The following is a 57,671-nucleotide window of genomic DNA, read 5'->3' on the forward strand; positions in this document are numbered from 1 at the left end:
CGGCTCCTCTCTCCACCGGATGCTCGGTTACGGGGACGAAGACTCTGATCGCGGCGACGCCCGTGGCTTCGGCAGGGAAGAGAAAGATCTCCGGGCCGTCCACCAGCCGGATGATCGTATCCGGCGACGGCAGGAGGTCCTGCGCGTCAACGGGCCCGGCCGGATCCGATGCGATGGAAAGGCTCCACGCGACGAGAAAAGGTACCGCGCGCGACGACGGCGGGCGAGGCCGAAGGATCCCCACTGTGAGGCCGCCCTTCCTCACCGCGACCAGAGCGCATGCAGCGCCGCGCTGCCGGTGGAGGCCTTGGCCACGGGGGCGTTTAGTCCCGGATTTCCTCGGGGAAGAAGTAGTTCATGGGGTTGCGCGGTACCCCGTTCACATGCACCTCGTAGTGGACGTGGGTCGAGGTGGAGGTTCCCGTACTTCCCATCAGACCCACGGGATCGCCGCGTTTCACCATTTGACCGACCCTGACCAGAAGCTTGTCGGCGTGAGCGTATCGGGTGACGAAGCCGTAGCCGTGGTCGATATCCACGGTCAGTCCGTATCCGGGCAGGTTGGAGGCACGAATCACTCTGCCTTTCGCGGTCGCCCACACCTGCGACCCGCGCACTCCCGAGATGTCGACGCCGTGGTGAGGCAACGGCAGATTGTGGATCGGATGGAGACGCTCCTGCGAAAAACCGCTCGCGATCCATCCGGCGGCCGGTTTGATGGAGGGGAGAGATTCGAGCATGTCGCGCTTGGCGCTCGCTTCGTCCACCGCCGCAGTCAGACTCGCCAGCAGGATGTCGGCCCGGCGCGTAGCTTCGTCGAGCGCGTCGGAGATGCCGAAAGCCCGAGTCCGCGAGGTCGAGTCGAGTTCGTCGAGGTAGTAGGTTTCCAAGGTCGGGGAGCCCGGCCCTCCGACTCCGGCCATGAGCACCTCGGGGTCGAGCGGATCGAGACCGGCCAGGGTGCGGAGCTGAGCGTCGCGTTCGGCGATCTCGCCGATTCGGTCGCTGATCGAGGCGGCCTTGTCTTCAAAGGCGAGGAGCTCTTCGCCGAGAGTCGAGGTGCGAGCCTCCAGGACGCCGACATGTACGGCCTGCGTGAGCCCGTACGTCGCAAGAACGAGCAGGGCGAGCCCCAGGAAGGCCGCCAGCCCTCCCGCCCAGCAGATTTTCCGGCCCAGGGTCCGCGACAGGGAGAGGTGGGTTGTCTTCCCGGACCGTTCGTCCATGACCACCACCGACCAGCGTCGACCTCTCATGCGGGACTTGCCGTATTCGTGTCGTCAGGTGTTCCGAGCATCGGTTCCTTGGTCAGGCTGTCTGCCACGCTGATTGGAGAGTGCAAAGATGCCAAGCCGCAGCCGAGGTGTCAAGGTCGCACACGGAAAACGGACGAAGCCACGCGCCGCCGTTACGCCGCTCTCGGCGCTCGTAGTTTCACCGCGGACGGTGGAGGAACACCTCACCGCAGGCTTTCCACCTTGGGGAAGAGCGGCTCGAGCGCGTCGAGGCTGCGGCCCGCGAGGGAGCCTGCGGTAGCTTCCTCCAACGTGGGCGCCGCATCCGTTCCGAAACAGCGAGCGAGGCGCACCATGGCGTTCGGGGTGACGGGCTCGAAGAGCGCACAGAGCACCAAGACCACCCGGGCGAGGCTGGCCAAAGCCTCGTCGAGCTCTTCCGCCGCGCCGCCGTCCGCTAGCTTGGCCAGCTTCCACGGCTGCGAAGCTTCCACGTATCCGTTCGCGATGCGGGCCAGCTCCATCGCTGCAGCCAGCGCTTCGTGGAGTCTGAGCCGCTCCATCTCCGACCTCACCCGTTCCACCGCACCTTCGATCTCGGCGGCGAGCCCTTCTCCCGGGGCGTCGGGCACGATTCCGTCCCGGTAGCGGCGGATCATCGAAACCACTCTCGACGCAAGATTGCCCAATATGTTGGCGAGCTCGGAGTAGCGGGCGAGGAAGCGTTCGGGCGTGTAAGAGGCGTCCGATCCGGTGGGCATCTCCCTGAGCAGATACCAGCGCACCGCGTCGGCCCCGAAATCGCGGCTGATCCCGAGCGGATCCACCACGTTGCCGAGGGACTTGGACATCTTGGTGTCTCCCACCACCCACCAGCCGTGCGCGAGCAGCCGGGCGGGCGCCGGCAGCCCCACCCCCATGAGCAGCGTCGGCCAGTAGACGGCGTGCGTGGTGATGATGTCCTTGCCCACCACATGGAGATCGCACGGCCAGCGCGAGTCGCCCCAGTCGTCGAAGCCCTGCCGTTCCGGCTCGGCGTCCGGGTCGATCGCGCCCGACGCGGTAAGGTAGTTGATGAGGGCGTCCACCCACACGTAGGCGACGTGGTCGCGGTCGAAGGGCAGCTCGACGCCCCACGACACCCTCGACTTGGGACGTGAGATCGAGAGGTCGGCGAGCGGCTTCTCCAGAAAGCCCCGGATCTCGTTCAAACGCGAGCGTGGAACGATCCAATCCGGGTTGGCGTCGATATGTCGCAGCAGGTCTTCCCGGAACGCGCTCATGCGGAAGAAATAGTTCTTCTCCTCGATCCGACGCACTGGTCGCGAGCAGTCCGGGCAGGTGTCGCCCGGCCCCAGATCCTTCTCGGTCCAGAAGCGCTCCTCGTGGATGCAGTACCAGCCCGAGTATCTGCCTTCGTATATGTGCCCGCGTTCGTGGAGCCGGGTGAGAAACGCGGTCACTACGGCCTTGTGCTCGTCCTCCGTCGTGCGGATGAAGCGGTCGTGAGAGATGTCGAGCTCCTCCCAGGCCGCCAGGAAGCGGTCGGCCATGGTGTCGCAGAGCTCGATAGGGGTGACGCCTCGCCTGGACGCCTCCTCCTCGATCTTGGGGCCGTGCTCGTCGGTCCCGGTGAGGAAGAGCACGTTCGATCCCTCCCGGCGCCAGAAGCGAGCGAGCGCGTCCGCCAGGATGGTCGTATAGGCGTGTCCGATGTGCGGTTCGCCGGAGGCGTAGTAGATGGGCGTGCTGACGAAGCGCCCAGATCCGGTCATGCCCGCCGTTCGGCCCTTGGGGCGGCCATTTCCTTCTGAAGATCGCCCAAGGTCACCATCCTTCTGTCTCCGTCATCGTTCTTCAGCCAGACCTCCTCCTTGAAAATATCGATATCGACGACCCTCTCGCGTCCGTCGGCCAGCGCGAGCACTCGCCCCTTGCGCGGGAAGCGGCGCCGAGCCTCCACGTAACTGGAGTGTTCGTGAAGCAGGCAGCACATGAGGCGCCCGCAATTGCCGCTGATCTGCTCCGGATTGAGCGAGAGATCCTGATCTCGGGCCACGGCCACGGTCACCTTGCGGAAGGAGGTCATCCAGGTCGAACAGCACTGTTCGCGTCCGCATCTGCCGACGCCGCCCAACTGCTTGGCCTCTTCTCGCGCGGTAAGATGCTCGAGCCGCACGCGGGCCCTGAAGGTGCGAGCGAGCTCGGGGAGGAAACGACGGAAGTCGACCCGTCTGGGGGCGGTGAAGTAGAGGATCAGGTAGCGTCGATCGAAGCGCCACTCGGCGTCGGAGAATTTCATCTCCAGACCGCTCTCAAGAGCCATCTCCCTGGCACGTCGACACACGCGCTCGTCATCCGCTCTCAGCTCGGGGAGCTTGGCCACGTCGTTCTTGGTGGCGAGCCTGATCACGTCGAGCTCGGGGGTCGGGGTGGCGCAGCCCGTGGAGGTGGAACACTTGCGTTCGGCGACGGCTCCCAAGGCGGTGACCCGCCCCAGGTCCCAGCCTCCCTCGGCCTCGACTATGACCCGGTCTCCGGTACTGAGGTCGATCCCGCGGCTGCCGAAATATCCCTTGCGCGCACCCTTGAAGCTCACCTCGGCGAAGAGGGTCGCCCATTCGGATTCCTGTTCGCCGTTACGCGGGGCGGGGGGAGGTGAATGAACGGCCGTCGGTGGTGGCGCGGCGGCGGGTGCGAGCGGGGAGGGAACGGGTCGGTCGTCGCCGGGGGCTGAGCTGGACACCGGCTACGCGTTCGCCTCCCGCCAGGCTCCGACGGCTTCGTACTTGGCGTGGCGCGCCGCGATCAGCGCGTCCGGGGTCAGGGCTGCGAGTTCGTCCAGCAGACTGCCGAGGGCGGAGCTCAGGCTTTTGGCGGCGGCGTCCCAATCGGAATGGGCTCCGGCGTCGGGCTCGGGCACGATCTTGTCGCACACCCCCATCTCGACGAGGTCCTTGGCGGTGAGCCGAAGAGCCACCGCGGCCTCCTCCTTCTTCTCGGCGGTGCGCCAGAGTATGGCGGCGCATCCCTCTGGAGAGATCACCGAGTAGATCGAGTGCTGCAGCATGACGATCCGGTCCGTGACGCCGATACCCAGGGCGCCGCCCGACATGCCTTCTCCGATGACCACGGAGACCGTGGGCACCTTCAGGCAGGCCATCTCCCGGAGGTTGCGGGCGATGGACTCGGCGATCCCGCGTTCCTCCGACCCGATTCCGGGGAAGGCGCCCGGCGTGTCGATGAAGGTCACGACCGGGCGTCCGAACTTCTCGGCCTGGCGCATGAGGCGGAGCGCCTTGCGATAGCCCTCGGGGTGCGGCATGCCGAAGTTGCGTCGAAGGTTCTCCTTCATGTCGCGCCCCTTCTGATGCCCTATCACCATCAGCGAACGATCGCCCAGGCGGGCCCAGCCCCCCACGATCGCCTCGTCGTCCCTGAAGTTGCGGTCGCCGTGGAGCTCGATCCAATCGGTGAAGATCCGCTCCACGTAGTCGAGCGTGTAAGGACGACGCGGGTGACGCGCCACCTGCACCTGCTCCATGGGAGAGAGGTTCCGATAGGTCTCGTTCGTCACTTGAGTCAGGCGAGTCTCCATCTCTTCGATCCGGGAGGAGTCCTGTCCGCGCTGCTTCGAGTCGCGCTTGAGCTTCTCGATCTGGGTGCGTATCGTCTCGATATTGCGCTCGAATTCGAACTGCATTTCGTGAGACGGTATGGAGGCGCGTGCGGGGTGGAGAGCGCGGGCGTCGGCCGCTCGCGGGCGAAACATGGGCGAGAACCTGGGAACGCCGACCGCCGAGTCGGCCGGAGCCGGTGTCCGCCGGAGACGCGGTGATGGCGAACGATGGGGAACACCGGAGCCGCGCAGGGTGTTCCGATGCAGAACAGTCCGTCGATGACGCGCCGCTCTACCGTGGCAGTTCCTGGCTGCGGGCTGCCACTGCTTCGAGCGCCACGATACGGCTGGTCCGGTGACCCGTTTTCTCTCCCCCGAGCTCGTTCCCTTCCCACTCTTCGGGACCGCGCACCTGGCCACCCTGGCGCTGGCGGCGGTCGTGGGCTTCCTGATGGTGCGGGGCGGTCGTCGCTCGAAGGCGCGGAGGTCGCGGCTGAGATGGGCCATGGTCGCGGGCTTCCTCATCGGCGAGTCGCTCTCGAACGGATGGAGCGCGAGCGTGGGACGATGGCAGCTCGATTCGGACCTCCCCCTGCACCTGTGCGGCGTGATGGTGTGGGTGAGCGTCTACGGGCTGGTCAGCCGGGCGCGCTGGGCGCGCACCCTAATGTACTTCTTCGGCGTCGCCGGCGCATCCCAGGCGCTGCTTACGCCTTCGGCCGAACACGGCATCGCCCACATCGCCTACCTGGCCACCATGCTCTCCCACGGACTCCTGGTGATCGCCGGGCTCTGGGTCGTGCTCGTCGAGGAATACCGACCCGGGATTCGTGACCTCGTGGTCGCCTTCGTCATTCTGAACATCTACGCGCTGGCCCTCTACCCGGTAAACCTCCTGCTGGGCTCCAACTACATGTACCTCGTGTCCAAGCCGGAATCGCAGTCGCTCTTCGATGTCTTTCCGAGCTGGCCCTGGTACCTTCTGCTAACGGAGTTCGTCGCGTTCGCCCTCTTCGTGTTGATGTATCTGCCTTTCCGACGAGGCAGGTCTACCCGGATCCGACGGGGGGCTCGGGGAGCTTGAACCACACCAGGATTCCGGTGGCGATTATGAAGGCGGCGGCAAGCACGGTGTTCACGAAGAAGCCGCTGTCGGCGTAGACCGGGCCCGCCGCTGCGGAGCCGACCGCATATCCCACGTGGCCTGCGGCGACTGTGAGGCTCATCAGTTGCCCGCGGTTCCTGCCGCTCACGAGCGATGTGAGCAGAGCCGAGAACGGTGAGAGTCTCATGGCGACGAGGGCCATGGTGAGAAAGAAGTAGATGTAGCCGAGCCAGGCGTTCCGCACGAACGGGACCGTGGCCAAAGTGAGGACGCAGAGACCGATGCAGGCGATCAGGACGAGACGTTTCCGGCCGACCCGGTCCGAGAGCTTTCCGGCTCGGGGTCCGCTGACCACGTTCGCGACTCCTCCGAAGGCGAACATTAGGGCCAGCTGGGAGCCCTCGATCCCGACGGAGGTCTCGAGCCAGATGGGGAAGTAGGTCACCAGAAGCGAGATGCCCAGAAACATGATGAAGTAGGCCGCCGCGGCCCACGCGACGACGGGCCTGCGCAGCAGCCGCGCATATCCTCTCGCGGCTCCCACGATCGTGAGCGGCAGACGCGAGCGGCGGATCTTGGGCTGAGGGACCAGGAAATAGACCATGAGGGTGGCGACGGCCATGGTCAACCCGAAGAGGTAGAACGGCGACTTGACGCCGAACCCGTTCGCGAGCAGGATGCCGATGGGAATGCCGCCCACCTGCCCGACTGCGGAGCCGCTCATGGCCCATCCGCTCGCCCATCCGCGTCGGTCGTAAGGAAAATAGTCGCCGATGTAGGAGACTGCGGCGCCGGTGAGCACGCCCCCGGCCATTCCGGCGAGGATGCGCACCGCCAGAAACGAATAGTAGTCGGTCGCGAAGGCGTGCAGCCCCAGAGCCACGCTCATGCCCGCCGCGCCCCAGAGCAGGATGCGCCGCCTGCCCACACGGTCCGACACGGGTCCCGATATGATCGCGAAGACGCCCAGCATGACGGAATAGGCCGCGACGAAGGTGCCCATGATCGCGGCATCGACGACGAGCTCCTCCCCGATCAGCGGGAGGATGGGCGCGATAATCATCGTCTGGCATGCGGACGAGAAGATCAGCAGCCAGAGGGTGAGGATTATGGTCTTGTCGGAGCCGCCGGTCGGGGCCCCGCCCCGGAAGAGGAGCGGTCGTTTCCAGCGTGGACGGTTCGCTTTAGAAGTCTCGATGGATCACCATGGCGTGGCGTTGCACTGTGGGCATCATCACCAGATTGACGACGTTCACGTGGGGCGGAGTGTTGGCGACGTAAGCGACCGCGTCGGCCACATCCTCCGGGGTGAGGGGCACGGTGTCGCCGTAGACCGAGGCGGCGCGTTCGGAGTCGCCGTCGAAACGCACCTCGCTGAACTCGGTCTCCGTAAGCCCGGGGTCGACGCTCGACACCCTTACCCGGGTGCCCACGAGGTCGATGTTCATACCTTCGTTGAGGGCCCAGACCGCGAACTTGGTCGCGTTGTAGACGGCGCCCTTCGGATAGACCCAGCGTCCGGCGATGCTCCCGATGTTGATCACGTGGCCCGAGTCGCGCTCGACCATCAGCGGCAGCACCGCCCGCGAGACGTAGAGCAGCCCCTTGAGGTTGGTGTCGACCATGTCGTCCCAGTGGGCGAGATCGCCCTCGTGGAAGAGGTCGAGACCGCGGGCCTTGCCGGCGTTGTTGACGAGGATGTCGGGGACGAGCCCGCGCTCCTCAAGGTCGGCGACGTAGGACCGGACCGCCTTGGAGTCGGTGACGTCGAGCGAGGCGCCTTCCGCAGCGATCCCATGTTCGGCGGTGAGATCGGCCGCCAGACGGCGGATCCTGTCCTCGCGGCGTGCCGACAGGAGCAGATGCGCCCCTTGGGCTGCGAGCGTGCGGGCGCAGGCCTCGCCGATACCGGCCGAGGCTCCGGTTATGAGTGCGCGCTTGCCTGTGATTCGTGGCATGGTTCGGGCTGGAGTCAGGGTGACCGGGTTTGAGTCAATATCACCGCCGACGGCCTCGAACGTCCAGCCGGCGGGCGAGGAGAACGGCCGCGTGCATGGCCTCCCTCTCCAGCCCGTCCCGGATCTGAGCCCGACAGCTCGTGCCCGGTGCGACGACGACGGCCTCGGGACTCCTCCGAAGGGCGGGCAGCAGCTCGAGCTCGGCCATGGCTAAAGAGGTGTCGTGGTACTCCGATCGGTACCCGAACGAGCCCGCCATGCCGCAGCAGCCTGCGGCCACTGTCGACACCTTCGCCCCCGGCAGATGTAGCCTAAGCGCCTGCTGCGTCACCAGCTCGAGTCCGGCAGCTTTCTGGTGGCAGTGCGCGTGAACCAGGATCTCACGTCCGCTTCCGGCGTCGGGACGGCTGCCGGAGTCGGCCTTTCGCCTGGCCTGCGGTAGATCGACCACCGCCTCCTCGAAGAGGCTTACGTTCGATGCGAGTTCGTGCGCCTCGGAGGTGCCCAGCAGCTTGGGAATCTCGTCGGTGAGCGCGGAGACGCAGCTCGGTTCGAGGCCGACCACCGGCACTCCCTTCCTCGCCGGCGGGAGCGCCGCGTCAACGAGCCGCCGAGCCTCGGTCCGAGCCTCGTCCACCATGCCCGCCGAAAGGTAGGTACGCCCGCAGCAGAGCGGGGTCGACGTCCTGCCCGCCCCGCCGTACCCCGTCGGTCCGAGCGGAACCGGCTCCAGGCCCAGGAACCTTAGCACGCTCGCCGCCGATCTAGCGATCTCCGGTTCGAACCAGCGGGTGTGGGTGTCCACGAAGAGCGCGACCCGGAATGTCTCTTCGCTCTTCGCGACCGGGGCTTTCCGGTCGTTCGGGTCGGCGAGCAGCTCCTGCTCCGACCACGGCGCCCGTGACCACTCGGGAAGCGGTCGTCGGGCCGAGATTCCCAGCCAACGGTCCGCTGCCTTCCTGAGCGCGGCGCTGCGACCCAGAGCGTTGAGAACGCCCGCTCCTCGGCCGAGGAGCGGCGCCCACCTCGGCAGCTCCGCCAACGTTCTTTCCCGCCGCGGCACGCCGTAGCGTCTGTTGCGGCGATGCATCCACTCCAGCTTCATCGCCGCCATGTCGATTCCCGCAGGGCACTCCCGGGCGCAGGCCTTGCAGGAGATGCAGAGCGAGAGCGCCCGGTCCATCTCAGACGAATCGAGCGCGGCGGCCGCTTCCGCAGCGTCGAGTGAGAGCGCCGCGCGCAGGGCGCCCGCCCGTCCGCGGGTGGAGTGCTGCTCGTCACGGGTGACCCGGTAGGAGGGGCACATGACGCCCCCTTCGAGCCGCCGGCAGGCCGCGTTGCCGTCGCACCTGCTCGCAGCCCGGGCGAGCCCGCCCTCCCAGGCGAGAACGGTGGGGAGCGGCTTCTCGCCCGCCGAGCCGCGCCACCGCGCGGAGTCGCGCGACCCCGAGCCGCGCGATCCTGCCGCCGCACCCGACTCGGCTGCGGGCGGAAGCCGGAAGAGCGAGGCGTCGTCCATCCGATGCGGATCCACGATCTTGCCGGGATTCATCCGCCCTTCGGGGTCGAGCGTCCGTTTGATCTCGGCGAAGAGCCGGACCATGCGGCTTCCCAGCATCGGTTCCAGGAACTCCGAACGCGTGATGCCGTCACCGTGCTCGCCCGAGTGCGTGCCCTCGCAATCGCGCACGACCTCGTGGGTCTCTTCCGCGACGGCGCGCAATCGTCTCACGTCGTCGGGGTCGGCCAGGTCGAGCGCGGGTCTCACGTGAAGGCAGCCCACCGAGGCGTGGGCGTACCAGGTGCCGCTCAGGCCGTGGCGCTCGAAGATGGCGTTCACGCGACGGGCGTATTCTTCGAGCCTGGCGAGAGGCACGGCGCAGTCTTCGATGAAGGAAATCGGCTTTCTGGGACCGGACATCGACATGACCACGCTCATTCCCGCCTTCCGCACCCGCCACACGTCGGCCTGCGCTGCCGGGCTCTCGACCCGGTGGACGGCGGAGACGCTGCCGCGGCCGGCGAGGACCTCCTCGAGTCCATCGAGAGAGCGGCCGAGCCGGTCGGTCGGCGCACCCGAGAACTCCACCAGCAGAACGGCGCCCGGAAGCCCCTCGGCCCGGCAACCGTAAGAACGGGTGATCGCGTCCTTCATGTCGGGAATCCGTCCCGCGAGCTCGAGAACCCGGTGGTCGACGAGCTCGACGGCGCTCGGTCCCAGCGCGACGATCGCCTCGACGCTGCCGAGAGCGGCGTAAAGGGTGGAGAAGTGGCAGACGCCGAGCGTCCGTCTCGCGGGCACGGTCGCCAAGCGCAGGCGGAGCCGCGTGAAGAACGCCAACGTCCCCTCGGAGCCGACGAGCAGCTTGCCGAAGTGCTCGCGCCCGGGCGCCAGCTCCTCCACTCGGTAGCCCGCCACGTTGCGCAGGGTCGGCGGGATTCTGTCGCCGATCTCGGCCTCGTTGGCCCCGTAGAGCTCGAGGAGCCGTCGGCGCAGGCGCGCGCCGCGCCGTCCCGGCTCCGGGCGGCTCGCCCCGAGCCCGGCGAAGTCACCCCGCCCGATCCTTCCTTCTTCGAACGAGAGCCGCTCGCCCCCTGCGAGTACGGCCTCCACGGCTTCCACGTTCCTGACCATGGGGCCGTAGCGGAGCGAGCGGGAGCCGGCGCTGTTGTTGCCGGCCATGCCTCCGATGGTCGCCCGGCTTCCCGTGGAGGGGTCCACCGGGAACCAGAGGCCCTCGGGCTTCAGGTGCGCGTTGAGCTCGTCGAGGACGACTCCGGGCTCGACATCGACTGTCGCGCACGCCGCCGCGCCCCGGTCGGGCAGCAGGGGCCCTATCCCCGTGAGCCAGCGACTGGTGTCGACGACCACCGCGCGCCCGATCGCCTGGCCGCACTGCGAGGTACCGCCCCCACGCGGAATAAGCGGCGCTCCCTCGGCTCGCGCCACCTCGACGATGGCCTCTACATCGGCCGCATTGCGCGGGAAGACCACGCCTAGCGGCTCGATCCGGTAGTGCGAGGCGTCGGTTGAGTAAATCGCCCGGGTTACGGCGTCGAAGCGAACCTCGCCCGAGATCTTACCGGCGAAGAGCTCACCGAGCGATGCGGAGCCGAGCGATGCGGAACGGGACGGGTGCGCCATCTTCGCTATCATATATTGACACTAGCGGCCTGCGGCGAAGTACATTCAGCATAGGGCGGGCCCGCGCGCACCGCCACACCGCCATGGCACCTTCCCGAGCGACCATCCCCATCTTCCAGAACAGCCCCGCAGGCGTCCACCGACTCCCTGCCCGCATCCGAGGCGATGACCGCGAGGCTGCCGCCCCCCGCCCGGTAGCCGACCGCAGGCCGAGGTCGCACTGGCTCGTCAGTTTCGTCGCTCTCGCCCTGACGGTGTGTTCGGCCGGTGACAGCGCGGAAGAGGGCGTGGTGTCGATGAGATTCGGGCATGTGGGCGAGCCTGGGTCGCTCTTCGCTCTCGCGGCGGAGGAGTTCGCCCGCAGGGCCAACGCTCGCCTCGACGGGTACGAAGTGGTCGTTTTCGGATCGAGCCAGCTCGGAGCCGACGAACTGGTACTTCAGAAGATAAGGCTCGGCACCGCCGAGTTCGGTCTGCCTTCGACGGTGATGTCGTCGCAGATCGACGAGTTCGGCATTTTCGAGATGCCTTACCTGGTCCGGGACCGGGAGCACATGAGGGCGATCGAGCGGGATGTGGTCTGGCCCGACCTCGCTCCGCTGGCCGAAGAGAGGGGCTACCGCATCCTCGCCGTTTGGGAGAACGGCTACCGCCACGTCACCAACAACATCCGCCCCATAGAGACGCCGTCGGATCTCGAAGGGCTCAAACTGCGCACGCCGCGCGGCATCTGGCGGGTGCGACTCTTCCAGTCGCTCGGCTCCAATCCCACTCCCATGCCGCTCTCCGAGGTCTTCATCGGCCTCCAGACCGGAGTGATCGACGGCCAGGAAAACCCGCTGCCTCAGATTTGGGCATCGAAGCTTCACGAGGTCCAGGATTACCTCACACTTACTCGCCACGTCTACACGCCTGCCTTCGTCGTCGTGTCGCCGCAATGGTGGGACGCGCTCCCCGAGGAAACGCGAAACGTTCTGCAGGAGGAGGCGCGGGCTACCCAGGACTTCGTCCACGAGACCGCGGAGCGTCTCGACGAGGAGCTGCTCGGCCTGCTGGCGAACTCGGGCCTCACGGTCAACGCGCCCGATCTGGCCAGCTTCCGAGAGGCGGCGGGTCCGATCCGGGCGTCCTTCGCGGAGACGGTTCCGACCGGGGAGGAGCTGCTCAGAAAGGCGGAGGAGGCCGTCTCGGTACCGTCGGGCGGTGAGTCGGCAGGTTCGGGGTGACTTGTCGGGCGGCCCGACTGTTGCAGGGCTTCCTGGAGTTCGTCGTCATCGGGCTCATGGTCGCGCTGGCGACGGTAGTGGTGGTGGGGGTAGGCTTCCGCAAGCTGGGTGCCGCCCTGGTCTGGTACGACGAGATCGCTTCGCATCTGCTCGCATGGCTCACCTTCTACGGCGCGGCGCTCGCTGCCCTGACCGGCTCCCACATCGCGGTGCCGACTCTCGTCGAGAGACTCCGGGGGAAGGCGAGGCTGGTCGGCGCGGTTCTGGCGCAGGGGGTGGTCTTCGCTTTTCTGGCGGTGCTCACCTACGCCGGGGTGCTGGTCACGGGTTCGCTTTCGGGAATCACGCTGACCTCGCTGCCCCAGGTACCGCAGTCCGTCGTGCAGTCGGTGATCCCGGTGAGCGGGGCGCTCTTCATCCTGGCCGAGATCCTGAGGCTGGCAGGCGGCCCCGACTCGGGTGAGCGGGCGTGAGCCTCCTGGCCCTCGGCGGATTCCTTCTCCTCTTCATACTGCTGGGCGTCCCGATCGCCATAGCCTTGGGCGCGGTCGCCGTGCTCGCGCTCGTGCTGGGTCCAGGGGGATTCGACGCTCTGCCCAACGTCGCGCTGGTCATGTATACCGGATCGACCAGCTTCCCGCTCATCGCCATCCCGCTCTTCATTCTGGCGGGGGCGATAATGAACAGCTCGGGAATTTCGCGGCGGCTGATCGACTTCGCCCTCGCCCTCGTCGGCTTCGTGCGCGGCGGTCTCGCCATGGTGTCGATTTCGACCTCGCTCTTTTTCGCGGAGATCAGCGGCTCGGCAGTGGCGGACGTTGCCGCGCTCGGGTCGATCCTCATTCCCGCGATGAGAAGACGGGGCTATTCCAAGGCGTTCTCCGCAGCGGTGACCTCCTCGTCGGCGACCCTGGCGGTCATCATTCCCCCTTCGATCCCGATGATAATATACGCGGTCATGGCCGACGCTTCCGTGGTCCAGCTCTTCGTGGCCGGCATCGTGCCGGGCGTGCTCGGCGGGGCGCTCTTCATGGGAATCGCATGGCTGCTCGCGAAGCGTTACGGTATCAAGCGCGCGCGACGGTTTCGCTGGAAGAGGGTCGTCGTGACCTTCAGGCGCGCGGCCTGGGCGCTGATCCTGCCGCTGATCGTGCTCGGCGGCATCTTCGCGGGGTGGGTGACCGCGACCGAGGGTGCTGGACTGGCCGTGTTGGCAGCGGTCGTCGTGGGGGGAGCTGTCTACCGGGAGCTCGACTGGTCGGCTTTGCGGAAGGCGGTGATCGAAGGCGCGACCCAGACGGCGGTGGTCATGCTGCTCGTGGCTGCGTCGGCCCTTCTGGGCGACTACCTGACCGAGACGCGGGTGCCGCAGGGCGTCGCGACGGCGATCATGGGAATGACCGAGGACCGCTGGGCGATCCTGCTCCTGCTCAACGCGTTCTTCCTCCTTGTTGGCCTGGTGCTCCACTCGGCGGCGGCGATCATCCTGGTCGTCCCCATCGTCATGCCGCTGGTCACGGCCGCCGGGATCGATCCGGTGCACTTCGGCCTCGTGGTCGCCCTCAATCTCGGCATCGGCCAGCAGACCCCGCCGGTGGCCTCGGTGCTGGTGACCGCCTGTTCGGTGGCCAAGGCGGACATCTGGGAGGTCAGCAAGGTCAACCTCAATTTCATCGCCGTGCTCGTCCTGGTGCTGGCTCTCGTGACCTACGTGCCCGCAGTGCCGATGGGCCTCGTCGACCTCATTTATGGGTGAGCGACCGGTGCCCGAGCACGTGACCGACGGACCCGAGCGCACCGCCGCGACCGTTCGAGAGGAGTCCGCGGGGCGGGTTCGGAAGGTGGTGCTCGACGGTCCTCGGCGTCATAACGTTCTCGACCTCGAAGGCTGGTGGGCGTTGGAGCGCGTATTCGGGAAACTGGCGGCTCAGGGGACCGAGGTCGGCTGCGTCCTCCTCTCGGGAGCGGGCGGACGCGCGTTCTCGGCGGGCTCCGACATCCGGGCCTTCGAGCGCCAGCGCAAGGAGATGGCGGATGTGCGCGCCTACTCGGACGCGATCGCGGGCGGGCTCGCGGCGGTGCGGAACTGCCCGCATCCCGTGCTCGCCGTCGTGGAGGGGCTCTGCGTGGGAGGAGGGCTCGAAATCGCCGCCTGTTGCGACATCCGCATATGCGGTGAGTCGAGTCGTTTCGGGGCGCCCGTCAACCGCCTCGGGCTCACCATGGCTCACGCCGAGCTGCGGCCGTTGGTGGAGCTGATGGGCCGGGCCTGGACGTCGCACATCCTGCTCACGGGCGATCTGATCGGGGCGGAGGAGGCCCGTGCGATGGGCCTAGTGACGGCGGTATGTCCGGACGCCGAGGTGGCTGGGTGCGGCCTGGCCCTCGCCGAACGCATATCCGCCGGCGCCCCGCTGGTGAATCGCTGGCACAAGCGCTTCATCGATCAGGTGGCCGGCAAGGTCGAGCTGAGCGCCGAGGAGCTGGACGAACCGCTCGAGGCGTTCGCGACCAGGGACCACGCGGAAGGGCGAGCGGCCTTCGTCGAGAAGCGGAAGCCGGAGTTCACCGGTGCGTAGCGGTCTGCGGAGAACGCCGCCCGCAGCAGAGCGACGCTGCATCCAAGTTGGACGTTGCGCGTCGCCGCTCTCGGCGCTTGTGCGAGTTTCGTCGCAGGCCGACAAGGGGCGTTGGTGACGCCTCCGCTAGCGGGCGTCCGAGTGGTCGAGCTCGGTCACGTGATGGCCGGCCCGGTGTGCGGGCTGATGCTCGCGGATCTCGGGGCCGAGGTGGTCAAGGTCGAGCGGCTTCCGGACGGAGACGCGACCCGGGGCTTCGTGCCCCCGACCGTCAACGGCGAGTCCGCGGCGTTCATGATGCTCAACCGCGGCAAGCGCGGCGTTGCGCTGGATCTGCAAGGGAATGCGGGCCGGAAGGCGTTCCTGCGCATCGTCGGGAACTCGGATGTCCTGGTCGAGAATTTCCGCCCCGGCACGATGGAGCGCATGGGGTACGGCTGGGAGGAGCTGTCGGCTCGTTGGCCTCGGCTCGTCTACTGCCAGATAAGCGGATTCGGGCGCACCGGACCGCTGGCGCCCTTGGGCGGGTTCGACCTGATCGCCCAGGGATACGCCGGCCTGATGTCGATAACCGGCGAGGGATCCGGACGACCGCCGGTGAAGGTGGGCGGACCCGTGACCGACATCACGGCCGGGGCGCTGGCGGCGCTGGGAGCGGTATCGGCGCTGTTCCAGCGGCGTGAAACCGGGCGCGGGAGGCGCGTGGACACCTCGCTCTTCGAGGCCGGGATCATCCACACCTACTGGCAGTCGGCGATCGCCCTGGGCAGCGACTCGGCTCCCGGTCCGCTGGGCAGCGCCCACCCGCTAACCGCTCCCTACCAGGCCTTCCGGAGCTCGGACGGCTGGATCAACATCGGAGCCTCGAACCAGAAGACCTGGCGGCGACTCGTGGAGACTCTCGGCGTTCCCGAACTCGCCGAGGACCGGCGTTTCAAGACCAACGAGCGGCGGATGGAGAACCTGGAGGAATTGATCGACCTGCTCTCGCCCATCGTGCGGGAGCGCAGCAGCGAACACTGGCTGGGGGCGTTGGCGACCGTCGGAGTACCCGCCGGCCCGGTAGCCACCATCCCGGAAATGCTGGCGAACGAGCAGACCGAAGCCCGCATGCTCGTCGAGACCGAGCATTCGGTGGCCGGGCGGGTGAAGGGGATCGGCTGCCCGATCAAGTTCTCCGGAGCCGACGAAGGACGTACCCGCCGTCCCGCCCCCCGGCTGGGCGAGCACACCCGGGAGGTCCTGGCCGAGGTCGGGATGACCGAGGCGGAGATCGACGAGGTGGTCGGGCAGTCAGCAACGAAGCGCGCGCGAGCGCCGAGAGCGTTGTAGCAGCCGCGTGCGGCGCTTCGGCTAGACCCATCCTTTCTGACGGAACGAACGGATCGTCTCGGCCCAACGACCCTGCTCCTCCGGCAGACCGAACGAGAGTCGGTTCCATCCGAGCATGGGCGGGAACGGCCTGCCCACCAGAAGACCCGCGTCCCTCATCCTCCCGATGTAGGTACGGAGGTCGCCGTTGATCCTGTGCATCAGGAAGTTCGTGTTGGTCGGGAGCGTCTCGAGCCCGAGCTCGCGGCACGTGTCGGTCACGATCTTCTTCGCGGCCTCGTTCACCTCCTGGCTGCGAGCCACCAGGCCGTCGTCCTGGAGGGAGGCGAGCCCGGCGTGGAGCGTCGGTATGCTCACGTTGCTCTTGGCGACGAACTCCGCGATCCTCTCCGCAGTGTCGGGGTGCGCGGCGAGGTAGCCCAACCGCATTCCGGCCATGCCGAAGATCTTTGAGAAGGTCCGGACCACGACGACGTTGGGACGGCTGTCGATCCACTTGAGCGCCGACTCGAAATCGGGATCGGTCACGTACTCGACGTACGCCTCGTCCATGATGAAGAGCGTGGTCTCCGGCGCGTCCGCGATCCAGGCGTCGATCTCGGAGGCCTTCGTGATCGTTCCCGTCGGGTTGTTCGGGTTGCAGAAGTAGACGATCGACGGGCGTCGCCTACGGTCCGCGATCTCGCGCATCCGTCCCACGTCGTGCGCCAGCGCGTCGGTCAGCGGGACTGGGGTCAGTTCGTAGTCGAAGGGCCCCTGGTAGCTCGAAACGTCCTCGAAGGTCGGCTGGGCGATCACGAGCGGCACGTTGGAGCCGGCGTAGGCCTGAAGTGTCATCTGCAGCAGGTCGGTCGAGCCCGCCCCGAGGACCAGGTTCTCGTCCTTCACGCCGACGTACGCCGCCAGCGCCTCCCTTAGCGGCGGCACGTGGGCGTGCGGGTAGCGGTTCCCGAGGTCGAGTGCGGCCTCGGCCGCTTCGCGGGCCTTCGGCGAGAGTCCGAGAGGGTTCTCGTTGCTGGAGAGGCGGATCGTCTCGTCCGGCTGCGTCGCCAGAGCCCGAGCGGGGCCGGGAGTTGCTAGAGTGCCGAGAAGGGCGCCGGAGGTCGAAGCGCCTACAAGTCCGGCCGCGCCGGTGGTGACGAATCCACGTCTGTTCATGTGGGTTGGGTGTCGGTGGGGTTGGAAGGTCGGTTCCCGTAAGGTAGTGTCCGGTTGCTGAAAGTCAAAGCAGGCGGTCCCAGCCGGTCGCCTCTCCGCGATGTCGAAGGCGTCGGGGAGCTTCGAACCCGCCGACCTCACGCCCCCAACGCCCCCACAGGAATCACCCCTACCCCATCCTCCCGCGTATACCCATACCCGCTACTCGCAATCACCCCCAGAGCCGCCGGCTCGCCCATCCGCCCCACATCCACCCTCTCGGCGAGCCGGAGGAGGTTGCGAGCACCTTCATCCACCCTTCCCTCACCCAGCTTCACCTCAAACGCTGCCCACCGTCCGTCGTTGGCCTGCACGATCGCGTCCACCTCCAGCCCGCCCTTCTCGCGGTAGTGAAACACCTCCGCGTCCGCCGCCTGGGCATAGACCCGCAGATCGCGTACGACCATCGACTCGAAGAGAAGCCCCAGGAAGTCGAGGTCGCGGAGCAGACGGGCGGGCGACGCGCGAACGGCGGCTGCGGCAAGCGACGGATCCGCGAGGTGCCGGACCGGCTTGTTCCGCAGCACCGACCTCGATCTCAGGTGCGTGGGCCAGGCCGGCTGGTTTTCCACGATCATGATCCGTTCCAGTGCCCTGAGGTAGTCCGCGGCCGTGTGTTCCCGGATGGCGGACACCCCTTCGCCGGTGTCGCAGGCGAGGGTTGCGGTTGCGGCCGGGGTCGCGACGTTGCGCGCCAGCGACCGCAGGAGCATGCCCACGCGCATGGGATCCCTCCTCTTGCCGTCCCCGTTGGCGATGTCCAGGCGACGGATCTCGTCAAGGTGGTCCCTGTTGGCGCGGAGCGCCTGTTCGGTGGTGCGGCCCAGATTGACCGGCCAGCCGCCGACACAGATCAGCTCGGTCAGATCGTCGAGGCGGATCACCGACCTGCCCGCGTGGGCACGCGCACCGTCCAGGAGGCCCGCCAGCGACACTTCGCCGGATGAATGACCCAGCTCGAAGGTCGAGAGTGGACGCATGCGAAGCCGGGTCAGCCGACCGGCTCCCGTGTGCCGGGTCGCGTCGTCTGCGGGCACCGCGGATCCGGTAAGGATGAATTGACCCGGGAGGCGCCGGTCGTCCACCGCCCTGCGCACATGATTCCAGATCGCCGGTTCCAGCTGCCATTCGTCAATCAACCGCGGCACGTCACCGATCAGGACGCGGGCAGGCTCGAGACTGGCCAGGCGGCGTGCGACCTCGTCGATGTCGAGCCGTGCTTCACTAGCGGCGATCTGTCCTGCCGTGGTGGTCTTTCCGCAAGCCCGGGGCCCCTCGATCACCACCGCGCCCGTGGCCTGCAGGCGCTCCGCCAACTCACCGTCCACGATTCTCGGATGATAGGTCATGTGGGTTCCTCACGGGCGCAACGGATCGTCGGTTGTCGACGGATAATAGCGTTCAAGAAGAATGTGTGGAAGGGGAGAGCGGCAGATTCGGCGCGCTCTTAGAGACAGAAATAGCGCGATCACAGCGACAGATTCGGCATTGCCACAGCGGCGTGAACGGCGACCGAAACCCCCGCGCGATCGCAAAAGCGGGGCGAGCACAGCACTTCGAATACCTCGGTCCGCTCCGCTTCGTTCAAGGCCAGGGCAGGCGTCGGCCAGCGCATTCGCGAGCGCGCTTTCGAGACTGTTTCGGGCCTCGGTCTGCCAGGCGAACCGGGTCCTCAGCCTCTCACACGTTGAAGCGCACGTGCATGACCTCGCCGTCCACGAGCACGTAGGACTTGCCTTCGACCCGCATCAGGCCCGCCTTCTTCGCCCCGGCCTCCGAGCCGCACTCGAGCAGATCGTCCCACGGAGTGACCTCCGCCCGGATGAAGCCCCGCTCCAGGTCCGAGTGGATGGTTCCGGCGGCGGCTTTGGCAGCGGTCCCTCTCCGGATCGGCCATGCCCGGACCTCGTCCGGCCCCACAGTGAAGAACGAGATCAGATCGAGGGTGTCGTAAGCGAGGCGAATGAAGCGGTCGAGGGCGGACTCCTCGACGCCGATGTATTCGAGGAATTCGTCGCGCTCCTCGCTCGGCATCGAGGCGATGTCGGATTCCACGCTGGCCGAGAGCGCCATACCGCGAGCGAAGAGACGGGAAAGCTCGGCCTCCACGGTCGGATCGAGCGGTTCCGCAGCCCTTTTCTCCTCGACGTTCACGATCGCGAGCAGCGGTCGGTCGGTGAGCATCCCGAAGCCTTTGAGAAAGCTACGGTGCAGCTCGTCGTCCCCGAGAGAGCGCAGCGGCTGTTCGTCTTCAAGGGCCTCGACGGCGCGTTCGAAGGTGCCGACCTCGAGCGGTGGGCCCCGCTCTTTTCTCAGGCGTTCGAGCCGTCGCGACGCGATATCGAGATCGGCCAGCAGGCATTCTTCGTGAAAGGCGGTCAGGTCGGCGACCGGGGTCGACTCGTCGGTTTCGGAGAAATCTCCGCTCACGAGACAGAGGGCGTCCTGCTCCCGAAGCCGCTGCAGGGTCCTAGGCGAGAGGCCGTTTCGCTCGGAACCGTGTTCTCCGGGGATGTCGCAGAAGGTCACCTCGGAGAAGGTGGTCTTCTTGGGCCTGTACAGGGCCGAGAGTCGGGCGATCCGGGGATCCGACACCCGCGCCGTCCCCAAATGGACCTCTCCGCCGAACCCGACCGGCACGGCGAGCCCGGTCATGGCGTTGAAGACCGTGGTCTTGCCCGACCCCGGAAACCCGGTCAGTCCTACCTTCATCGCTCCGAAGACCGGTGTGAGAAATTAGCGGGGCCGGTTCAGCGGATTTCGGCGTCGACTCCCTCCTCGCCCTCCGAGCGGGCTATGATCGCCGCGCCGCACGAGTCGCTGTAGACGTTGACGGCCGTACGGACCATGTCGAGCGGACGGTCGATGGCGAGCATCGTCAGCACGATCGCGTTCACTTGGTCGCCCTGCAGGCCGATCGCTTCCAGAACGATGAAGATGATCACCAGTCCGGCGGAGGGCACCGCGGCCGCTCCTATGGAGGCCAGCAGGGCGGTGAACACCGCGATGACCTGTTGGCCGAACCCGATCTCGATGCCCAGCACCTGCGCGATGAAGAGCGCGCCCACGCACTCGAAGACGGCGGTACCGTCCATGTTGACCGTCGCCCCCATGGGGAGGACGAACGACGACACCTTCTTGGAGACGCCGACCCGATCCTCGACCGCGCGCATGGTCACCGGCAGGGTCGCCGCCGAAGAGCTCGTCGAGAAAGCCAGGACGAGCGGATTGCGCATGTTGGCCAGATGCACCCACGGCTTGATCCTGCCCAGCAGCCAGAGGACGAGCGGCAAGGTGATGACGAAGTGTATGCTGAGGCCGCTTAATACCGTTACGAAGTACCTGGCAAGAGGCTCGAACCGGTCGAAGCCGGTCTCTCCCACCATGCTTGCGATCAAAGCCAGAACCGCGATGGGTATGAACTTGATGATCGTCCCGGTGAGCTTGACCATCGTTTGGAACAAGGCGTCGAAGAAGCCGGTGAGCTTCTGCTTCACGGCGGCGTCGGGCAGGGAGGCGACAGCCATGCCGAAGACGATCGAGAAAAAGATGATCTGGAGCATCGAACCACTCGCCAGACCCTCGAAGAAGTTGCTGGGGACGATCTCCATGAGGATCTCGCCGATACCGCGGTCGTCGAGGGCCGCGAGGTCCCGGTTGGCTTGGTCCGCCTCCTCCATGTTGGCGTTGTCACCCGGGCGCAACAGGTTCACCATGAGGAGACCGGTGGAAGCCGCGAGGAAGCTTGTCAGCAGGTAGTAGCCGAGCGTCTTCGAGAAGAGTCTGCCCACGGCCCGCCCGGAGGCGATGGAGGCCACGCCCGTCACGATGGAGGCGAAGACGAGCGGGTGAATGATCATCCTCAGCAGGCGCATGAAGAGATCGCCGATCCATCCCAGCGCCCAACCCGCATTCTCCTCGAAGAGCAAGCCGACGCCCACCCCCAGGAGCATCGCCGTCAGCACCTGCCAGTGGAGTTTGAGGTACCAGGGCCTGCCTGCCGTGTATTCCATGTGTCAGCCTCTCTTGGATTAGCTTCTTGGGTCGGGCCGCAGGCGGTCCGCCGAGACCACCTCCGCCCGTTCGATAACGTCGCCCGCCACCACCTCGTCGACCACCTCCAGTCCGGCCGTCACGATGCCGAAGATGGTGTAGTCGTGGTTCAGGCGAACGTTGTCCGTGAGATTGATGAAGATCTGGGCGTCGCCGGTGTCCCGACCTCGGGTCGAGAGCCCGACCGTACCGCGCCAGTGGGGGAGCATGCCGACCTCGTCCCGCGTGTAGGGGCCGTCTCCGGCGTACTCGTTGGCCCCGGGCGATCCGCCCTGGATGACGAAGTTGGGCTCGGCCCGATGGAAGGTCAGGCCGTCAAAATACCCAGCTCGCGTCAATTTTGCAAAACGATGCGCGTTCGTTACGGCGAGATGAGGCAGCGGCCGGATCACGATCACGCCTCCCCTGCGCATGTGCAGGACCACGAAAGACCGTTCGAGCTCCCTGAGCTCGTCGACGGTGGGTAGGGGCAGTCGCACCGGCGGCTCCGGGGCCGCGACGTGATCGTCCGAACCGTTCCAGCGGTCGAGCAGCTCCGCCGCGCGCTGGGCGACCGCAGGATCGTAGTCGTTCAGGTAGGGCATCAACCGGGGTGAGAGCCGGGCGGCGTTCAGAGCCTCCAGGGCGTCGAGCAGTCCCACGCGAGGGTCGCGCCAGGTTTCCCGACCCTCCGCCGAGATCCGGTCGAACGCGGCGACGACGCTGTCGGCCATGGCGTCTCCCGGAGCTTCGCCATCCTGCGCCATCCCCGTCAGAAGGCGACTGGCGACCAGGAGGAGCTGCGGGTCGTCGAGCGCGAGCTGGGCGACGACGAGCTCGGGCGTGAGGGCGCCGAGAGCGGCCAGGGACTCGAGAGCGGCCGTGCGGACGTTCGCTCCGGGATCCCGAAGCGCGGCTCGCCTGAGGAAGCTCGTGTCCGAGAGCGCTCGGGCCGCCCGCACGGCTTCGACGCGTACGAGTTCGTTGTCATGTTCGGCGAAGGCGGAGAAGAGGCGTTCGGCGTGTTCCGGCGCGTAGGTCGCCAGCGAAACGAAGGCGCGAGCGGGTACCTGCCAGTCGTCCCGGGTCTCCGGGCCGAACTCCGCGGCCGCCCCGAGGAGAACGCGAAGCTGTCCGTCCGGTTCGGGACAAGGTTCCGCGAGGGCCTCCAGGGCTATGAGCCTTACCGGTCGGCTCCTCTCCTGCACCGCTCCGGCAAAGAGTCTGACGCAGGCCAGCTCGTCCTTCGGCCCCGAGGCCACCGCCCTCATCCCGGCCACCCGCACGCCCACCGCCGGGTCCATGAGAGCACGGCGTATGAGTTCGTTCCGAGCGTTCTCTCCCGCTCGCCGGATCGCCCGAGCTGCGGCGATCCGCACCGAGGTGGCCGGATCCCTCAGAGCCGGCTCCAACCGAATCGGATCGAGCGCGTCCAACCGGTCGAGAATAGTCACGGCCAGTGCGCGCACCCGACCCGCGTCCGGCTCGGGAGCCTCGTCGAGGAGGCCGTAGAGGGTCAGCTCGCCCAGCCGCGCCAAGGCGTCGTCGTCGAACGGCACCCCCGCTCGGGAGAGCGCCTCGAGCCCGAGAAGGGCGCCCTTCGCTTGGGCTGCGGGAACCGGCTCGCTCCCGTCCCGGACCATGCCGACCAGCACGTCCCGGACGCGCAGCTTATCGTCCGTACCGACACTGAGGCGCCCGAGCGATCTCGCAAGCACGCCGAGAACCCGCGCATCCTCCTCCTTCGCGCCTCCGGCACGCGACCCGACCCGCTCCAGAAGCGGATCCAGGGCCGCCGATCCGTCACCTCGATGCAGAGCTTGGGCGACCGCGTCCGCCGCGTGTCCGCGCAGGTCGGGATCGGCGTCGCTCAGGTATCCGGTCAGGACCTCCAGGTGATCGGGTTCCTCCAGCCGGCCAAGCGCGCGCACCGCGACCTGTCTGGCGAGAGAGTCCGCAAGCGAGCGGTCGCCGCCCTCCGCCGCAGCGAGGAGAAGGTCGAGTTCGGGACCGGAGCGGGGACGGGCGTCTTCGGCCGCAGCCACCGCCAGGAAGCGCCGAGCCGCCTCGGCCGCCGCCGGATCTTCGACCTCGACCGGCGGATCGCCGCCGGCATCGGAACAGCCCGCGACCCACCCGGCGGCGGCGACAAGGAGCAGCCGGCGGAACCGACCCGAATTTCCTTGACCCGAACTTTCCGTCGAGTCGCTCACTCGTGGCGGGCAGGTGGGACGAAGCCGTCGCGGGCCGCTGCGGGCGATTCGTCGTTCGGCTGGCGGACGAGCTCCAGAGGCAGCTCGATCCCCTGGCTCCAAGTCCCCACGATCTTCATCCGATCTTCACTCAGCTCACCCGCGAAGCTGCCTTGCACCGCCTGGGACTCGATGAAAACGGAGTCCGCACCATCGCCTGCCGTCGCACGGATTGAACTGATGGCGATGTCGAAGGCGCCCTGATCCGGCGAGTCGAAACTCCCGACAAGACCGCCGTCGGCCTCGCCTATCCTGAAGATGACGGTGATCGACGCCGGGCCGGTGTCGAGCACGCCCCTCCATGTGCCTGCGAAAGGCGACCCTGTCCCGGCCTCCTGCCCGGACGAACCGAGAGGCAGGAATGCGAGCGCCGCGGCCGCGCCGACTCTCATGATCGCGCTGGAAAGTCTCATTGTCGTCTCACCCTTCGGAGAGCGGGTCCGGAAGGAGAGGTCAGATGGCCTCTACCTCGTGAAATACCTCGATGCCGTTCTTGATCCAGTGCTCCCTGAAGGGGCGCTCGGCGATCTCTCCGCGAGTGAGCTTTTCCGTCATCGAGTGCGGATGCACGAGCATGCTGCCGCCCTCGTCTTCATGGACGGTATAGTCTCCGGTGATGTGCAGCGTGGCTCGCAGCCGTTCGTTCCCCCTCATCATGTAGCCCTGCAGGATGTGCGTTGCGAGTTCCCAGTCGCCCTGGGTCACCCGAAGATCAACCACTTCGGCCCCATCGACGAAGGCGCGCACGCGAAGATAGTCGTCGCCCTCGATGAACTGCGCGTCGATCGACTCGTTCCAGAAGGGAAAATGGAGTCGTTCGCCCTTGATCCGCCTCGCTTCCTCCGAGCTCGTGGCTGCCAGAAAAGGAAAGAAACCCGCCTTGGGGTGCCTGCCCCAGGGCGCCGCTCGCGGCGGTACGATCACTGAGAACATCAGTTCGGCGTAGGGTCCGACCACGCTGTCGTCGAACAGAAAGGCGGAAACCGAGAGCACGCCGCGGCCGTGACGCACCTCGACCGGTTGCAGGTGCGGCGGCAGCAACGAGCGAGCGTGCTCCGTCGAGATGGCGAAGAACGAGGTCGCGCCGGTGTGGAAGCTGTAGCTGCCTAGGGGCATATGCCGTATTTACGAAGAACATCGATGATCACGTCGGCTCCCTCCTTCAGCTCCTCCCGCGAATGCGCCGCGGAGATCGACATGCGGAAGCGGGACTTGTGCTTGCCCACGGCCGGGTAGCGAACTGGGTTGATGTAAACGCCCCGCCGGAAGATCTCCTCGCCCATGCTGAAGGTCCGGGCGTCGTCCCGCACCATGATCGGGATCACCTGGGAGGTGGACTCCCCGACCGGCACCTTGGCCTCCGCCAGGAGTCCGCGCATGTAGTCCACGTTGTCCCAGAGCTTCTTGCGCAGCTCGGGCTCGTCGCGCACGAGCTCCAGGGCCTTGAGCAATCCGGCGACCACAACGGGAGAGAGCGCGCAGGAGAAGGTGCGCGGGCGCGAGAAACCGCGGAGGTAGTTGCAGAGGCGGCGGTCGCCCGCGACGTAGCCTCCCTGGCCGCCGAGGCTCTTGGAAAAGGTGCCGACATGGATGTCGACCTCGTCCTCGACGCCGAAGGTCTCGACCACCCCTTTGCCGTTTTCGCCGTAAAGGAAGGCGGAGTGCGCCTCGTCGACGAGCAGACGCGCCCCGTACTTGCGGCAGACCTCGATGATCTCCGGGAGAGGCGCGACGTCGCCGTCCATGGAGTAGACGCCCTCGACCGTGACGAGCTTCTTGCCCTTAGTGCGTTTCAGCTTGGCTTCGAGGTCGTCGACCCGGTTGTGGCGGAAGAAGCGGGCATGCGCCTTCGACAGGATCATGCCGTCGACGATGCTCGCATGGGCGTACTGGTCCGCCACCACGTAGTCGCCCAGCCGCATGAGACCGGCGATGGCGCCCACGTTGGCGCTGAAGCCCGTCGGGAAGATGAGCGAGTCCTCGGTTCCCTTGAAGTCGGCGATCCCGCGGCGAAGCGCCTCGTGCAGCTCGGTGTTGCCGCTCAGCACCGGGGAGCCGGAAGCGCCCCCGCCGAACTTCTCGGCGGCATCCTTGATGGCGTCGACGACCTCGCGTCGGTAGGAGAGCCCCAGGTAGTTGTAGGATGCGAAGTTGACGAGCTCGCGTCTCACTTCGCCGGTCAGCGTGTCCCGCACCGAGACTCTGGTGCTGGGCGCGGTTCCGATCGGCAGCTCGAAAAGGTAGTAGCCGGCGGGTTCGGCTTCGGCCCACCAGTCGTCGAAGGGCGCGAGCAAGGCGAAAGGATCGTCGCTGGAACCCGAATAGAAGTTCGTGTAGTCGTAGTCCATCGCGGCCGGCGCGGCCGGTGCGGAAGGAGGCACGCGCGGTTTCGAAGGTTCGTCTCGGTCGACCGGCGGCGCTACCGCGGAGGCGGAGATCGGGGCGGCCTCCTCGACCGAGGCGGCGTTGCGGCCCCGCGAGCTCTCCGAGGCGTTTCGGGTTGCCGACGAAACTTGGTGTGGTCTGGACATGAGCTTAGATTGATAAGATCGGAAGGGAAGCCGACAATGTCGCGATCATGTAACAAAACTACAAGGTCGGGAGGGGATATGACGGGTTTCGATGGAATCAAGGAACGCCTGGCCTCCTGGGACCCGCCCGGATGGCGGCGTCGGATTCGTTTCGTGGACGCGCACGCCGCCGGGGAGCCGCTCCGCGTGATCCTGGACGGCTTCGACGATCTCGAAGGAGAGGCGACGCTCGATCTGCGCCGCGACGCCCGGAAACGGCTCGACTGGCTCAGGCGCTCCCTTATGTGGGAGCCGCGCGGCCACGCCGACATGTACGGGTGCGTCATCCTGCCTCCGGTGACCCCTCGTGCCGATCTCGCCGTCCTTTTCATGCACAACGAGGGCTTCAGCACCATGTGCGGTCACGGCATCATCGCGGTGGCCACGGCGCTCGTCGAGACCGGTGCGTTTCCCGAAGGGGGAGCTTCCGCCATAGGAAACGAGGTCGTGCTCGGTATCGACACGCCGGCGGGCTTCGTGGAGGCGAGAGCCACGCTCCGCCAAGGCTCCGCTTCGGTGGATAGGGTCGCTTTCGTGAACGTCCCCTCCTTCGCGCTCGCACTCGATCGTGAGGTGACGCTTCCGACCTACGGAACGGTCCGCTTCGATCTGGCCTTCGGTGGAGCCTTCTACGCCTACGTCGACGCCGACGAACTCGGCATCGCCCTCGACCCCGGCAACGTCGACGAGATCACGCGTGCGGGCAGATCGATCAAGAGGAAAGTCGCCACCGCGCACTCGGTCACGCATCCCGAAGACGCCGATCTCGGGTTTCTCTACGGAACCGTCTTCACTGCGCGGGACCGCTCCGACCCCGCTCTCACGCATGGGCGTCACGTCTGCGTCTTCGCCGACGGGGAGGTGGACCGGAGCCCCACCGGCACCGGCGTGGCGGGCAGACTGGCCCTGCTCTGGGCGCGTGGGGTGATCGGCCCCGGCGAGGAAGTTCGCATCGGGGGAATAGCGAGCGAGAGCTTTGGAGGCAGGGTGCTCGACACCCTCGTCGTCGGTGAGAGGGAGGCAGTGGTTCCCGAGGTCAGCGGAACGGCCCACATTACCGGCCGCGGGGAGTTCCTCATCGATCCGTCCGATCCGCTCCGACACGGTTTCCTCATGCGATGACGGAGGCTCCCGGGGCACAGGCCGGGACGCCTCCCGCAGCACGCATAGCCTCGCTCGACGTGCTGCGCGGGTTTGCCGTCCTGGGCATTCTGATCATGAACGTCCAGGGTTTCTCCATGCCCGGTGACGCGTACGACGACCCGACGGCGTGGGGCGATCTGACCGGTGCGAACTACGTGGTATGGTGGCTGAGCCATCTATTCGCCGACACGAAGTTCATCTCCATCTTCTCCTTCCTCTTCGGAGCTGGGGTCTGCCTCTTCGCCGACCGGGCCGCCCGCCGCGGAGCCGATCCGACCAGGCTCCACTTCCGACGGATGAGATGGCTGCTCCTCTTCGGACTGGTCCACGCCTACCTGCTCTGGGTCGGCGACATCCTCGTCGCCTACGCAGTCTCCGGTTTCGTGATTTTCAGGTTTCGCGACTGGAATCCGCGCCGACTGCTGGCCGGCGGTCTCGGCTTCTTCGCGGTCGGCTCGGTGGCGGTGGTCGGATTGGGATATTACCTCGGGGGACTGCCCCAGTCCGAGATCGACCGGCTCCTTCCGCCGATCGCGGAAGAGGTCGCGGCCTACCGGGGGGCATGGCTTGCGCAGATGTCGCAGAGAGCCACCGATTCCCTGGGGATGCACTTCCTGCTCCTGCCCGTATCGCTGTTCTGGCGCTGCACCGGCGCGATGATGGTCGGCATGGCGCTCTATCGCCGGGGGGTGCTTTCGGCGAGCCGAAGCGACGGCTTCTACAAGCGGCTGGCCTTTCGCGGCCTATGCGCGGGCGGGATCGCCGTCCTCGTCGGGGTCTGGTTCGACGTGCGCGCCCAGTGGAACTTCCCGGAGTCCCAGACCTTCCACTCCCAGTTCAACTACTGGGGAGGGCTGTCGATGGCTGCGGGCTACGTCGGGCTGGTCATGCTCGGCGTACGCAGAGGCTGGCTTCCGCGCTTGCAGGACCGGCTGGCGGCAACCGGGCGCATGGCGTTCACGAACTACGTCATGCAGACCTTGATCTGCACGACCCTCTTCTACGGCCACGGCTTCGGCCTCTTTGGCTCGGTCGAGCGCTGGAAGCAGGCTCTGATCGTCGTCGCGGTCTGGCTGGCTCAACTGTGGTGGTCTCCCCTCTGGCTGGCTCGCTTCCGCCAAGGACCCCTCGAGGGAATCTGGCGCAGGCTGACCTATGGGAGACCACTGACCGGCGGTTGAGACCGGAGCTCCCCTCCGGGGCTCCCGTTCCCCGCTTCCCGGATAGCCGAGCGGTGGCGTAGCGACGGTGCGGGATTTGCGCGGCGGTCCGGGATCTGGCAAGCTTGTTCGATAACGCTTGGGCGCAGCCCAGACTCTCCCGACCACCGGAAAGCCCGTGTTTCTTTACCGCGCTATCGTCGTCGCAGCCCTTCTATCCGTGCTCCTTCCCGTCGCATCGGCCGCTCAGGACAGGCGAAACCCGGTAGGAGAGTGGCGTTTCCAGAGCGCCGACGCCTGGGGCACCCGCTACTCGCCGCTGGATCAGATCGACGCCGCGAACTTCGACGAGCTAGAGACGGCGTGGGTGTGGCGGGCCGACAACTTCGGTCCGGAGGTCGATCAACAGATGAAGTCGACGCCGATCTACGTGAACGGCATCCTCTACACGGTAGCCGGACTGCGCCGCACCGTGGCCGCCATCGATCCGGCGACCGGGGAGACGCTGTGGACCTATCGCGAGCCCAACACCACGCGCTGGGAACGCTCCATGCGCCAGAACTACGGGAAGGGCGTGGCCTGGGGAGAGATCGACGGGAGAGGGGTCGTCTACTACACGTCGGCGGCGTTCTTCCTGCACGCGATCGACGCGGAGACCGGGCGTCACGTGGAAGGGTTCGGGAATAGGGTGGACCTGCCGGGATTTCCGGAGACGGGCGTGGTCGACATGCTCCCACCGCTGCTGGAAGGCTGGGGCCCCTGGGAGAGTTGGGGCGGCGAGTACGACAACGACTTCGGCATTCCAAGGGATCTCGGCTACATAACCACCTCCTCGCCGCCCATCGTGGTGAACGGCGTGGTGGTCGTCGGCAACTCGGCGGAGCAGGGCTACTACCAGACCCGTATCGAGAACGTACCTGGCGACATCCTGGGATTCGACGCGCGCACGGGCGAGTTCAGGTGGAAGTTCCACGTGGTGCCGCGGCCGGGGGAGGTCGGCCACGAGACCTGGGAGAACGAAGCCTGGAGTTACACCGGCGACGTCTCCTCGTGGGCGCCCTTGTCGGCCGATCACGAACGCGGGATCGTCTACATTCCCACCAACCCTCCCACCATCGACTACTTCGGAGGCTTCCGGCCCGGCCACAATCTCTTCTCCACCAGCGTGATAGCTCTGGACGCGGCGAGCGGCGAGCGGGTCTGGCACTATCAGATCGTCCACAACGACCAGTGGAACTACGACCTGCCCAACGTGCCCATTCTGGTGGACCTGACCGTGGACGGCAGGACCGTGGAGGCGGTCGTGCAGACCACGAAGACCGGTCTGATCTTCGTCTTCGACCGCACCACCGGCGAGCCGGTCTGGCCCATCGAGGAGGTTCCGGTACCGCAAACCGAGGTGCCGGGAAACTGGACGGCGGCCACCCAGCCGGTGCCGACCCGACCCGAACCCATGGAACCTCTCGGGCTGCCATCCTCCGAGGTCGTCGACTTCACCCCGGAGATCCGCGCCGAGGCTATGAGGATTCTGAAGCGCTACCGGGTCGACGGTCCCTTCCTTCCGCGCCTCCACGAGGGATACGGCGGCCCTGTCGAGGAGAACATCCGCTGCTACGGCGGTCTCAACATCACTCATCCCGCCACGCTCGATCCCACGACCGGCATTCTCTACGCCTCGCATCGGCGCAACTGCAGCGGGGGACGGCTGACGGCGGGCGTCGACGCCGACGATCCCGAGGATCCGAAGACCACTGGGGTCACCATCGCCGAATGGGTGGCCGGTCCGGGAGGTGGGCTGCCGCGGGTTCAGGGGCTCCCGATTCCCCAGCCGCCCTACAACCGGCTCTCGGCCTTCGACATGAACACCGGGGAGCGTCTGTGGTGGATCCCGATAGGGCAGGTGGAGGACGGGATCCGAGGGCACCCGGCCACTCAGGGTGTCGACCTCTCGCGGGCGGGTGGCGGAGGTCTTTCGATCCAGATGGTGGCGGGCGACCTGCTCTATGCGACGGAAGGATCGAGCGGTCCCCCTGTCCTCAACGCCTACGACAAACGCACCGGCGAGAAAGTGGGGACGGTCCGCATGCCCGGCGCGGGGCAGTACGGCATGATGACCTACAGCCACCAAGGACGGCAGTACGTGGTGGTCCAGGTCGGCCGTCCGGGGCGGCTGGTGGCGTTGAGGCGCCGCCGAGCTGATGGATGGGGATGGCCGAGAGTGGTCGCCGCCTTGCGACCTGGCTGCGGGCAGGATCCCGGATGGAGGTGCGGGCGTGGGCTTCCCGTCCGGGCACGCCTTCACCGCGTTGGACACCGGGGCCCTGGCGATCTAGGTTGCAACGGATCACCATCTCCGACGCAACCACCCATACCCGCACCCCATGCCCAGAATCAGCATCTCCTCGATCCGGTCTCTCATCTCGCTCCGGATCCTCGCGTTCGCCCTACTCGGGGTCTCCATCGGCGCACCGTCGTCCGCCCAGGAGGCTCCCGTCGTCGACTCGGCGTTCCTTGCCGGATACCACTGGCGCAACCTCGGCCCCGACCGGGGAGGTCGCTCGATCGCGGTCAGCGGGGTCGTCGGCCGGCCCATGGAGAGCTATTTCGGAGCCACGGGCGGCGGGCTCTGGAAGACGACCGACGCAGGCGAGAACTGGTTCCCGGTCACCGACTTCAAGATCACCACCGCCAGCGTGGGAGCGGTGGCGGTCGCGGAGACCGACCCGGACCTCGTGTTCATCGGCACGGGCGAGACCTGCATCCGCGGCAACATCCTCCCCGGCGACGGAGTCTACCGCAGCCGCGACGCGGGCGAGACCTGGGAGCACGTCGGATTCGGGGAGTCTCACGGCATCTCCAAAATCCGCATCCATCCCACCGACCCTGACATCGTCTACGTCGCCTCGTTCGGGAAATACGGTGCGCCCAGCGAGGAGCGGGGAGTCTTCAGGAGCGAGGACGGCGGCGACACCTGGGAGAAGATCCTCTACCGCGACGAACGCACCGGCGCTATCGACATCGTCGTCGACAGGAACGACCCGGATATTCTCTACGCCGCGCTCTGGGAGGCCTTCCGCAAGGAGTACACGATGGCGTCGGGCGGTCCGGGGAGCGGGATGTTCAAGAGCGAGGACGGCGGCGACACCTGGACCGAGATCACCCGGAACCCCGGGATGCCCGCCAAAGGCGTGGTGGGCCGGATCGGGCTGGCGGTCTCTTCGGCGAATTCCGACAGGGTCTTCGCCCTCTTCGAGCACGAGGACGGCGGTCTCTTCAGGAGCGAGGATGGCGGCGACAGCTGGGAGCTCGTCAACAACGAGCGCCGCATACGTCAGCGGGCCTTCTACTACACCCACGTCTTCGCGGATCACCACGACGAGGACGTCGTCTATGTTCAGAACACCTCCTTCTTCCGCTCGGAGGACGGCGGTGCCAGCTACGAAGTCATCAACAACGGCACCCACGGCGACTTTCACGATCTCTGGATCAGCCCGGAGGACCCTGCTCACCTGGTCGTGGCCAACGACGGCGGAGGCGCGGTCAGCTTCGAGACCGGCGCTCGCTGGACCGACCAGGAGTTCAGCACCTCGCAGTTCTATCACGCGGTGACCACCGCTCACGTCCCCTTCCACGTGTGCGGATCGCAGCAGGACAACTCCACGCTCTGCCTGCCGTCGCAGTGGAACGCCGGTCGGGGCGACGACAACGGCAGCTACGAGGCCCGGACCCTCCCGATCTCGGTCACCGAGGGATCGATGAACGTGGCTTATCGGGCCGGGGGCGGCGAGCCCGGCTACATCGCTCCCGATCCGAAGGACGTGGACGTCTTCTTCAGCGGCACCAACAACGGACGTTACATCGACCGGTTCAACCGGAGGTTGGGCACCTCCAGGGAGGTCGTGCCCTTCCCGTGGTTCTACTCGGGCGAACCGGCCATCGACATGGTCGAGCGCTGGCAGTGGACCTTCCCGATCATCTTCTCGCCGCTCGATCCGAACCTGCTCTACACCTCCTCGAACCGTCTTTGGGAGAGTCGCGACAATGGAGACAGCTGGAGGGCGCTGAGCGACGACCTCACCCGCGCCGATCCCACGACCCTGGGCCATTCCGGCGGCCCGATCACCGGCGACATGAACGGTCCCGAGGTCTACGCCACCATCTTCTCCGTGGGCCCGGGCAAGGTGGACATCGACGTGATCTGGACGGGTTCCGATGACGGGCTCGTATACGTTACCCGCGACGGCGGCGAGACCTGGACCGACGTGACCCCGCCCGACATGCCCGATTTCGGAAGGGTTAGTCAGATCGACGCGTCGGCCTTCGACGCAGGCGCGGCCTACGTATCGGTTCGTCGGCCGCTCCTCGACGACTTCTCGCCCTACATCTGGCGCACCGACGACTACGGGGCCTCTTGGACGAAGATCGTGAACGGCGTCCGCGACGACGCCTACGTCCACGTCGTACGCGAGGATCCGAACCGCGAGGGGCTGCTTTACGCGGGTACCCAGCACGGCGTCTACATCTCCTACGACGACGGCGACAACTGGCAGGAGCTCAACCCGGGATTTCCGGACCTTCCCGTGGTCGATCTCATCGTCGAGCACGACGAGCTGGCGATCGCGAGCCACGGGCGCGGCTTCTGGGTGCTCGACAACATGGGGCCGATCAGGCAGTACTCGGGAGAGCTCACGGGGGAGTCCGCCCGCCTCTTCGAGCCCGCCGACGCGTTCCGATCCGCCAATGGAGCCCGGATCTCGTTCTGGCTGGCCGAGGAACCGGAGAGCGCGAGGCTGGAGATCACCGACGGCATGGGCAGGGTGCTGCGCAGCTTCGAAGCTGCCCGCGAAGACGAAGACAGGGATCGCTGGTCCTCCGCTCCGCTGCCGACGGAAACGGGGCTCAACACGCTGGAATGGGATCTGCGCACCGATCCCGCCGCGAGCTTCCCCGGCATGATCCTCTGGGGCGTTCGCACCATGGCTCCCGTGGTGCCGCCCGGTACTTACGGCGTCGATCTCGTCGTGGACGGCGATCGGCACGCCGCCGAGATCGTCGTGCGTCCTCATCCCTGGATCGACGTGAGCACGGAGGACATGGTCGCGCAGTTCGAGTTCGGTTCGATGATCAGGGACCGGGTGAACGACGCCAATGAGGCCGTGATCGCGATCCGTCGCGCCAAGGTTCAGACCGGCGAGCGGCTGGAAAGTTCGGACGAGGAGGGGCTGGCCCGGGCGGCCGCAGTTTTCGTGGCGGCGGCTTCGGCGATCGAGGCCGACATCTACCAGGTCCGAAATCGCTCGAATCAGGACCCGCTCAACTTCCCGATCAAGGTCAACAACCGTCTGGCCAACCTGCTTTCGATGTCGGAGCGTGGCGACGGACGCCCCGGTTCCGGCATGTACGACGCCTTCGAGATCATGGACGAGCGGCTCTCCTCGTACCTCGCCGCGTTGGACGAAGTCTGGACGAGCGAGCTGGCGGCGCTCAATCGCGAGCTGGAGAGACTGGGGATGGACCCGGTCGATCCCGACGACGCATCGGTGAAGCTGGTGGCCCCGGAGGGTTGAAGCCATGAGCCGCTTCGCTTCCGCGCCGGCTCTTTGCCTAGCCGTGCTCGCAGGGTGCTCCGGCCCGGAGGAACCCTCCTTCCGAGTGGCCGTCGCCAAGTTCCAGCAGGAGACCTGCACCTTCTGTCCAGGCGGCGACGCTCCCACCGAGGACTGGACCGTCCTCGGCCCGCTCCTATCCGGAACCGAGCTGATCGACGCCGGTGGTTCCTACGTCCGGGGCTTCGCGGCGCAGGCCCGCGACTACGGCGACATGGAGCTGATCGGGCTCACTTCGCCGGACGCGCTCTTCGGGGGTTCGTCCCGGTCGTGGAGCACGCTCGAGTCCTTCGAGACCTTCGTGGGAGGGATGATCGAGGAGCTCGAAGCCGCCATGCCCGTCGACGGCGTCTTCCTGGCTCTTCACGGTGCGCTCGCCGTCCGCGACGTTGCGCATCCGGAGGCCGAGATCGCCCGTCGCTTCCGCGAGGTGGTGGGCCCGGACGTGCCCATCGCCGCCACCTTCGACCTGCACGGCAATGAGGACGAGGCGTTCCTGGCCTACGCCGACTTCTCGTTCGTGACCAAGCGCTTTCCGCACTACGACGCCGCGCTCCAGGGCGAACGCGCCGCGCGGGCTCTGCACCGGACCATGAACGGCGACTACGAGCCCACGACCGCGACCCGCAAGCCGGGGGTCGTCACTCCGACCGTCCTCCAGTGGACGGGCGCGCCTCCGGCGAGCGAAATCATGGAACGGGCCCGCCGCTGGGAGAACCGAACCCCGGACGCCTTCGTCAGCGTCTTCTTCGGCTTTCCGTGGTCCGACGTCCCCGATCTGGGAGCGACCGTGCAGGTCATGACCAACGGTGATCAGGAGCTCGCCGACGAGATCGCCGACGACATGAGCGACTACATCTGGCGCGTGCGCGAAGACTTCGCCGGAGTCCACCTGCCCCTTCCGACCGAGGCCGCTCGGCTTGCGAGGGAGGCTGTGGCGGAGGGGCGGATTCCGATCGCGGTGGGCGACTACTCGGACCGCCCGGGCGACGCCACGCACATCATCCGCGCCTTCGACTCGGAGGGGATCGGCCGAGCGCTGTACGGGGCGATCACCTCTCCGGCGGCGCTGGATTCGCTGGAGGAGGCGGGCGCGCGGGCGGGCGACGACTTCGACGGGGCCGTCGGGGGCTTCACGCCGTCGGGGGGCGAACCCTACCATGTGCGGGGGCGGATACGATACCTCGGGCCGTGGGCGGGTTACGACTACACCGCCGCGATCGAGTACGGCGACGGAAATCTCGTCGTTCTGGCGCCGGCCTACACCCAGATCACGAACCCCCACGCCTTCGAGTTCGGCGACGTCGATCTCGCCGACTACGACGTCTTCGTGGTCAAGTCGCGCGTGCACTTCCGCAGAGGCTTCCACGAGACCGGATACGCGCCCACCATCCTCGTCGTCGACGCGCCCGAACCCTTTGTCGGCACGCGCTATCTCGACGCCCTCACCTACGAGAACGTGGAGCTGTCGACCATGTACCCCTACGGCGTACCGGAAGCCAGGAGGTAGAATGCCGGGATCCAGTCCGTCCGGACGCTTCGCCGCAGCGCAGGCCGCCGTCGGCGTCCTTTTCGCGTTGTCGGCGCAGTTGGGGCCGGCAGCGGGTTCGCAAGTCGCCGAGGACTCCATGAACGTCATCGTTCCCGCGGACTCGCTCGACTGGCAGGGAAGCGGAGACATGCGCTTCGCGACGCTCTACGGAAATTCCTCGGAACCCGGACAGTTCGCCTTCCGCATCGAGACCCGACCGGGGTTCGAGATGGCTCCGCACACCAATCCCGCCACCGAGCACTTGACCGTGCTCTCAGGGACGCTCCACCTGGGCTTCGGCGAGACGTTCGACAAGGGCAAGGGCACGGCGTACGGTCCCGGCAGCTATGTGGCGGTCGGCGCCGGAGTCGCCGCGTACATGTGGTTCGAGGAGCTTACCGTGGTGCAGGTGCACGGCACAGGGCCGTTCACTACCCAATACGTCGGTCGGGAAGGGGACCCGGCTGCGGGCGGAGGCGCACCGTCCGACCCGGAGGTGGAGGAGCTCGAATCGGGGACCGACGCGGTGCTGCAGGCGGTGAGCCCGGTATCGGCGGAAGTGGTGTGGACCAGCGGCCACGCAGGAGCAGTACTGGTGACTCTCGACGGCGGCAAGAGCTGGGAGCGCCGAGGCGGACCTTCCGGAGACTCCCTCCAGTTCAGGGACATCCACGCCTTCTCCGCTCGCGGCGCGGTCGCGATGAGCGCGGGTTCGGGCTCCGCCTCCCGAATCTATCGCACCGACGACGGGGGTGAGAGCTGGGCGCTCGCCTTCCTGATGGACCACCCGGAGGGCTTTCTCGACTGTCTCGACTTCTGGGACGATGAACGCGGTTTCGCCTATGGAGACTCCTTCGACGGCTCGCCCTACGTGCTCTCGACCGACGACGGGGGTGGGAGCTGGAGGCGGGTTCCCCGAGACGCCCTGCCGCCCGCGAACGAAGGCGAGGGAGGCTTCGCCGCTAGCGGAACCTGCGCTCGGGCAGGCGAGGACGGCCGAGGTTGGATCGGCACCGGGGCCGGCGGCTCGGCGCGGGTCCTGGCCACGGACGACTACGGCTCGACCTGGACGGCTGCGGAGGTCGACCTGGCCCGCGGCCCCAGCGCGGGCGTGTACACACTTGCGGTACTCTCAGACGGGAAGGAAGCCCGGGTCATGGCCCTGGGCGGCGACTACGCCGCAGAGGACGTGCTCGCCAACGCCGCCATCAGCGACGGCGGGGGCAACTGGCGGCCGGTAGCGAACGCGCCCATCTCCGGCGCGGTCTACGGCAGCGCCGCGGCCTTGGTCGACGGACGCGAGATCGTGCTCGCCGTCTCGCCCGCAGGGGCAGCCTATACCGAGGATCGCGGCGAGAGCTGGACGGCGCTCGCGGGTGTCGCCGCCTGGGCGGTCGAGTTCGCACCGGGCGACCGGGTCGGGTGGGCGGTGGGCGCCGAGGGACGGATATGGCGGCTCCGGTTCCAGTAGCGGCCCGCGGACAAAACCGTGGACCGCAAGGCATTTGCCGCTTCAACACTTACCGACCCGCTCCTGTCAATTGGGGGCTGTCCCTCGAATGAGGGAGCTGCAGACGGGTTTCGAGACCGCGAGCCTCGCTCGCCGGCACTTTTCCTTCGGCTCTTCCAGCATCATGCTTCCACGCAGACTCCGACTCTCAACCATCATCGCCTTTCCGCTCATCGCCGCAACACTTCCTGGCGGCGTCCTACAGGCCCAGCTCAACACACCTCTAGGCGAACTCGTCGAGGAGTTCCGCTGGCGTTCTGTGGGACCGGTCAACATGGGCGGGCGGGTGACCGACGTGGAGGGCATCCCCGGGCCCTCCAAGACCTTCTATGTCGCGGCCGCGGCCGGGGGCATCTGGAAGACCACCAACAACGGCACCACCTTCCAACAGATCTGGACCGACGAGCGCGTGGTCTCCATGGGCGACATCGCAATCGCTCCCTCCAATCCCGACGTCATCTGGGCCGGGAGCGGCGAGGAGGATTCGCGCAACTCCATCTCGCCGGGCGGAGGCATCTTCAAGAGCGAGGACGGCGGCGAGACCTGGGAGCTGATGGGTCTGGAGGCCACCGAGGTCATCGGCCGCATCGTCATCCATCCGACCGACCCGAACATTGTCCATGTCGCGGCGCTCGGTCACATCTGGGGCTCCAACCCCGAGCGAGGGCTTTACAGGACCCGGGACGGCGGCGAGACCTGGGAGCTCGTCAAGTTCATCAGCGAAACCGCGGGCTTCGTGGACGTGGTCATGGATCCGCGCGACCCGGACCGGCTCTTCGCGGCGAGCTGGGAGCGGGTGCGCGGGCCGTATTTCCTCAAGAGCGGAGGGCCGGGCTCCGGGCTCTGGCTAACCGAAGACGGAGGGGACACCTGGACGGAGGTCACGGGCGACGGCTTCCCGACCGCCGAAAAAGGACGCATCGGTCTTGCCATGGCCCCTTCCAATCCGGATGTGATGTACGCGATGGTCGAAGCCCGCGGCGAAGGCGAAACCACCGGCAACGCGGGCAACGGCCTCTATCGGTCGACCGACGGCGGCGCGACCTGGGAGAAGCGCAACAGCGTCAACACCCGTCCCTTCTACTACTCGCAGGTACGGGTCGACCCGCAGGACGAGAACCGGGTCTACTTCTCCTCGACCCCGGTCCGGTACTCCGACGACGGCGGCGAGACCTACGGTACCACGACTAACGCCGTCCACGTCGACCACCACGCGATGTGGATCGATCCCAACGACCCTGAGCGCATCGTGGTCGGCAACGACGGCGGCGTGGCCATCAGCTACGACAAGGGAGGCAACTGGGACTACCTGAACACCATGGCGCTGGGCCAGTTCTACGACATCTCCCTGAACATGGACACCCCCTACCGCATCTGCGGCGGACTCCAGGACAACGGGACCTGGTGCGGGCCGAGCCGGGTCGCCAACGGACAGATCTCGAAGTACCACTGGGCGACGATCAGCGGCGGAGACGGCTTCGTGACTGCGCAGGATCCCGTCGACCACGACATCGTCTGGTCGGAGTCGCAGGGCGGCAACATGGGACGGCTGAACCTCGCCACCAGGAATCGGACCTCGATCCAGCGTCCGAACTGGCGCGACGGCTGGCTCGCCAAGCAGGACACCATCGTGCTGCTCACGGAAGACGGCGCTGCCGAGGACGATCCCCGCATAGTGAGGCTTCGCGAGGAGGCGACCCGCGATTCCGCCAACTCGATCATGCGCTTCAACTGGAACACGCCCTTTCTACAGTCGGCGCACGACCGGGAGTGGTTCTACGCCGCAGGCAACCGGGTGATGAAGAGCGAAGACCGGGGCGACGATCTCCGGATCATCTCGCCCGATCTAAGCTACGCCGACGCGGAGAAGATCGCTGTCGCGACCGAGACCACGGGCGGGATCACCCCTGACGTGACCGGCGCCGAGGCCTACGCCACCGTGGTGGCCCTAGACGAGTCCCCGCTGATGGCGGGCAAGCTCCTCGCCGGTACCGACGACGGCCGGGTATGGATGACGGAGAACGACGGCGCCGACTGGACCGAGCTGACCGGTCGCTTCGAAGGCGTGCCCGCCGGCACCTACGTGAGCCGGATCAAAGCGTCCAACCACGATGTGAACCGCATTTACGTCGCCTTCGACAACCATCGCACGAACGACTTCACCCCTTACGCCTACGTTTCGGACGACAACGGAGCCAGTTTTCGTTCCATCTCGTCCAACCTGCCCACCGGCAAGGCCGATTTCGTGCACGTGATCGAGGAGGATCCGGTGAACCCGCACCTTCTCTTCGTCGGCACGGACGTGGGCGCCTACGTCTCCACCGATCGCGGAGCGGTCTGGCAGCGCTTCATGCACGGCATGCCTGCGGTGCCGGTCCACGACCTCGAGGTGCATCCGAGGGACAAGGAGCTCGTGGCCGGAACGCACGGACGCTCGATCTGGGTCGTGGGTATCGCCGCGCTGCAGGGGATGACCAGCGACGTCATCGCCTCCGGCGGCATGTTCGCACCAGCCCCGCCCGCCCGGTTCAGAACGCGGGCCAGGGGTGGAGAGTCCACCGGGCAGCGGTGGTGGTCAAGGCCGAGCCCGGGCACCGACGCGGTGATCGAATACTATCTCTCCGAATCGTTGGTCGAGCGAGGCCGAGACATGGCGGCGGCGGACCTTCCCGAAGATGCATCGCCCCGGGATCGGGTCGAGGCCAACCGCCTCCGGATCGAGATCAAGGACGAAAGCGGAGAGGTGGTGCGGACTCTGGGAGGCCAGTTGACCGCCGGGCTCCATCGCGTAGGCTGGAATCTGCGCGGGATGCCCGAGGAGGTTGCCGAGACGGAACCTTCGCCTTACGAAGAGCGCGAACGCGAGCGTTTGCAGGCGAGGGCCGAGGTGCTGAAGGACTCTCTGCTGGCGGAAGAGTGGGACGAAGCCGATGTCGACCGGGTCCTCAACATGCTGACTCAAAGGGGCCGCGGCGAGGTGGTGGTTCGCGGCGGTGGTGGAGGCGGTGGCGGCGGCTCGGTCGAATTCGGCGACGCCGAACGTTTCCAGGAGAGGCCCGGCGAATCGCCGCCGGGCAGGGTGCAGGGCCGCGGAGGAGCCGGCGGCGGTTTCGCTCAGATGCGGGAGATCGCACAGCTTCTGATGCCGGGTTCGAGCGTGAGCCAGATCATGGGGCGGTTCCGCAGTCGCGGTGGCGGTGGCGGACCGGCTCCGGTGGTGGAGCCGGGGGTCTACACCATCTCGCTGGCGGTCGCCGACACGGTCTTCGTCGAGGAGATCGTGATACCCGAGCCCTCGAATTGAAAATCGGCGCTCGATCTCGGGTTCGGGCGGCGGTCGCCGCGACGATCGCGGTCGCCGCTCTTGGCCCGGCATCTTCCGAGGCTCATGGTCAGGAGGCGACGGACGAGGCGGTCGTCGTCTACCTGGCTCGCCATGCCGAACGAGCCGACGACAGCCGCGATCCTCCTCTCAGCCCCGAAGGCGTCGCACGGGTGGAGGCGCTCCTGCACGTGCTCACCGACGCCGGACTCACCCAAGTCCACACCACCGATCTTCGCCGCACCCGGCAGACTGCCGATCCGCTCGCAAAGGCCCACGACGCGCCGCTCGCCGTCTACGACCCCTTCGCCCTCGCGGCCTTCGCCGAGCTGCTGAAGGCGACGCCGGGACGCCACTTCGTATCCGGCCACTCGAATACCACGCCCGCGCTGGTCCGCGCCTTGGGAGGAGACCCTCACGGAGAGATTGCGGAGGACGAGTACGACCGCCTCTATGTGGTCGTGATCGTACCGGGCGCCGAACCGGTCACCACCCTGCTGCGCTTCGGACTGAGCGGTCCGTAGCCGACTGCGGCGTCAGGACTCCGCGGGTTCTCTCCCCGCACCCTTGACCCCATGTCCGTCGGGGCTAGCTTCAAGGTATGATCCCCACCAAAAGTCGCCCCGGTCTGAACGGGCGCACCTCGAAGAACGGGCGGTCGCTGGTCTCCAGCCACACGGCCGACACCGGCACCGACTACCCGGACGCCTTTCCCAACTCCCGCAAGATCCACGTCGAGGGAACGCGGGGAGTCCGAGTGCCGATGCGCGAGATCACCCTGGCGGAGCCGGAGCCGCCGCTGCGGGTCTACGACACCAGCGGACCTCCGGGCGGCGACCCGCGTCAAGGTCTGCCCCGCATGCGCGAAGCCTGGATCGCCGAACGGGACGTCGAGCCGGCTACGGATACCGCCGGTAACCGGGTCTCCGGCGGCGCTCTGCGCGGCCGCTCGCCGATAACCCAGTTGGCCTATGCCCGAAAGGGCGAGATCACGCCGGAGATGGAATTCGTCGCCCTTCGGGAAGGACTGGAGGCGGATTTCGTCCGCAGCGAGGTAGCCCGCGGCCGCGCCATCATCCCCGCCAACATCAATCACCCTGAGAGCGAGCCCATGGCCATCGGCCGCAACTTCAAGGTGAAGATCAACGCCAACATCGGCAACTCCGCAGTGTCCTCGTCCATCGACGAGGAGGTCTCGAAGCTTCGCTGGGCGACGCTTTGGGGGGCCGACACCGTGATGGATCTCTCCACCGGCGACAAGATTCACGAGACCAGGGAGTGGATCCTCCGCAACTCACCGGTCCCGATCGGCACCGTACCCATCTATCAGGCTCTGGAGAAGGTGGGCGGAGTGCCCGAGGAGCTCTCCTGGGAGGCATACCGGGATACCATCGTCGAGCAGTGCGAACAGGGCGTCGACTACTTCACGGTGCACGCCGGCGTGCTGCTGCGCTTCATCCCGCTCACTGCGGAGCGCATGACCGGGATCGTCTCGCGAGGCGGCTCGATCATCGCGAAGTGGTGCATGGCGCATCATCGTGAGAACTTCACCTACACGAACTTCCACGAACTTTGCGAGATCATGGCCTGCTACGACGTCTCCTTCTCGCTTGGAGACGGACTCCGCCCCGGCTCGATCGCCGACGCCAACGATGCCGCGCAGTTCGCGGAGCTGAAGGTTCAGGGAGAGCTTACCCGGATCGCATGGGAGCATGGGGTCCAGGTGATGAACGAGGGTCCCGGCCACGTTCCCATGCATCTGATTCGCGAGAACATGGAGAAGCAGCTCGAGTGGTGCGACGAAGCGCCGTTCTACACTCTGGGCCCGCTCACCACCGACATCGCCCCCGCCTACGACCACATCACCAGCGCGATCGGGGCGGCCCAGATCGGTTGGTACGGAACCGCGATGCTCTGCTACGTCACCCCCAAGGAGCACCTGGGGCTGCCGAACCGGGACGATGTCAAGGAAGGAGTGATCGCCTATCGGATAGCGGCGCACGCGGCCGACCTGGCCAAGGGGCATCCTCGGGCGCAGGAGTGGGACGACGCCATCTCGAAGGCCCGCTTCGAGTTCCGCTGGCGCGACCAGTTCAACCTCTCTCTCGACCCCGTTACCGCTGCGGAGTACCACGACGAGACTCTGCCGGCCGAGGGTGCGAAGGTCGCCCACTTCTGCTCCATGTGCGGCCCCAAGTTCTGCTCGATGAAGATCACCGACGATATCCGCCGCTTCGCCGCCGAACACGGACTCGACACCGTGGAGGCGGTCGAGGCCGGAATGCGGGCCAAGGCCGACGAGTTCAAGGCTAAGGGGAGCGAGCTCTACCTCGGAGTGGAGGGGTAGGGACCTGCGGCGAAACTCGCTCGAGCGCATCGTCCGGCGCGGATGCAGCGGCGTGCTGCCGTAGGAGACTTCCACGGGCTGCTAGCAGCTGAGGCCTCGGTGGGAAGCGGGGTCCACCGCGTGGAGATCAGATCCGTTGGTGGTCGGCCCTCCACTCGCGCACCGCCTGCTTGATCTCCTTTCGCGTGGCGAGCTCGCCGTTCAGCACCCGCCCGACCAGATCGGCCACCTCGCCGTCCGAGGCGAATCGGAGACCGACGAGCTGTTCGGTGGTGAGCTCCTCGATGCGGGAGGCCGTCTCATTCGGCAGCAAGCGGGCGAGCCTCAGTCGTTCCTCCAGCCGTATGACTCTGTCCTGCACTCCCAGCGCGTGGTGGCGGGCGAACCTTACGTGGTAGGTGAGGACGATCGCGAGAACGGCGGGTATGAAGTTGGCCGGCGACGGGTCGTCGATGGTCTCGATCACCCAGTACGCCGCACCCACGGCGGACAGCAGGAAAAGGCCGATCGTTCTCCACGGACGGCGGGTGTGGTTGGAGTAGTCCTGTGTCTTCATTCGTGTCCTCCCGGTTGACGGCTTCGCTGTCGACCGCCGACTCCGTCCCACGAGTTGTCCACCGGCCGGGGAGCTACTTGCCCCGCTGGGGAATGAACGGGATGAGCTTGTCGGCCAGCGAACCGAGATTCCGGGTCTGCACCCAAACTCTGCCGTTTCCGCTGAAGCGCATGACCAACCCCTCGCCACCGGCGACGAGCGATCCGATGCCGCCGACCTTCCCGACAGAGTACTCCACGTCGTCGCTGAACGCAACCAAGTGCCCGGTATCCACCACGAGCTCGCGCTCCGGCGTCACGGTCAGCTCCTTGATGGCCCCGTAGGAGTTGTAGAAGACCTTGCCTTCGCTACTGTCCGAGTAGGCGCGGAGAAAGAAGAGGCTCTCTCCGCTGAAAAGGCCGCGGAAGCCTTGAAATTTGGAGTCGGTCTCGACCTGCGGTGAACACGCCAGGAAGGAGCTCGACTGTATGAAGAGATTCCGACCCGGTTCGAGATCGAACACCCCGATATCGCCGGGCGCCGGTGGAGCCAGGCTCACCCAACCTCCACCGCTCTCGCCCGTGAAGGTGTTCACGAAGAAGGATTCGCCTCCCATCATCCTGCGAACGCCCTTTAGGAACCCGCCGCCCATCCCGGTGCTCATGGCGACGCCCGTCTGCGCGACCATTGCGCCGGGCTCGACCTTCACGGACTCCCGAGGTTCGAGTTCGATGGTGAGAAGGGTGTAGCTGGGAGCGAATTCGATTCTGTGCCGCATGATACGCGTGGTTGGATGGGAGCGAGGCGCCAGGCCTGCGGCGACCGGACATGGAGGTTCGCGGACGGTCTCGAGTCCGGCGCGGTCGTCACGACGATCGACCGAGCCGCACTAGCCGATGTCGCCGGTTCTCCTGCGAACCTCCTCTCGCCTCCGAGCTCTGTCGCCGGCCCGAGTCCTAGGTGCCCGGGCGGCGAACCCGACGCCCAGGAAGATAACCGCGGCTCCCGCGATCTGGACGATTCCCGGTACCTCGCCGAGCCACGCCCAGGCGATGAGCAGCGCCGACACCGGGACGAGATTGGCGAAGAGCGCGGTCCTGCTCTGACCGATCCGTCGGATGGCCTCGTACCAGATGAAGTATGCGACCGCGACTCCGAGCACCCCCGCATATCCGACGCCGAACCACGAGGTCGCCGACACCGCCGTGAAATCGGTGCGCAGGAGCGACGGCAATCCGAACAGGAGCAGCGCGACGGTTCCCGGCCATATCGTCCAGGCCGATACCTCCAAAGCTCCGTGGCGCTTGATGAGCCTCCTGCAGAAGACGGTGTAGAGAGACCACACCAGCGCCGCAGCCAGCACCAGCAGGTCGCCGACCAGGCTGCCGCCGTCCTCGGCGCCACGACTCCCCGCAACCAGAATCGACGCCCCTGAGAGCGAGATCGCCGCCCCGACCAGGAGCATGATGGAGAACCGCTCCCTTCCGAATGCGGCACCGAGTAGCACGACCCACACCGGGGTGGTCGCGATCAGTATGGAGGCGTTTCCCGCCAGCGTCAGGTCCACGCCGCTCAGGAAGAAGAGCTGGTACCCGAGGTGACCGATGAGCCCCAGCCAGATCGATCGGATCCATGCACGTCGCGAAGGCGGCAGGAGCCGACGTCCGCGCATCTTCAGAAAGACGCCCAAGGTCAGCGAGGCCAGCGGGAAGCGGAGAGCGTTGAAGGCGAACGGGTCGAGATCTTCGAGCGACGCCTTCATCGCCGAGAAATTGGCTCCCCACAGCACGGAGACCAGGATCAGCGCCGGTGCGGTTGCCTTGAATCGATCGTCGACCGTCATCTTATGGAGGGGGTGGTGGCCGGGCGAGGGCCGGGTGCCGGAAGGGAAGGTGACCGACAGCTCGGAAGCAGCGCGGAACACCGGCGGGCGGCAGGCCCGAACACGGCACGGACGCGTCGGCGGGCTGGCGCAAACTAAGTTGAGCCCGCACCTTACGCCGCAGCGTTCCCAGTCTTTCGCTCAACCCCAACGCCCGACGCCCCTCATGCGACCCATTCAGCCGCGGCCACCGGTTGCCAGTCCGCAAGTCCCTCAGCCGCGCCTTGCGCACGTCCGCAATCGGGCTGCGCCGCTGACGGCCGCCTGCCTCTGGCTCGCGGCGGTCGGCGCGGCCCTCCCGGCGGGATCCTCCGCTCAGATCCCGTCCGAATCGCACTGGTCGGCTCTCGAGTGGCGCCACATCGGCCCCGAGGGCAACCGGTTCAGCGCGGCTGCGGGCGTGAACGACGACCCTCACACCTATTATGTGGGGGCGGCATCGGGCGGGGTCTACAAGACCACCGACGGCGGAGTGCACTGGGAGGCGATCTTTGACGACCAGCCGGTTCAATCCATCGGCGCGCTCGCGGTGGCGCCCTCCGATCCCAACGTCGTCTGGGTAGGGACCGGAGAGGGCAAGATTCGCTCGCACGTTTCCATCGGCGCAGGAGTCTACCGCTCCGAAGACGCCGGAAGAACCTGGAAGTTCAAGGGGCTCCTCGACACCGGCCGCATCCCCAGACTGCTCGTTCATCCGACCGATCCCGACATCGCCTGGGTCTGCGCTCTCGGCCACGCCTACGGTCCTCAGCAGACACGCGGGGTCTACCGCACCACGGACGGCGGCGACTCCTGGGAGCGTGTTCTCTTCATCGACGAGGACACGGGCTGTTCCGACCTCGCCATGGATCCCACCAACCCGCGAATTCTCTACGCCGGCACCTGGCAGCTCGAGATACGCACCTGGGGCAGGACGAGCGGCGGCCCCGGCGGCGGCCTCCACGTGTCACGCGACGCCGGGACGACCTGGGAGCGGCTCAGCGGTCCGGGCAACGGCATCGGTCTTCCCGAGAAGCCGGTGGGCAAGGTCGCCGTCGCCGTCGCTCCGTCCAACCCCGACCGCATCTTCGCCATGCTCGAGACCGGTGACGGCATCCCCTGGGAAGGCCGCGAGACCGAGGACGGTCAGGTCTGGCGCAGCGAGGACGGCGGCGCGACCTGGGGGCTCGTCACACGCAACCGAAACGCGATGGGTCGGCCTCACTACTATTCCCGCATCGTCATCTCGCCTGACGACGAGGACGAAGCCTACTTCCTGACCGCCTCCTTCGGCGTCTCGACCGACGGTGGACGCACCATCGACATCGTCCCGCGCCCCGAGGCTCCGGGCGGCGACCACCACGACATGTGGATCGACCCGGACGACGCTAACCGGATGATTGTCGCTCACGACCAGGGGCTTTCGATCTCGATCAATCGCGGTCGCACCTGGTTCCGTCAGCGGCTCACGAACGCCCAGATGTACCACGTCACCGTGGACGACGCCATCCCCTACAACGTTCTCGGCAACAAGCAGGACGAACCCACCTACCGCGGTCCGAGCAACAGCCGCATTATGGGCCAGCGTCGGATAACCGGCATCCCGCGCGGGATGTGGCACCACGTGGGCGGCGGCGAGAGCGGCTGGGCCACCCCCGATCCGACCGATCCCGACATAGTCTGGTCCTCGGCTTCGGGCTCGGGGATGGTGGGCGGCATCATCGTGCGCTTCGAGGAAGAGCGCCGCCAGTTCCGTACGGTCGAGGTGTGGCCGGAGCAGAGCCGGGGCGCCGCCAAGGGGGTCCGCTACCGCTTCATCTGGGACGCTCCCGTCCACATATCGCCCCACGACAACGAGACGGTGTACACGGGCAGCCAGCACGTGCATCGAACCCGGAACCGCGGACAGAGCTGGGAGGTCGTCAGTCCAGACCTGACGCTCAACGACACCACCCGCATGGGGCTCTCCGGCGGGCTCACCGGCGACAACATCGGCGTGGAGTACGCCGGCACGGTCTTCGGGATCGCCGAGTCGCCCATCCGACCCGGGCTGATCTGGGCGGGCACCAACGACGGTAGGCTCCACGTGACCCGGGACGCAGGCGAGAGCTGGACCGACGTGACCGCCAACATGCCCGCCATGCCGGAGTGGATGGCGGTGCGAAGCATCGCGCCGTCGACACACGAGGCCGGCACCGCCTACGTCGCCATCGACGGACACCAGGTCAACGTGCGCGACCCTCATCTCTACCGAACCACCGATTTCGGGGCGAGCTGGAGCCGGATCACCGACGGCATCGAGCCCGGACCGCTGAGCTACACCAAGGTCATCGTCGAGGACCCGCGCCGCGCCGGCCTCCTCTACGCCGGAACCGAAGGCTCCATCCACGTTTCCTTCGACTCCGGCGACAACTGGCTGACCCTCCAGCAGAACCTGCCGCACGCGCCAGTCTCGGGCATCGTGGTGCAGGAACGATTCAACGACCTCGTAGTCGGCACCTACGGGCGCGGATTCTGGATCCTGGACGATCTCTCACCGTTCCAGCAGCTTACGCCGGAGGTGATTGCGTCGTCCTCCCACCTCTTCGAGCCTCGCGACGCCTGGCGCTTCAGGCCCATCACGCCGCCCTCGGTCCCCTACTCGGATCCTACGGAAGGCAAGGATCCCGAATTCGGCGCGTCCATCAACTACTGGCTCGCCGACGAGGCGGAGAGGGCCCCCGTGATCGAGATCGTCGATGCCGGCGGAGAGATGGTGCGCACCGTCGCCGGGACGAACCATGCCGGAGTGAACCGGGTGCACTGGGACCTGCGCGACGAAGCCAACGGGCCCGTCAGACTTCTGACGCCGCCGGTCTACGCGGAGCATATCGCCATGGAAGCGGACGGCAGGCCCGCGCCGGGCGCGCGTCGGATTTCGATCCTCATGCCTCCGGGAGAGTACGGCGTCCGCCTGCGCGTGGGAGACGACACGCATGAAAGGACGGTGCGCGTGCTCAAGGACCCGCATTCGGCGGGGAGCGAAGCCGACATCGCCGCCCAGGTGGCCTTTCTCCGGGATCTGCGCTCGGAAATAGTCGCGGCGGGAGACGCGGTGGAACGCGTGGAGGCGATTCGGGTCCAGCTCGCCACGCTCGCACGCTTTTCCCAAGACGAAGAACTCGGTCGCGCCATCGCCGATTTGGAGGTTAAGCTCTTCGATCTTCAGATGGAGATGGTCGATCTGCGCCTCACCGGCCAAGGCCAGGACGGGGTACGCTTCGAGGCTAAGCTCCTCCAGAAGATCGGATACCTTACCGGGGCCATTTCCGGCGCCGACTTCCCGCCCACCGACCAGGAGCTGGAGGTGAAGGCCCGGCTGGAGGCGGCCCTCGACGCGCACCTGCTCCGACTGGAAGATCTGATCGAAGGCGATCTGGAATCCCTGAACGCCATGCTCGCGGCCCGCGGCATGATCGTCATCACATGACGAGCGGGCGGCCGAGTCGTCCGACCTTTCCGGACCAACCTTCACGCATTCACCCACCGGACAACCCATGACCTTCCGTTTTCGTCGCGTTTTCGCTCTCGGCGCGCTCCCCGCGCTCATCGCCCTGACCCTGCTCGCCGCCGACTCCGCCGAAGCCCAGCGCACCCAGAAGCCCGTTCTCCACGGCAAGCACTGGATCGCGATCACCGGCAAGCCGATGGCCGCCACGGCCGGTGCGGCCATGTTCCACAAGGGCGGAAACGCCGTGGACGCGGCGGCGGCCATGCTCGGGGCGACCGCTACGATGTGGGACGTGCTCTCATGGGGAGGCGAGACCCAGGCGCTCATATGGCATCCCGGGGAGGAGCGCGTGATCGGCATCAACGCCCTCGGCGTCGCTCCCAGCGGGGCGACGCCCGAATACTTCAAGGAGCGGGAGATGGATTTTCCGCCCGCGACCGGAGTGGAGTCGATGGTCACCCCGGGGACGCCTGGCGGTCTGATGACCATGGTGGCCGAGTGGGGACGGCTCTCGCTCGCCGAAGTGCTCGAGCCGGCCATGGAGATGGCGCGTGGATATCCGCTCGAGGCCGATGCGGTACGCCGCATCCGGGACAATCGCGACGAGATGATGGAGTGGAAGTACACCGGTCCCATCTTCTTTCCCGACGGAGCCGATCCCGAGGAAGGCGCCGTCTTCGTGCAGAGCGACCTCGAAGCGACCCTCGCCAAGCTGGTCGAGGCCGAGGCGGAGGCGCTCGAGGCCGGCAAGAGTCGCAAGGAGGCCATCTACGCCGCTTACGACCGCTTCTACCGGGGCGACATCGCCGAGGAGTTCGTACGCGGCGCTCGCGAAGAGGGTTCGACGGTCACGACGGAGGATCTCGCCGCCTGGCAGCTCCACATCGAAGAGCCCGTCTCCATCTCCTACAAGGGCGTCGACGTCTACAAGCTGACCACCTGGGTACAGGGGCCGGTCATGCTCCAGGCGCTCAACATCCTCGAGAACTTCGATCTCCGGGGAATGGGCTACAACAGCGCCCGCTACATGCACGCCCTTTACCAGACCATGAATCTCGCCTTCGCCGACCGCGACTTCTACTACGGCGATCCCTACTTTCCGCCCGAGGAGCCCGTCCGGGGCCTGCTCTCCAAGGAGTACGCCGCAGCGCGCGCGGAAGAGATCGACTGGGAAGCCAACGATCCGCAAGCGGGTCCGGGAGATCCGTATCCCTACCAGGGAGGCGTCAATCCCTTCGCCCACCTTCTGGAAGGCTGGGGAGAACGGACCGGCGTCGTCACCGAGGCGTCGGGCTCGGAGGCGATGGCGGAATTCGAGGAGGACTTTTACGCCGGGACCACCTCCGTGCAGGCGGCCGACGCCGACGGCTGGGTGGTTTCGATCACGCCGTCCGGCGGTTGGGTGCCGGCGGTGATCGCCGGCCGCACCGGCATCGGCATGAGTCAGCGGGCGCAGTCGTTCGTCGTGCACGAAGCCGACAACCCCTACAACGTCATCGAGCCCGGGAAGCGGCCGCGCGCCACGCTCACCCCGGGGATGGCGGTCAAGGACGGGCGGCCCTACCTGAGCTTCGCGGTGCAGGGCGGCGACGGTCAAGACCAGAACCTTCTTCAGTTCTTCCTGAACGTGGTCGAGTTCGGGATGAACGTCCAGCAGGCGGCCGAGGCGGCGAACATCAACTCTTTCCAGATGCGCAACTCATTCGGAGATCACTCCACGAGTCCGGGACGCATGCTCGTGAACTCGCAGACCCCGCCCTGGATACGTGCGGAGCTGGAGTCGATGGGGTACGATCTGACCTTCTCGGACCGCACCTCCGGTCCCATCAACGCCATTTTCTTCGACTGGGTGCACGGGACCTTCTGGGGCGGGTCGAGCCACCACGGTGACGACTACGGGATCGTCTGGGAGTAGCGGTCGCGCGGCAGGGGCCGGGGGACGTTTCCTGGACCGTGCACTCGGGCGGGCCTTCCTCGGCGCTGTCTTGTACGGCGTCGGAGTTCAGTTGGCCGCAGCCAGTTCGGCGAAGGTCAGGTTCAGGATGGGATACTCGCGCCAGTCCTCGTGATCGAAGTGCCACCACTCCGCCTCGTAGACGGCGAATCCGGCGTCCTCCATGGCCCGGCGCAGCAGAGCCCGCCGCCAGCGCTGTCGGGAGCTGCCGCCCGGATAGTCGGGGAAGGATCTCGGCGAGAACTCGTCGTAGCCGCCGGTCATCTCCACCACCTCTCCGCTCGCGAGATCGTAGAGCGAAAGATCGATGGCCGATCCACGGTTGTGGCGTGAGCCGTTGGAGGGGTTGGCGACGAAAATCTTCTGAGTCTCCGGGGTCGCGTCCCAGAAGGTCCTGGTAACGTACCAGGGGCGGTATCCGTCGAAGAGGACCAGGCCGTAGCCGTCGGCTCGGAGCGCGGCGCTCGCCCGTACCAGAGCTTCGGCGGCCGGTCGTTGCAGGAAGACCCTCGCTTCGTCGTAGAAGACGGATGACATGAAGTTGTCGGTGCTCGCGTAGCGCACGTCGAGCTTGAGCGTGGAATCGAGGGTGGCCGGCTCCACCAGCTCAGGTGACCGGAAGGGGCCGGCCTCGGTGGGCGGCGAGGCGGCAAGCGCCTCAGGGAGGAGCTCCGAAACGGGACGCACGGGGTCGATGCGGAAGGTCTCGCCGGATTCGGTGCCGAGCTCCCGTCGGGTGAAGATCACCGAGCCGACGTTCACCGAACTTGCGCGGCCGTCCGGGTCGCGATCGAAAACGAGGCTCTCGCCGGCGTACAGTCCTCTTACGGGGAAGGCGAAGCAAGCGCTCCCTTCGCCGCCGCCGCAGCTCTCGCTGGGAAGCTCCGAGACCGGGTAGAGGAAGAACCACTCGATGAGCGCATGCAGCTCGCCGCGGCGTTCGAGGATGTGGAGAACGTTGTGATCCCAGCCGTACTCGCCGATAAGTCCGGTCCATTCCGCAGGTGGCGGCGGCGGCGCACCGACCGAGGGTTCCCGAGCAAGCCGCGCCGCCGCCGCCCCTCCGGCCCCAAGTACGACTAGCTCGTCGCCCTCGGGGAGGAAGCGGGAACCGAAGGAGAGCCTGTCGTCGACGATCAGCGTGTCGCCCAAGGTGCGCAGCTCGGTCGTGAAACCGCCCTCGAGGCCGGTCGCGAAGAGCCGTCCGCCTCTCTCGTCGAGCTCAAGACCCCCGTTCTCGTCGGAGTAGACGCCGGCAAGCCGCCTCGCCAGCGCCGGATCGACCGGAGCGGTCTCGGGAAAGCCGGCCGGCGGTAGGGCCTCGCCGGCCCGGACCGCAATCATCATCTCCAGGGCGGCGTTCGCCACCCGGGAAGTGAAGCTGTTCGTGAGGTCCACGGCGGAGGTGACCACCACTCCCAGACCCTGCCCCGGCAGGAAGGAGAGCTGGGTGGAAAAGCCGTAGATGGCTCCGCCGTGGCCGATGGCCCGTTCCCCGTCGAGCTCTCCCACGTTGAAGCCTAGTCCGAATCCGGTCGCGGTACCCTCGGGCACGAACTGCGGCTCCCACATGAGCTCCAGGGTGGCCGAGTCGAGAAGATGAACGCCTTCATCGAGGTCGGCGCCCCGCGCGATGCGGAAGACGGCGCTCATGAAGCGGGCGAGGTCGAGAACCGTGGAGTACATGCTGCCGGCCGGAGCCATGCCCAGCTCGAACGAGGGCGCGGCGTAGTAGGCCCGGTCCATCCCCCACATGGCGGCCTCGGCCAGCCGTCCCATCAGCTCCGGCTCCGGGAGAAAGGCGGAGCTTCCCATGCCGAGCGGATCCAGCACCGACGCCCGCATGTGGTCCGCGAAGGGAGTCTCCCGCGTCACTTCCAGAGCCCGGCCCACCACGGCGATGCCCGCGTTCGAGTATTTCGTTCTCGTTCCCGGCAGGTAAACCAGCCCGGTCCCGTTCAAAGAGGCTACGCTGGCTGCCAGATCAGGACCGGAGTCGTCGAAGTAGTTGCCCACCGGGGGCTCGCGCACCAGCCCGGCTCGGTGGGACATTAGCTGACGCAGGGTGATGGAAGCCGCCGCGGCCGACGGGTCGGCATCGGCCCCACCCGCCCCGGAGCCGGCCCGGCGCGTCGGCGCGCCCGGCTGGAGTCCGCCGGGCCGGAAGTCCGGAAGGTACTCGGTCACCGGAGCGTCGATGTCGAGCTCCCCCCGCTCGGCGAGCCGCATGACGGCGATGTCGGTGAAGAGCTTGGAGACCGAGCCCACCCGGTAGACGGTGCCGGGCCCGGCGGCGCGACCGGCCTTCTCTTCGCCGAACCCGGCGGCCCAGACGACGCTGTCGCCTTCCACGAGCGCGACGGAGACGGCCCCGAGCGACTTCGCCGACCGCTCCCGCTCGATCGCCTCGCTCAGGGCGACGGCCACCTCGGCGTAGTCGGCGCCGGGCTCGATGGTCTCGTGCGGAGGCTCGCGATCCGGAGCGCAGGCGCCCAGCGTCCAGAGGGCCAGCAGTCCTGGGAGAATATCATGCGAGCGCCGACAGCGACGAAGGGCCGCGCTACCGGAGAAGCTCCGTCCTCCGGCCACCGGAGCCCTGAGCGCGGGGCCGATTCCGTGTGAAGGCAATGAGGGCATGGGACGAATCGGATGATGGTCGCAGGTGCCTGCAACCGGGTGGAAGAGCCGTGAAGAACCACCCGAGCCGCCCGCATCGAATCCGGACATTCTGCCGACGGCCCGTGTGTTCCTTGCGCACAGGTTATTACCGCAGTTTATTTTACTACGTCGATGGTAACAAATCCCAGGAGAAGAACATATCCGTGATCTGGAGGTTCGTCTCGCCGAGCTGATGACAAGGATGGAGCATGACAAGAGAAGCGATCGCAGGGATTTGGCGTGAGTCTGAGGCCAAGCGTGTAAGGGGGGGGCCGGTTAAGGGAAGGAACCACCACGTGCCCGCCTATGTCTGGGATTTTCTGCTTGACGCCCGGGATTCGGGTGCGATAATACCGGGAAGGATCTTGAGGGCTTGCGCGGGCGGCGCCTCGGTGGACGTGATGGGCGTGGTGGCTTTCATGCCGAAATTCCACAGCACCGTCAGCCACGTCCCGGACAGATGGGATGTCGCGCTGGAGACCGGAGAGACGCACCCCATAAGGGTGATCGAGGTCGATGCCGGGAACGAGGTCGTGGTCTCGCGAAGAGCGGCTCTGATCACCGACGACGCGTGGGAAGCGGTCCGCGACGCGCACGAGGCTCGAAAGACCGTCGACGGCAGGATTGTGAAGGCGGTCAAGAACGGCTACATCGTCAACGTACTGGACGCGGAGGGCTACCTCTCGGACATCGGTCTGAGTCGGGAGCTGCGCCGCGAGGGAACGGAGCGCCTGCTGGGGCGCGAGGTCGAGTTGAAGATCATTCGCGTCCAGGATGGACAGCGACGGGTGGTGGTCTCGCAGCGGGCGGTCGGGGTGAGCGACGAGATGTGGGAGAGGCTGATCGAGCTCCGACGCTCGCAGGTGACGGTATGGGTGAAACTCGTCGACGCGCTGCCCAGCGGCGACGGCCTCGTCGATCTCTTCGGGGTCGAAGCCCTGGTCCGCGACCGTAATCCCGAACATCTTTGGCCGCACCCGCCTTGGTCGGCCCGAGACCACCTGGGCACGGTCATCCCGGTCCGCCTCGTCGATCTCGATGAAGGCTCGAGGGGTGCGCTCGCGTCACGAAACGCCGCGCTCGTCTCCAACGAAGATTGGTCCGGATTCACCGAAATCCACCGGCGTGGCGACGAAGTGGAATTCACGGTCGCCCAGATCCTCGACCAGGGGTTCCGCAGCGACTTGGGCGGCGTTCCCGCGTTCCTGCCGCACTCTCAGGCCGATCCGGGAATCCGGGAGCTAGCTGTCGAGGACCAGGTGGGCAGCTCGGTCCGCGCCAGAATCAGCGGGATCGATCACAAGGAAAGGGTCGTATGGCTGACCTGCAACGCCAACAGCAAGCTCAGGCAGGAGATTCTGCGCAACAGGCTCGCCAACGAGCTTCTGCCCGGCCAGGTGCGTGAAGCCCAGGTGAAACGCATCATCACCTACGGAGCCTTCGTCGACCTCGGCGGCGTGGACGCTCTCCTGCACCGCTCCGAAATGGCGTGGTACAGGGTGGACGATCCCACGGACGAGGTCAACGAGGGCGAGATCATCGACGTCAAAGTGCTGAGCATCGACGAGGAGAAGGGCCAGGTGTCGGTCGGTCGCAAGCAACTGCTTCCGGATCCCTGGCGCGGCGCGATGCGGAAGTACCCCGTCGGGCGCCGAGCCGCCGGCAAGGTCGGAAGGATAACGAGGTACGGCATTCTGGTCGACCTGGAGGTGGGCGTGACCGGTCTCGTCCATCAAAGCAACATCGATTGGTCGTCCCGACAGGACCCGCCTCGAGAGAGGGGGTTCGAACCGGAAGAGACGATCGAGGTCGTGGTGCTCGGAATCGAGGTCGAGACGCGGAGAATCTCTCTGGGCGCGAAGCAGCTCACCGTCGATCCGTGGATACTCCGGGAACCGTCGTTCACCCCGGGCACGAGAGTGGTCGGCAGGGTGGCCACGGTGGTACCTTTCGGAGCCTTCCTCGAGGTGGAGCCGGAGATGGACGGGCTGGTTCACCTCAGCGACATTTCGTGGGAAGAGGAGCCCACCGAAGCCTTGAAGGCGCTTCTCGAGGGAGACGACCTGGAGGTGGTCATACTCAGCTTCGATTCGATGGAACGCCGACTCGCGCTCGGACTCAAGCAGGTGACCGGGACCATACCCGACCTTGATCGCTACATGGCGGAGACCCGCGCTCTTATCGCTGAACCGAGCGAAACCGACGACGAGGCCCCGGAGCCCGCGCAGGGACGTCCGGGCGTCGAAACCCCGGCGAGGACGCCGACCAAGGCCAGCCCTATTCGGCCGGAGGCTGCTTGAGCCGGATCCTGGTCACGGGGGCGCTCGGACAGATAGGATCCTGGCTCGTGCCGGCGCTCAGAAGCGGCTACGGGCCCGATGCCGTGCTCGCGACCGACCTTCGGACGCCGGGCGAACGCCCGGATTCGTCGGTTAGGGCGAGCAAGCCCCGCTCGGCCCGAGAGGAGGGTCCCTTCCGTCGGGTGGATGCGACCGATCCCGCCGCGCTCGCCGAAGCGGTTCGAGATCACCGGGCCGACACCGTATATCATCTCGCCGCCATACTCTCGGCGGTGGGGGAGGAGAACCCGACGCGGACCTGGGCGGTCAACATGGGGAGCCTGGAAGCGGTGCTCGAGATCGCCAGGAGGCAGGGCTGCGCCCTATTCGTCCCCAGCTCCATCGCCGTCTTCGGCCCGGATTCGCCGGGGGACCCCGCTCCTCAGAACGGTCCGATGCGTCCGACCTCGATTTACGGCGTCACCAAGCTCGCCGGCGAGCTGCTCTGCGACTACTACCACCTGCGCTACGGCCTCGATGTCCGCGGCCTCCGCTACCCCGGTCTCGTCTCCTACGGGGCGCCGCCGGGCGGCGGGACCACCGACTGGTCTGTCGAGATGTTCGACTACGCCGTCCGCGGGCGTCCCTATCCCAGTTTTCTGCATCCCGATACCCGGCTCGACATCATGTACATGCCCGACGCCGTGAGGGCCGCCATGGAGCTGATGGAGGCCGACGGCACCCTGCTGCGCCATCGAAACTCGTACAACGTCACCGCCATGCAGCTCTCCCCCGGACTGTTGGCGAAGGAGATCCGAAAACACATTCGCGGCTTCACGGTAAGCCACGATCCCGATCCGGTCAGGCAGGCGATCGCCGATTCATGGCCCGACCGGCTCGACGACAGAGCCGCGCGCGCGGACTGGGGTTGGCGGCACGAGTTCGACTTGGGATCGATGACCCGCGACATGGTTGATCACAACAGGAGGGAACGAGCCGTCGACGCGGATGCGTCGCGGGCGGGCGACGAACCGCGCTCGGACCGCTCTCCCTCGCAGATCGCTTCGCGGTCGGACCGCGCGCGCAAGGAACCGGCCGCTCCAGCGGCCGCCGGGGTATAGACGACCCGTGGACAAACCTCCGCATGTGGGCCGCTGACAGGTGGCCATAGACCGACTCGACAAAACCGTCTCCGCCCATGTGGAGGCTCTTCACGCCGCCGGCACTGCCAAGGGCGCCGAAGCGGTGGTGCGGGCGGTGCTTCCCGCCGCCGGGGCGCGCGGCCCCCGGTTCCGGCTCAGGGGCGAGGGCGCGCGCGAGTTCATCCGCCTCAACTCCAACTCCTATCTCGGGCTCGGACTCCATCCCGAGGTGATCGAGGCGGAAGAAGAGGCCGCTCGCAGGTTCGGCGCGGGCCCGGGCGCGGTGCGCTTCATCTCGGGGAGCTACGAGCCTCATGTGGAGCTGGAGGCGGCCCTCGCCCGGTTCCACGGGAGAGAAGCGGCGGTAATCTTCTCGTCGGCCTACGCGGCCGTGATCTCCACCCTGGCTCCCCTCGCCACCGGCGAGACCGTTCTCGTGTCGGACGAGCTCAACCACAACTGCATCATCAACGCCATGCGACTCGTGCGTCCGGCCGGCAAGGCCATCTACCCGCACAACGACGCCGGGGAGCTCGACAGGATGCTGGGCGAGTGGCGGGGGAGAGCGAAACGAGCGCTGGTCGTCACCGACGGCATTTTCTCGATGCGTGGCGATCCCGCGCCGCTCCCGGAAATCATGGAGATCTGCGCGCGCCACGACTCCGCCTATCCCGAGAACGTTGTCGTCGTGGTGGACGATTCCCACGGAGTGGGGGCGTTCGGACCGACCGGAAGAGGTACCGAGGAGCAGCTCGCCGCGCCGCCCGCCGACATTCTGATCGGCACGCTCGGCAAGGCGTTCGGGGTGAACGGCGGCTACGTGGCGACCAGCGCCGCCTGCGCCCGCTTCCTGAGAGAGAGCTCGCAGATGTACATCTACTCG

At 66.9% G+C, this 57,671-nt stretch carries 39 protein-coding genes (2 of these 39 cut by a window edge); 19 read left to right on the forward strand and 20 right to left on the reverse strand.

From position 1 onward, the window contains the following. The 5 genes from J4G12_05005 to J4G12_05025 all read right to left on the reverse strand — a co-directional run. Positions 1-103: the start of a hypothetical protein gene (locus J4G12_05005; GenBank protein ID MCE2455163.1), read on the reverse strand. The gene continues 977 nt to the left of window position 1, outside the view; the window shows 103 of its 1,080 coding nt (coding positions 1-103); it begins with the start codon at positions 101-103; the stop codon falls past the left edge of the window. A gap of 220 nt (positions 104-323) precedes the next feature. Continuing rightward, the gene (locus J4G12_05010; protein ID MCE2455164.1) at positions 324-1,256 is read right to left on the reverse strand and encodes a M23 family metallopeptidase; all 933 of its coding nucleotides are present in this window, start codon (positions 1,254-1,256) and stop codon (positions 324-326) included. A 203-nt stretch (positions 1,257-1,459) separates the two neighbouring features. Then, complete coding sequence (locus tag J4G12_05015) at positions 1,460-3,010, reverse strand: methionine--tRNA ligase (GenBank protein MCE2455165.1); 1,551 nt, start codon at positions 3,008-3,010, stop codon at positions 1,460-1,462. Then, a complete protein-coding gene (locus J4G12_05020; protein MCE2455166.1) occupies positions 3,007-3,981 on the reverse strand; it encodes a Signal peptidase-like protein in 975 nt (324 codons plus the stop codon). The genes J4G12_05015 and J4G12_05020 overlap by 4 nt, the downstream gene beginning before the upstream one ends. A 3-nt stretch (positions 3,982-3,984) precedes the next feature. Next, positions 3,985-4,938, reverse strand: coding sequence for an acetyl-CoA carboxylase carboxyltransferase subunit alpha (locus J4G12_05025; protein ID MCE2455167.1), 954 nt, complete (start codon positions 4,936-4,938; stop codon positions 3,985-3,987). 271 nt (positions 4,939-5,209) lie between these two features. Here J4G12_05025 and J4G12_05030 point away from each other — a divergent pair, with 271 nt between their 5' ends. Beyond that, positions 5,210-5,938, forward strand: a complete 729-nt coding sequence (locus tag J4G12_05030; protein ID MCE2455168.1) for a TIGR02206 family membrane protein — start codon at positions 5,210-5,212, stop codon at positions 5,936-5,938. Here J4G12_05030 and J4G12_05035 read toward each other — a convergent pair. From J4G12_05035 to J4G12_05045, 3 genes are all read right to left on the reverse strand, one after another. Then, positions 5,904-7,022 (reverse strand): MFS transporter, encoded by a 1,119-nt coding sequence (locus J4G12_05035; protein ID MCE2455169.1) that lies wholly within the window; start codon positions 7,020-7,022, stop codon positions 5,904-5,906. The genes J4G12_05030 and J4G12_05035 overlap by 35 nt on opposite strands. A gap of 121 nt (positions 7,023-7,143) precedes the next feature. Continuing rightward, the gene (locus J4G12_05040) at positions 7,144-7,917 is read right to left on the reverse strand and encodes an SDR family NAD(P)-dependent oxidoreductase (GenBank protein MCE2455170.1); all 774 of its coding nucleotides are present in this window, start codon (positions 7,915-7,917) and stop codon (positions 7,144-7,146) included. A 40-nt stretch (positions 7,918-7,957) separates the two neighbouring features. Continuing rightward, positions 7,958-11,062, reverse strand: coding sequence for an FAD-binding oxidoreductase (locus J4G12_05045; GenBank protein ID MCE2455171.1), 3,105 nt, complete (start codon positions 11,060-11,062; stop codon positions 7,958-7,960). 296 nt (positions 11,063-11,358) lie between these two features. On the opposite strand from J4G12_05045, the gene J4G12_05050 reads away from it, so the two are divergent. The 5 genes from J4G12_05050 to J4G12_05070 all read left to right on the forward strand — a co-directional run bounded on the left by J4G12_05050 (position 11,359) and on the right by J4G12_05070 (position 16,199). Continuing rightward, on the forward strand, positions 11,359-12,288 hold the full coding sequence (locus J4G12_05050; GenBank protein ID MCE2455172.1) for a TRAP transporter substrate-binding protein: 930 nt from the start codon (positions 11,359-11,361) through the stop codon (positions 12,286-12,288). Positions 12,289-12,344: 56 nt separating this feature from the next. Continuing rightward, the gene (locus tag J4G12_05055; GenBank protein ID MCE2455173.1) at positions 12,345-12,761 is read left to right on the forward strand and encodes a TRAP transporter small permease; all 417 of its coding nucleotides are present in this window, start codon (positions 12,345-12,347) and stop codon (positions 12,759-12,761) included. Beyond that, complete coding sequence (locus J4G12_05060; protein ID MCE2455174.1) at positions 12,758-14,044, forward strand: TRAP transporter large permease; 1,287 nt, start codon at positions 12,758-12,760, stop codon at positions 14,042-14,044. Before J4G12_05055 ends, J4G12_05060 begins: the two co-directional genes overlap by 4 nt. After that, on the forward strand, positions 14,037-14,867 hold the full coding sequence (locus J4G12_05065) for an enoyl-CoA hydratase/isomerase family protein (protein ID MCE2455175.1): 831 nt from the start codon (positions 14,037-14,039) through the stop codon (positions 14,865-14,867). The genes J4G12_05060 and J4G12_05065 overlap by 8 nt, the downstream gene beginning before the upstream one ends. A 162-nt stretch (positions 14,868-15,029) precedes the next feature. Then, positions 15,030-16,199, forward strand: coding sequence for a CoA transferase (locus tag J4G12_05070; GenBank protein MCE2455176.1), 1,170 nt, complete (start codon positions 15,030-15,032; stop codon positions 16,197-16,199). A gap of 21 nt (positions 16,200-16,220) precedes the next feature. Here the strand turns inward: J4G12_05070 and J4G12_05075 are convergent, their stop codons facing one another. From J4G12_05075 to J4G12_05110, 8 genes are all read right to left on the reverse strand, one after another. Continuing rightward, entirely contained in the window at positions 16,221-17,357 is a 1,137-nt protein-coding gene (locus J4G12_05075) for an aminotransferase class I/II-fold pyridoxal phosphate-dependent enzyme (GenBank protein ID MCE2455177.1), read from the reverse strand. Positions 17,358-17,494: 137 nt separating this feature from the next. Beyond that, complete coding sequence (locus tag J4G12_05080; GenBank protein MCE2455178.1) at positions 17,495-18,745, reverse strand: ATP-binding protein; 1,251 nt, start codon at positions 18,743-18,745, stop codon at positions 17,495-17,497. A gap of 331 nt (positions 18,746-19,076) precedes the next feature. Beyond that, the gene (locus J4G12_05085) at positions 19,077-20,108 is read right to left on the reverse strand and encodes a DUF933 domain-containing protein (GenBank protein ID MCE2455179.1); all 1,032 of its coding nucleotides are present in this window, start codon (positions 20,106-20,108) and stop codon (positions 19,077-19,079) included. 38 nt (positions 20,109-20,146) lie between these two features. Next, on the reverse strand, positions 20,147-21,409 hold the full coding sequence (locus J4G12_05090) for a dicarboxylate/amino acid:cation symporter (GenBank protein ID MCE2455180.1): 1,263 nt from the start codon (positions 21,407-21,409) through the stop codon (positions 20,147-20,149). A gap of 18 nt (positions 21,410-21,427) precedes the next feature. Further along, complete coding sequence (locus J4G12_05095; protein MCE2455181.1) at positions 21,428-23,641, reverse strand: peptidylprolyl isomerase; 2,214 nt, start codon at positions 23,639-23,641, stop codon at positions 21,428-21,430. Further along, complete coding sequence (locus J4G12_05100; protein ID MCE2455182.1) at positions 23,638-24,093, reverse strand: hypothetical protein; 456 nt, start codon at positions 24,091-24,093, stop codon at positions 23,638-23,640. Before J4G12_05100 ends, J4G12_05095 begins: the two co-directional genes overlap by 4 nt. 40 nt (positions 24,094-24,133) lie before the next feature. Next, positions 24,134-24,796: a hypothetical protein gene (locus tag J4G12_05105; protein MCE2455183.1), complete on the reverse strand. Its 663-nt coding sequence runs from the start codon at positions 24,794-24,796 to the stop codon at positions 24,134-24,136. After that, on the reverse strand, positions 24,787-26,211 hold the full coding sequence (locus J4G12_05110; protein MCE2455184.1) for an aminotransferase class I/II-fold pyridoxal phosphate-dependent enzyme: 1,425 nt from the start codon (positions 26,209-26,211) through the stop codon (positions 24,787-24,789). Before J4G12_05110 ends, J4G12_05105 begins: the two co-directional genes overlap by 10 nt. A gap of 78 nt (positions 26,212-26,289) precedes the next feature. On the opposite strand from J4G12_05110, the gene J4G12_05115 reads away from it, so the two are divergent. The 8 genes from J4G12_05115 (at position 26,290) to thiC (ending at position 42,869) form a co-directional block, all read left to right on the forward strand. Beyond that, positions 26,290-27,372 carry a proline racemase family protein gene (locus tag J4G12_05115; protein ID MCE2455185.1) on the forward strand — a complete coding sequence of 361 codons (1,083 nt, stop codon included), beginning with the start codon at positions 26,290-26,292 and terminating at the stop codon, positions 27,370-27,372. After that, on the forward strand, positions 27,369-28,574 hold the full coding sequence (locus J4G12_05120) for a DUF418 domain-containing protein (GenBank protein ID MCE2455186.1): 1,206 nt from the start codon (positions 27,369-27,371) through the stop codon (positions 28,572-28,574). Before J4G12_05115 ends, J4G12_05120 begins: the two co-directional genes overlap by 4 nt. A 157-nt stretch (positions 28,575-28,731) precedes the next feature. Next, complete coding sequence (locus J4G12_05125; protein MCE2455187.1) at positions 28,732-31,440, forward strand: PQQ-binding-like beta-propeller repeat protein; 2,709 nt, start codon at positions 28,732-28,734, stop codon at positions 31,438-31,440. Positions 31,441-34,124: 2,684 nt separating this feature from the next. After that, a complete protein-coding gene (locus tag J4G12_05130; GenBank protein MCE2455188.1) occupies positions 34,125-35,669 on the forward strand; it encodes a M81 family metallopeptidase in 1,545 nt (514 codons plus the stop codon). Position 35,670: 1 nt separating this feature from the next. Further along, positions 35,671-37,161, forward strand: coding sequence for a hypothetical protein (locus tag J4G12_05135; GenBank protein MCE2455189.1), 1,491 nt, complete (start codon positions 35,671-35,673; stop codon positions 37,159-37,161). A gap of 88 nt (positions 37,162-37,249) precedes the next feature. Next, positions 37,250-40,504 carry a hypothetical protein gene (locus tag J4G12_05140; protein ID MCE2455190.1) on the forward strand — a complete coding sequence of 1,085 codons (3,255 nt, stop codon included), beginning with the start codon at positions 37,250-37,252 and terminating at the stop codon, positions 40,502-40,504. Further along, positions 40,501-41,046 (forward strand): histidine phosphatase family protein, encoded by a 546-nt coding sequence (locus tag J4G12_05145; GenBank protein MCE2455191.1) that lies wholly within the window; start codon positions 40,501-40,503, stop codon positions 41,044-41,046. Before J4G12_05140 ends, J4G12_05145 begins: the two co-directional genes overlap by 4 nt. Positions 41,047-41,123: 77 nt before the next feature. Next, positions 41,124-42,869, forward strand: coding sequence for a phosphomethylpyrimidine synthase ThiC (thiC, locus tag J4G12_05150; GenBank protein ID MCE2455192.1), 1,746 nt, complete (start codon positions 41,124-41,126; stop codon positions 42,867-42,869). Positions 42,870-42,996: 127 nt separating this feature from the next. On the opposite strand, the gene J4G12_05155 is transcribed toward thiC, so the two are convergent. From J4G12_05155 to J4G12_05165, 3 genes are all read right to left on the reverse strand, one after another. Beyond that, complete coding sequence (locus J4G12_05155; protein ID MCE2455193.1) at positions 42,997-43,425, reverse strand: hypothetical protein; 429 nt, start codon at positions 43,423-43,425, stop codon at positions 42,997-42,999. A 73-nt stretch (positions 43,426-43,498) separates the two neighbouring features. Then, positions 43,499-44,182, reverse strand: coding sequence for a TIGR00266 family protein (locus tag J4G12_05160; GenBank protein ID MCE2455194.1), 684 nt, complete (start codon positions 44,180-44,182; stop codon positions 43,499-43,501). A gap of 111 nt (positions 44,183-44,293) precedes the next feature. Continuing rightward, positions 44,294-45,247 carry a DMT family transporter gene (locus tag J4G12_05165; protein ID MCE2455195.1) on the reverse strand — a complete coding sequence of 318 codons (954 nt, stop codon included), beginning with the start codon at positions 45,245-45,247 and terminating at the stop codon, positions 44,294-44,296. Positions 45,248-45,539: 292 nt separating this feature from the next. On the opposite strand from J4G12_05165, the gene J4G12_05170 reads away from it, so the two are divergent. Together J4G12_05170 and J4G12_05175 are read left to right on the forward strand one after the other, a co-directional pair. Then, the gene (locus J4G12_05170; GenBank protein MCE2455196.1) at positions 45,540-48,734 is read left to right on the forward strand and encodes a sialidase; all 3,195 of its coding nucleotides are present in this window, start codon (positions 45,540-45,542) and stop codon (positions 48,732-48,734) included. A gap of 67 nt (positions 48,735-48,801) precedes the next feature. Next, positions 48,802-50,670 (forward strand): gamma-glutamyltransferase, encoded by a 1,869-nt coding sequence (locus J4G12_05175; GenBank protein ID MCE2455197.1) that lies wholly within the window; start codon positions 48,802-48,804, stop codon positions 50,668-50,670. Between the two features lie 87 nt (positions 50,671-50,757). Here J4G12_05175 and J4G12_05180 read toward each other — a convergent pair whose 3' ends face one another. Then, a complete protein-coding gene (locus J4G12_05180) occupies positions 50,758-53,346 on the reverse strand; it encodes a serine hydrolase (GenBank protein MCE2455198.1) in 2,589 nt (862 codons plus the stop codon). A gap of 317 nt (positions 53,347-53,663) precedes the next feature. Here J4G12_05180 and J4G12_05185 point away from each other — a divergent pair, with 317 nt between their 5' ends. The 3 genes in view from J4G12_05185 to J4G12_05195 are tightly spaced (at most 40 nt apart) and all read left to right on the forward strand, a layout consistent with a single transcriptional unit that may run on beyond the window. Then, positions 53,664-55,667: a S1 RNA-binding domain-containing protein gene (locus tag J4G12_05185; protein ID MCE2455199.1), complete on the forward strand. Its 2,004-nt coding sequence runs from the start codon at positions 53,664-53,666 to the stop codon at positions 55,665-55,667. Next, positions 55,664-56,767: an NAD-dependent epimerase/dehydratase family protein gene (locus J4G12_05190; protein MCE2455200.1), complete on the forward strand. Its 1,104-nt coding sequence runs from the start codon at positions 55,664-55,666 to the stop codon at positions 56,765-56,767. Before J4G12_05185 ends, J4G12_05190 begins: the two co-directional genes overlap by 4 nt. Positions 56,768-56,807: 40 nt before the next feature. Continuing rightward, a protein-coding gene (locus J4G12_05195) for an aminotransferase class I/II-fold pyridoxal phosphate-dependent enzyme (protein ID MCE2455201.1) crosses the window boundary here: on the forward strand, positions 56,808-57,671 show its 5' portion. It continues 366 nt past the right edge of the window; 864 of the gene's 1,230 nt are visible here — the first part of the coding sequence; it begins with the start codon at positions 56,808-56,810; its stop codon lies beyond the right edge, outside the window.

Source organism: Gemmatimonadota bacterium (genome assembly GCA_021295815.1).
In the GTDB taxonomy this organism is placed as follows: domain Bacteria; phylum Gemmatimonadota; class Gemmatimonadetes; order Longimicrobiales; family Gaopeijiaceae; genus JAGWBQ01.

What these genes read in the sequence shown, in the direction of transcription:
- J4G12_05010 (MCE2455164.1), bottom strand. Translation starts at nt 1,256, where the DNA reads ATGAGAGGTCGACGCTGGTCGGTGGTGGTCATGGACGAACGGTCCGGG.
- J4G12_05015 (MCE2455165.1), bottom strand. Translation starts at nt 3,010, where the DNA reads ATGACCGGATCTGGGCGCTTCGTCAGCACGCCCATCTACTACGCCTCC.
- J4G12_05025 (MCE2455167.1), bottom strand. Translation starts at nt 4,938, where the DNA reads ATGCAGTTCGAATTCGAGCGCAATATCGAGACGATACGCACCCAGATC.
- J4G12_05035 (MCE2455169.1), bottom strand. Translation starts at nt 7,022, where the DNA reads ATGATTATCGCGCCCATCCTCCCGCTGATCGGGGAGGAGCTCGTCGTC.
- J4G12_05040 (MCE2455170.1), bottom strand. Translation starts at nt 7,917, where the DNA reads ATGCCACGAATCACAGGCAAGCGCGCACTCATAACCGGAGCCTCGGCC.
- J4G12_05045 (MCE2455171.1), bottom strand. Translation starts at nt 11,062, where the DNA reads ATGGCGCACCCGTCCCGTTCCGCATCGCTCGGCTCCGCATCGCTCGGT.
- J4G12_05050 (MCE2455172.1), top strand. Translation starts at nt 11,359, where the DNA reads ATGAGATTCGGGCATGTGGGCGAGCCTGGGTCGCTCTTCGCTCTCGCG.
- J4G12_05055 (MCE2455173.1), top strand. Translation starts at nt 12,345, where the DNA reads ATGGTCGCGCTGGCGACGGTAGTGGTGGTGGGGGTAGGCTTCCGCAAG.
- J4G12_05065 (MCE2455175.1), top strand. Translation starts at nt 14,037, where the DNA reads ATGGGTGAGCGACCGGTGCCCGAGCACGTGACCGACGGACCCGAGCGC.
- J4G12_05070 (MCE2455176.1), top strand. Translation starts at nt 15,030, where the DNA reads ATGGCCGGCCCGGTGTGCGGGCTGATGCTCGCGGATCTCGGGGCCGAG.
- J4G12_05075 (MCE2455177.1), bottom strand. Translation starts at nt 17,357, where the DNA reads ATGAACAGACGTGGATTCGTCACCACCGGCGCGGCCGGACTTGTAGGC.
- J4G12_05080 (MCE2455178.1), bottom strand. Translation starts at nt 18,745, where the DNA reads ATGACCTATCATCCGAGAATCGTGGACGGTGAGTTGGCGGAGCGCCTG.
- J4G12_05085 (MCE2455179.1), bottom strand. Translation starts at nt 20,108, where the DNA reads ATGAAGGTAGGACTGACCGGGTTTCCGGGGTCGGGCAAGACCACGGTC.
- J4G12_05090 (MCE2455180.1), bottom strand. Translation starts at nt 21,409, where the DNA reads ATGGAATACACGGCAGGCAGGCCCTGGTACCTCAAACTCCACTGGCAG.
- J4G12_05100 (MCE2455182.1), bottom strand. Translation starts at nt 24,093, where the DNA reads ATGAGACTTTCCAGCGCGATCATGAGAGTCGGCGCGGCCGCGGCGCTC.
- J4G12_05105 (MCE2455183.1), bottom strand. Translation starts at nt 24,796, where the DNA reads ATGCCCCTAGGCAGCTACAGCTTCCACACCGGCGCGACCTCGTTCTTC.
- J4G12_05110 (MCE2455184.1), bottom strand. Translation starts at nt 26,211, where the DNA reads ATGTCCAGACCACACCAAGTTTCGTCGGCAACCCGAAACGCCTCGGAG.
- J4G12_05115 (MCE2455185.1), top strand. Translation starts at nt 26,290, where the DNA reads ATGACGGGTTTCGATGGAATCAAGGAACGCCTGGCCTCCTGGGACCCG.
- J4G12_05120 (MCE2455186.1), top strand. Translation starts at nt 27,369, where the DNA reads ATGACGGAGGCTCCCGGGGCACAGGCCGGGACGCCTCCCGCAGCACGC.
- J4G12_05130 (MCE2455188.1), top strand. Translation starts at nt 34,125, where the DNA reads ATGAGCCGCTTCGCTTCCGCGCCGGCTCTTTGCCTAGCCGTGCTCGCA.
- J4G12_05135 (MCE2455189.1), top strand. Translation starts at nt 35,671, where the DNA reads ATGCCGGGATCCAGTCCGTCCGGACGCTTCGCCGCAGCGCAGGCCGCC.
- J4G12_05140 (MCE2455190.1), top strand. Translation starts at nt 37,250, where the DNA reads ATGAGGGAGCTGCAGACGGGTTTCGAGACCGCGAGCCTCGCTCGCCGG.
- thiC (MCE2455192.1), top strand. Translation starts at nt 41,124, where the DNA reads ATGATCCCCACCAAAAGTCGCCCCGGTCTGAACGGGCGCACCTCGAAG.
- J4G12_05155 (MCE2455193.1), bottom strand. Translation starts at nt 43,425, where the DNA reads ATGAAGACACAGGACTACTCCAACCACACCCGCCGTCCGTGGAGAACG.
- J4G12_05160 (MCE2455194.1), bottom strand. Translation starts at nt 44,182, where the DNA reads ATGCGGCACAGAATCGAATTCGCTCCCAGCTACACCCTTCTCACCATC.
- J4G12_05165 (MCE2455195.1), bottom strand. Translation starts at nt 45,247, where the DNA reads ATGACGGTCGACGATCGATTCAAGGCAACCGCACCGGCGCTGATCCTG.
- J4G12_05175 (MCE2455197.1), top strand. Translation starts at nt 48,802, where the DNA reads ATGACCTTCCGTTTTCGTCGCGTTTTCGCTCTCGGCGCGCTCCCCGCG.
- J4G12_05180 (MCE2455198.1), bottom strand. Translation starts at nt 53,346, where the DNA reads ATGCCCTCATTGCCTTCACACGGAATCGGCCCCGCGCTCAGGGCTCCG.